The following is a 57,671-nucleotide window of genomic DNA, read 5'->3' as shown; positions in this document are numbered from 1 at the left end:
CATCACGGTCGCGCTGGGCCTCGACCGCCGGGTTCCCGAGGACCGCGTGCGCATCCTCCTGGAGGGCGTCGACGCCAGGACCCTCAGGTTCTTCCGAGCCGACCTGGGCGGCATCGAACTCCGCGCCGACGACCTCGACTGGTCCTTCGGCACCGGAACGCCCCTGTCCGGCGCCGCACAGGATCTCCTCCTGCTCGCCTATGGCAGACGGCTCCCTCCGGGCCACCTCCGCGGTGAACCGGGCGGCCGCTTCCTCACCGCACAGATGTGACCCCGGTAGTCCCGAACGACCACCTGTATGCCCACAGGTCAACAGCGACACCGCGGGCAGCAACCCGCTCCGACGACCGTCGGTGACGGACCACAGGTCCTGTTCGGGTTCTCCGCCGCCGCTCAGGCGGCATGGCCGTGTCGACGCCGATATGCCCGGCTCTCGCGACCCTGAGGCGGCCGACCGGCCACGCTGCTCCGGGGAATCAGCCGTAGCGGGAGAGCTGATCCGCCCCTATCGGCCCGGCTCTCCTTCTCTGGCGCGGGCGACTCCCGAGCTGTCCATGTAGTCGTGGGCCCGCGTGATCAGTCCGCTCTGGATGTGGAGTATCAGAAGACCGGCGACGGTGAAGCCGGTGCTCCTGGTCGGCAGCGTTCCCACCACGACGTGCTCGGCGATGATCACTTGCGGATCGGCGGTCTCGTAGGCCGAGATCTTCCTGACCTCCTGCACCTGGACGGGGCTCGCGCCCCAGGCCGCCCGGTATCCCTCGCGCACCGCCTCGCGTCCCTCGTAACGCGGAGGGAAGCCGGGAGAGGTGAACGGGAACTCGTGCACCGCATCCATGGCATAGAGATCGGCGAGATCGTCCGCGGACTTGTCGAGCATGGCCTGGTAATAGCGGTTCAGCACCTCGCGAGGGGTGCGAACAGCGGGTGTATCCACATACGGCACTGGGGCCTCGATTCGCTCAACACGTGTTGACTCACTTACCGTAGGGTCGGCCGGAAATTCGGTCAACGGCTATAGAGTGAAGGGGTGTCCACTCCTCGTCAGTCCCGCGCCGACCGTCGCCGAGCGACCGAGACTCGCATTCTCGACGGCGCCCGGGAACTGTTCTCCGAGAAGGGATTCGATCGCACCACCATCCGCGCGGTGGCGACCGCGGCGGGCGTCGACCCGGCTCTGGTCATGCAGTACTTCGGCTCGAAGCGCGAGCTGTTCACCCAGGCCGTGCAGGCGTTTCCCGAACTGCCGACGGCCACCGACACCGACGCGCTCGTCGATCAGCTGCTGGCCACGCTCGACATCAAGCTCGGCGGCCTTCCCGAGGGCACGCTGGTGATGCTGCGCTCCATGCTCACCGACCCGGCAGCAGCCGATCACGTCCGTGTCACCCTCGACCGGCAGATCGACGGCGTCAGCGCTGCCCTGCCCGCAGCCGAGGACGCCGAACTGCGCGCCGCACTGTTCGTCACCGCCCTGCTGGGCGTCACCATCGGCCACCAGTTCCTCCGCCTGGACGTGCTTCGTGACGCCCCGGCCGACCGCATCGCCGCCCTGCTGCGCCCGGCGTTCAAGGCCCTGGCGGAACCTCAGGGCTGAAGACGGCGGCGCCACCGAAGCCGGATGCGCTAGGCCCTGTCCGATGGGTCGCGTGACACTCCCGCTGGGCACTCGTTCCGTGGGACATGGGGCGGGGAGATCTTTCGGATGAAGAGTGGGCTCGACTGGAGCCGCACTTGCCGACGAATCGCGGGCGGGGTGGACGCTGGCAATCTCACCGCCGTGTGATCAACGGGATTCTGTTCCGGCAGCGGACCGGCCTCCCCTGGCGGGACCTGCCTCCCTGCTTCGGTAGCTGGAAGACGGTTCACGATCGTCATCGCAGGTGGTCGGCGGACGGCACGTGGGAGAGGATCCTGCGGGCCGTCCAGGCCGACGCCGATGCCGAGGGCCGGATCGACTGGAGCATGGTCAGCGTCGATTCCACGACCTGCCGCGCTCATCAGCACGCGGCTGGTGCCTCCACCCGTGCCCCGAAAATCCCGGGTCGGCGCACGAGCCTGGAGCGTCACCGTCCCGATGAGGCCCTGGGACGCTCGCGAGGCGGGCTCACGAGCAAGATCCACCTTGCTGGGGAAGGTGGGTGTCGCCCGCTCGGGTTTGTCATCACGCCCGGCCAGTGGGGGGACGCACCGCAGATGATTCCCGTCCTGGAAGAGATCCGTGTGCCCCGGCAGGCTGGTGGACGACCGCGCACTCGGCCCGACCATGTCGGGGGAGATAAGGCGTACTCATCACGCCGTAATCGGCGTCACCTGCGTAGACGCCAGATCAAGCACACGATCCCCGAGCCGAGAGACCAGCGGGCCAACCGCCGGCGCCGCGGCAGCCAAGGAGGCCGGCCCACAGGCTTCGACAAGACGATCTACCGCCGCCGCAACGAGGTCGAGCGGACCATCAACCGGCTCAAGAACTTCCGAGCCGTCGCCACGCGCTTCGACAGACGGGCGTACGTCTTCCACGGGACGGTCACCGTGGCCGCGATCCGCCTATGGCTCCGTCCGCAGTGAAACGCCTCGCACCTGGGTAGTGGTGACGCAGTTCGCTGAGTAGGCGCGCGTCGACAGCCCTGACGTCCCAAGATGAGCTGTCGAACTCGGTCTACCAGGGTGAGCGGGTGTCGCGGCGTGCTTCTGGGGTTTGCTCGGGCAGAGCCGTGTTTTGGTCGGTGCGCAGCAGCATGCCCGGGTCGGGTTCGAAGTCCTCATTAGCCGGTGCCGGCTCGTGGAAACGCTCGGTGCGCGGAATGCTGACTTCCACCAGCCGGCCCTCCTGGAACATCCATAGCCCGAAGCAGTCGTCGTCCTGGTCGCGAAGCAGAACTTGCACCGTATGCGGATGCGGCCACGGCAGCGACTCCAGGTGCCTGAGCAGGCCCTTGCGGGCACGCATTTTCTCGAACTCCAGGGCCCACCCGAACTCGTAGCCCCAGTGCCCCGCTATCGGGACGAAGCGACCTCGCCACGTGCGTTCCGGGTCGTCCTGGGTCAGCGGTTCCATCACCTCGTCCGACCAGCGGGCGAGCACGATGACCTCGGCGTCTCTACTCATGCCGGAATATCACCGCATCCGCCTGATCCACCGCAACCGCATTCCTCAACCGGCCGACGCAGGCAAGGGTGGGCGGATTGGCGACGAGCTCTCAGTGCCAGCGAGCCCGACGACGGCGCCTTCGGAGAAGCTCATCTGCGCCTAAGCCACGGCCCTGATCAGCTCACACGACCCATCGGACAGCGCCTAGTCGACGACGTCCATCGATCCGTCCAGGGCCCGGCGAGCCAGGGGTACGAAACGTTGCCGGCGGCTCTCCACGAGGGCACTCGTCCCGGCGGCGGTCGAGCGATACCGCGCATGCTGCTCATCGCTCAGAGGTCCCCTGCTCAGCTGCATCAGCAACTCGATCGGTGGCGCGATATGCCGATCTACGGCCTTCGCGTACGCCTCGGTGGCTTTATTCACCAGTAGTGCCGTCAGTTGTTCACGGGTTTGGGAGGCACCCAGATCCACGGTCGGGTGATGTTCACGAGTTTCGACAGCACTGGGGTACTTGCCAGGGCAGCATCGGGGTGCTCCTGGTGAAAGGTCCTGGTCATGCCGCAGATGTCCAAGGTCGAGCTGTACGCAGCGATCCGGCGTGATCACCGTGCCGACATGAAGATGCGCGAACTTGAGCGCAAGTACAACGTGTCGTGGCGGACCGTGAAGAAGGCCGTGGACTCGGTCTGGCCAGAGCCCCGCAAGAAGCTTCCGCCGCGGCGGACGGCGCTGGATCCGTACAAGCCAGTGATCGACGACATGCTTCGGACGGACCTCGACGCGCCGCACAAGCAACGGCACACGATCACCCGGATCTTCCACCGGCTGGTCGAGGAGCACAGCGCCGACGTCTCCTACCAAATGGTCCGGCGCTACGTCTCCGACCGGAAGCCGGAGATCCTCGCGGCCTCGGGCAAGGCCCCGGTGGAAGCGTTCGTGCCCCAGTCCCATCTGCCTGGTCACGAGGCGGAGGTCGACTTCGGCGACGTGACGGTGCGTCTGGCCAGCGAGCTGGTGACCTGCTAGTTGTTCTCGCTTCGCTTGTCCTACTCGGGCAAGGCCGTTCACCGGGTGTTCGCTTCGTGCGGCCAGGAAGCGTTCTTCGAGGGGCACGTGCACGCGCTTCGGACACTGGGCGGTGTTCCCCGGACCAAGATCCGCTACGACAACCTCAAGTCCGCCGTCGCCCAGGTGCTGGGGCTGAGCCGGGCGAGGGTGGAGGCCGACCGGTGGATCGCTTTCCGCTCGCACTTCAACATTGAGAGCTTCTACTGCCGCCCCGGCATCGAAGGCGCCCACGAGAAGGGCGGCGTCGAGGGCATGATCGGCTACTTCCGCCGCAACCACTTCACCCCGGTCCCGGAAGTCGACTCCCTCGCCGAGCTCAACGAGATGGTCGACCAGTGGGACCTGCACGACGGGCACCGCCGGATCGGCTCGCGGCCGCGGACCGTGGACGAGTACTTCGCCATCGAGAAGCCGCTGCTGATGCCACTGCCTGAGGAGCCTTTCGAGACGGGCCGACTGTTCACGCCACGGGTCGACCGCTACAGCCAGATCAACGTCCGGACCAACCGCTACTCGGTCCCGACCCGGTTCATCGGAAAACGGGTCCGCGTCGTCCTGCACGCCTCTCACCTGGTGGTTTACGACAGGAACGTTGAGGTGGCCCGGCACGAGAGGCTGATCGCCAAGGGCGGGTTGCGGCTGGACCTGGACCACTACCTCGAAGCTCTCATCCGCAAGCCCGGCGCTTTCCCCGGCGCCACGGCTCTGGAACAGGCCAGGTCGGCGGGCAAGTTCACCCCGGTCCACGACGCCTGGTGGGTCCAGGCCCGCAAGGTCCACGGCGAGCGGGACGGCACCCGAGCGCTGATCGAGGTCCTGCTGCTGAACCGCCACCTCGCCCACGAGCACGTCGTCGCGGGCCTGGCCGCCGCCCTGCGGGCCGGCGCTCTGACCGCCGATGCCGTCGCGCTGGACGCCCGGAAGGCAGCCCAGGCGGAGGACGAGCCGGTCGTCGGCGCATCCGCTCCGCAGATGCCTGGTGAGACGCCGGCGACCGTCACGTCGCTGCACGAGTGGCGCTTGGCACACCTTCCGCCGGACACCCGGCCGCTGCCGTCGGTGACCCCATACGACCAACTGCTACGACGCCGTCGCACCAGCGGCGGCGGCCATCATGAGGGAGAAGCCCAGTGACCCTGCCCCGACAGCGAGGCTTGACTGAGCAGGCCGCCGACGCGGCGATCGACACCGCCTGCCGCCTGCTGCTGCTTCCGTCGATCCGCAACGAGTTCACCGAGATCGCCGACCGGGCGATCAAGGACCAGATGACCTAATCCGTAGTTAGAGCGGTCTGGTTGGACGCTCAAGTGGTGATGGCCGCGCGGGTGCCAGATGGGATGCATCCGGTTCGGCCTGGCCTTTGAGGCCTACGGACAGACTGGGCACGTCTTGGCGTCCGTGGGCCATCACCACGGCCTGCATGTTGACGCTCGTCGGCGCTGGACGTACGCCTACAGATGACTGGGCTGAGAAGGCCTGGCGGTAGACAGGCGCCGTTCAGCGCTGTCGAGCATCAACACCAGACCTTGCTCGTTCGTTGGTGTTGGTGGGACGAGCCCACCTCATGGTGACCTCTTGATAGGCCTGAGCCGTCTGAGCTCCTGCATAGACCGAGGCCCGTGGGGCGAGCTGGTGCCACGAACAGCTACTGAGGTGGCGGACCGGCTGTAGAGGCTGAGTCCTGGGATTAGGTCGCTGCGTGGCCCGCATGAGCTCGTGGACAGGACAGAGCACGGCGGAAGGAAAGCCTTGATCTACTGTGGTATTGACTGGGCCGAACGTACCCATGACGTCGCCTTGGTCGACGACAGCGGCCAGCTCGTCGCCAAACGGCACATCACCGACGATGCCGCCGGCTACCAGGTGCTCCTGGATCTGCTGGCTGAGTACGGCGATACCGAGGAGAGCCCGATCCCGGTCGCCATCGAAACGTCTCGCGGCCTACTGGTTGCAGTACTCCGCACAGGCAGGCGGAAAATATACGCGATCAACCCCCATGGCCGCAGCCCGCTATCGCGACCGGCATGCCGTCTCCCGCAAGAAATCCGACCCCGGCGACGCCCTGGTCCTGGCCAACATCCTCCGCACCGATATGCACGCCCACCGGCCACTGCCGCAGGACAGCGAACTGGCCCGCGCCGTCGCCGTTCTCGCTCGCGCCCAGCAGGATGCCGTCTGGAACCGCCAGCAGATAGCCAACCAGCTCCGTTCGCTCCTACGGGAGTACTACCCTGCGGCTCTCGCAGCTGTTGAAGTCTGGAAGAAGGGGTTGTGCAGGCCGGAAGCTCGCGAGATTCTCCGGCTCGCCCCCATTCCAACACGAGCAGCAAAATTGACTCGCGCGCAGCTGCAGGCCGCCCTCAAACGGGCCGGCCGTCAGCGGGGCATCGAAGCAGAAGTTGAGCGACTCCGCGACATTCTTCGAGCTGACTGGGCTCATCAGCCTCGGCTCGTCGAAGATGCGCTCGGCACGCAGATGCTTGCTCTCCTGCTCCAGCTGGAAGCTGCCTCCAAGGCCGCTGACGATCTGGAACATGCAGTGGAAGAGGCGTTCCCTCAGCACCCGGATGCTGAGATCATCGTCAGCTTCCCCGGTCTCGGCGTCCAGCTCGGTGCGCGGGTACTGGCCGAGATCGGAGACGATCGTCAACGCTTCGTGGATGCCCGCGGCCTCAAGGCCTACGCGGGTGCCTCACCCATCACGCGCGCCTCAGGAAAGAAATCGAGCGTCACCCGGCGGTGGGTGAAGAACGATCGGCTCAACCACGTCGGCTACCTCTGGGCATTCTCTGCCCCGAACGCATCGCCAGGTGCCAAAGCCCACTACCGCAAGCGTCGTGACCACGGAGACTGGCATGCCTCGGCTCAGAGGAACCTCTTCAACCGCCTGCTCGGACAGCTCTACCACTGCCTCCAGCACGGGGCCCGCTTCGACGAGGCCATAGCCTTCCCCGCGGCAGCCGAGGCCCTCGCGGCATGAAGTCCATCAGCCGTTGACCGCGCGGGACCAGCGTTCCTGGATGGCTACCTGCTTCCGCTCAAGCTCGGCATCCATCACCCGGCTGGTGGCCGTCCCCGGAATCGTGAGCGACCGCCCGCGAACCCTGACGACTCGCAGATCACACAAAATCCTGCTCCGGATCACCCGCCGCCGCGTCTCGATACCGGCGACCTCGTTCCAAGGGATGACTCGCCTGCTGACGAAGGTGTGGAACTCCAATCCCCTTGCGGTCAGGAGGACCCTGCCATAGATCAGATTGACCGTGCCGACGAACGCGACCACAGCGAGGACTCCAAGACCACTCACAAACCACCATTTGTTCGGTTCGTGCGTGGTTAGGATCATCACGACCATCGCACCAGTGAGGGCCAGCGTCACGAGGCCGTTCTGCCACCAAGCTCTCTGGCGGTCATCAGAGTTGAAGCCGATCCACACGTCAGGCATGTCCATGATGCTATCGACGTCCATTCGAATGATGACCGGCCTGGCTTGACGACTTATGTACCTGAGGTGTCTACCGCGGCTTCCTCGCCGAGCTGCTGATGACCGAGTGCGACGACCGGGCCAGGCGCCGCTCGGAACGACGGATCAAGGCCGCGGGCTTCCCACGGGAGAAGTCCCTGCGGGCCTTCGACTTCGACGCCAACCCGAACATCGACGCCGCCACCGTCCACACCCTCGCCAGCTGTGAATGGATCAAGAAGAGCCAGCCGCTCTGCCTGATCGGAGACTCCGGAACCGGCAAGTCCCACATGCTCATCGCCCTGGGCACCGAGGCCGCGATGAAGGGCTACCGGGTCCGCTACACGCTGGCCACGAAGCTGGTGAACGAGCTGGTCGAGGCCGCCGACGAGAAGCAGCTGAACAAGACCATCGCCCGATACGGGCGCGTCGATCTCCTCTGCATCGACGAGCTCGGCTACATGGAACTCGACCGGCACGGCGCCGAGCTCCTCTTCCAGGTGCTGACCGAACGCGAGGAGAAGAACAGCGTCGCCATCGCCTCCAACGAGTCCTTCGGCGGCTGGACGAAGACCTTCACTGACCCCCGCCTCTGCGCGGCCATCGTCGACCGCCTGACCTTCAACGGCACAATCATCGAGACCGGCACCGACTCCTACCGCCTCGCCAGCACCCGGGCCCAAGCCGAACAAACCACAGCGGGCTGACCCCCTGAAACCGCTGGACTGCTGGTCAGGACACCTGTCAGGCTCCGCCTCGTGGAGATTCTCGAAGTCCTGACCAGCATGGCGAAGACGGGCCGACTGGGCCCGGTGTTCAGCGGAGCCGACTGGAGCGACGTGACCGCAGCTCTCGGCGAGCCGTGGGAGATCGGAATGATGGGTCGGAACAGAAAGTGGCCGAGGCTCTCCGCCTACGGAGACCTTGAGCTGGGTGTCTGCCGCTGCCGCAAGGTGTCTCTCATCTGCGTCCAGACCTGGCGTGACGTCGTCGAACTCCCCCCGTCAGTGGTCGAGGGGACGGGCACCTTCCCAGCAGGACTCAGCCACGGGGACGTCGTTTCCGCCTTGGACAAGGCTGGCTGTTCCTGGGATCCGTATCCGCCGCTGACCTTCGGCGACCAGTGCTCGCTCGTGGTGATCCCGACAGCAGCAAACTTCACCTTCGAGATCCCTGAGGGTCAGGGACCGGTGTTGAACGTCATGGGCCTGCCCGGCGACGGACACGACTGCAACGTGAAGCGCCGTCAAAACTCGTGAACATTCATCGCTCCAGTGATCGCTAACCGTTGTTCAAACTCGTCGACAAAAGCTGTCCCTGAAGATGAACGAAGCCACCTCGGCGGCCTCGGCGACATCGGTCGGTCCTTCCAGCTGCACCGCGTCGGCTGCGCGGCGAGTCGCGCGAACGGCATCGATGGCCGCGCCCCGCCTGATGTCATAGCGATGCTGGTCGAACGCTTCCGGCGTCAGCTGCCCCAGCTGCCAAATGGCACCTTGGGCCTCATGGGCGGCGTCCATCAGGCTCTGGTAGGCGGCCTGCCTGCGGTCTCTGCTCCACTTCTGATGCTCGGCCCGCAGTTCGCGGCGTTGAGCGCGATCGCGGCCTCATCACGTATCTGCTGTCGCTCCAGCGCCTCGTTCCTGCGCCGATCGGTCCGAGCCGTCACGAACGCCGTCAGGCCACTGCCGAGCAAGGTGCCGAGATCGCCAGGACTGTAGTGATCAAGTTGCTCGACATGATCGGACAGTTTGCCGAACCGCCACACGGCCCCGCAAGGGGCGACCGGTGACGCCCGAGCGGCTCGGGCGGCTGAGAGAACCGCTCGATCGGGTGAGGCGGGACGCGGGCAGGTGCCGTTGGGCGAGGGATTGCCAGGCGATCGGTTCCGATATATCGTTGACGCATCGCGACAGATCAACGATAGAAGGAGCGTAGTGATGCGTTCACATGGACATGAGCACGAGTTCGGACATGGGTACGGGCGCCGCGGCCCCGGTCCTCAGGGGCGTGGCGATTTCGAGGGGCGGCGGGCGGCCTTCGGGCCTTTCGGGCCGCCGTTCGGTGGCGGTCCCTTCGGGGGTGGCCCCTTCGGTGGCGGGCGTGGCCGGGGTGGCGGTAGGGGGAGGGCGCGGCGTGGTGACGTGCGCGCGTCGATCCTGGCGCTGCTGAAGGACCGGCCGATGCACGGGTACGAGATGATCCAGGAGATCGGCGAGCGCAGCGGTGGGGCCTGGCGGCCCAGCCCCGGCTCGGTCTATCCGACCCTTCAGCTGCTGGAGGACGAGGGCCTGATCGTCAGCGCGAGCGAGGGTGGCAAGAAGCTGTTCACGCTCACCGACGCCGGCCGCACCGAGGCGGAGTCGGGGGCCGAGGCGCCTTGGGAGGAAGCCGGGCGCGGTGTCGACTGGGAGAGTGCCAACGAGATCCGGCAGGCCGGTTTCGGTCTGATGGAGGCGTTCGGCCAGGTCTGGAAGACCGGCTCGGCCGATCAGCGCCAGAAGGCCCTCGCGGTCATCGGTGACGCCCGTAAGAAGCTGTATCTGATCCTTGCCGACGAGAGCTGAGCTCGTGGGTGCGGTGCCAGGGGCCTCGCGGCGAGCCGCGAGGCCCCTGGTCCTTGGCGGGGCGGGTCAGGCGGCGACGAGCCCGCCCAGTTTGCGCAGTGATTCGACGAGCGCGGCCGTCGCCGAGTCCTTGAGCTTTCCCGCCATCAGGGAGACCGCGGCGCCGGTGAACTCCCCGTCGATGCGGACCGTGGTCGCATCCCCGTCGGGAGACAGTGAATAGCGCATGGCCAGGTTGACGCCCATCGGGCCCTTGCCCTTGGTGACCAGCAGGCGCGCGGTCTCCAGTTCCGTCACCGTCCAGGTCACCTCGGCCGGGAAGCCCATGAGTTTCATGTTCTCCTCGTAGGTGGCCGCGACTTCCAGTGTCGCCGGGCCGCCCTTGGGGAAGCTGGTGTGGGTGGCGTTCCACTGGCCGTACGCGGTGAAGTCCGTCAGCTGGGCCCACACCTTCTCGGCCGGTGCTTCGATGCGCGCCTCTGCGCTGACTTCGGCCATGCGACCACCCCTTCTCGGCGGGTTACGGTGTCGCGGAACGTAGCCGTAGTGGCCGGAACATTCAATACTGATGAACAGTCAGAACTGGTGAACGGTCAGATCCATCTGGCCGGTTCCTTCCGTCCCGGCTCGCCAGATCAGGGCGTCGTCGAACCGGTCGAAGGCGCGTGGATGCGGGCCGTCGTCGTGGCAGTGGAACGCGGCCCAGAAGAGGTCGGCACGCAGGGCGTCGGCCGGTGCGTGGACCCGGTACACGTACTCCCGCCCGTCGAGGGCCGGCAGGGCGACCAGCCAGGACACGTCCGTGGTCTCCCTTCCGGCTGTGCATGGGGTATGGCCTGTGGGACGTACGGGCACGGCTTCCGGTTGCCCGGAGGGCGCGTGGCAAGGCGGCGCGCGCCCTTTTCTCCGATCGGATCCGGAAATGGCGAGATCTCATCCGCAAGGAGGAGAAACCGTTCGGGTGTGCCCAACTTGCGTGGGATGCCTAGATGAGTCCCTCCGGTGATGTATGGGCGCTCCGGAACTGATGGAGTGGGAGACGTGCACAACCGGACGCCGCGGATTCCTCAGCAGCCCGTTCCGAACCGCGCCGAGCTCGACGCCAGACTCACGGTGGAGCTGGCCGCCGTGGTGACGGGCGCCCGCAGGCGTGCGCTGCGGGACGGTGACCGGCAGATCGACACGGCGCATCTGCTGCACTCCCTCATTGAATCGGACCCCGCGGTGCGGGCGGCCTTCGAGGGCGGCCCCCAACTGGCCAGGGTGCTCGGCTATCTCGTCCAGCGCAGTATCGGGTACGGGCTCCGCTGGCAGGGTGCGGTGGAGGACTCCGGCGCCGTCCCGGTCGTCGTCCCGCACCTGGACTCGGCCGTGCGCGACTCGGGAGTGGAGGGCTGGTCGCCCTCGGCGGCTTCGGCGATGGCCGGAGCGCTGGAGCGGGCGGAGAAGCGCGGCGACGTACGGGCCGAAGGGCTCGACCTGCTCGCGGCGCTGGCCATGGACCATGAGTGCCGGGCCGTCGAAGTCCTGGTCCGGGGCGGGATCGACGCGGACCTGCTCGCCGCCCGGATCACCGATACACCCGACCGGGGTGCGTAGAAGGCGGGAAGTTGACCGCCCGGCATGCGGACGGTCGGGCTGGTCCTGGCACTGGCAGGGAGGTGGCGGGGCCCCACGGTCGACGGCGGGCGTGTCAGGGGTCACTTGAGTGACGCTCCTGACCATAGCTGTCATGATGGGCCGATGCACGCGTCTCAGGGGAGAAGCGCCGGCCTGGGACTAGCCCTGGCCTCGGCGTTCGCATTCGGCGGTTCAGGGGTGGCGGCCAAGCCGCTGATCGAAGCGGGTCTCGACCCGCTCCATGTGGTGTGGCTGCGGGTGGCGGGTGCGGCCCTGGTCATGCTGCCGGTGACCTGGCGCCACCGGGACCTGGTGCGCAGCCGGCCGGTCCTGCTGCTCGGCTTCGGGCTGCTCGCCGTCGCGGGCGTGCAGGCCTGCTATTTCGCCGCGATCTCCCGTATCCCCGTCGGTGTCGCGCTGCTCGTCGAATACCTGGCGCCCGCGCTCGTTCTCGGCTGGGTCCGGTTCGTCCAGCGCAGGCCGGTCACCCGGCGGGCCGCGGCCGGTGTGGTGCTCGCCGTCGGAGGGCTGGCGTGCGTGGTCGAGATCTGGTCGGGGCTGAGCTTCGACGCGGTCGGACTGCTGCTCGCGCTCGGTGCCGCCGGTTGCCAGGTCGGCTACTTCGTCCTGTCGGACCAGGGGAGCGCGGACAGGGCGGACGGCGTCGAACCGCCCCATCCGGTCGGTGTCATCGCCTACGGGCTGCTGATCGGCGCGGTCGTCCTCACGGTGGTCGCACAGCCCTGGGGCATGGACTGGTCGGTCCTGGGCGGCACCGCGGGTATGAATGGCACGGATGTTCCGGCCTGGCTGCTGCTCGTCTGGATCGTGTTGCTGGCGACCGTGATCGCCTATGTCACCGGGGTGATCGCGGTGCGGCTGCTCTCTCCCGCGGTGGCGGGCGTGGTCGCCTGTCTCGAAGCGGTCATCGCCACCGTGCTCGCCTGGGTGATGCTCGGCGAGCACCTGTCGGCACCCCAGCTGGTCGGCGGTGCCACGGTGCTGGTCGGCGCCTTCATTGCCCAGTCGTCGACACCTCGGACGCCCTCGGGACCCGTCGCGTTGGGGTCCGGGGCGTCGGGGGCCGTCGCGGGCGCTGCCGAACGGCCGGAAGCCGACCGCGCGCCCACCGAGGGGGAGTTGTTCGCGGACCGCGCCGCGACGTGAGGTGACATGGCGTGCCGTGATGTGTCACCTCGCGTGGCGGCCGGGCGGTCGGGCTTTTGTGTCGGCCGTCGGTCGTGGCGGTGGTGCGCCCGTCCGTTCCTCGGGGCGGGTCAGAGGGCGGTGATGTAGTCCGGCACCCCGATCGCGGGGTCGAGGTCGTCCGCGGGGAGCGGCGTCTCGTATCCGCGGGCGAGCGGGACGACACCGGACCAGTGGGGGAGCGTGAGGTCGCGGGCTTCGTCGTTGGGGCCGCCCGTGCGGATCTTGGCGGAGACCTCCCGCAGGTCCAGCCGGATCACCGCGGTCGCGGCGAGCTCCTTCTCGTCGGCGGGGCGCGAGTCGGCGGACCGGCCCGGCACCACGTGGTCGACGATGGCATCGAGGGCGGTGCGCCGCTCCTGCGGGTCGGTGACCGTGTGCGCGACGCCGTGGACCACCACGGAGCGGTAGTTGATCGAGTGGTGGAAGGCGGAGCGGGCCAGCACCAGCCCGTCGACATGGGTCACCGTCAGGCACACGGGGAGGCCGGGGTCCGTGCGGCCCGTCTCGCGCAGCGGCCGGGAGCCCGTCGAGCCGTGTACGTAGAGCCGGTCGCCCACCCGGCCGAAGAGCGTCGGCAGAACGACGGGCGCGCCGTCGCGGACGAAGCCGAGATGGCAGACGTACGCCTCGTCGAGTATCGAATGGACCACCTCCCGGTCGTATGTGGCCCTTTCGCGGGAACGGGTCGGAACAGTGCGCTCGGTGGGCTCGTATCCGGCTGCGGCGTCCGGGCCCGTGGTCTGCGGCGATGTGGTGTCCGGCATTGTGTACTCCATTGCACTAGTGCATACTCTTGTTTGTGCTAGGAGAATATCGGATTGTGGGGCGGCGCGCATCGGAAATTGCCGCCAGTGTGGAGAACGGGGTCGGGTCCGGTGAGCTCGAACCCGGGCAAGTGTTGCCTCCGATGAGGGAGTTGGCCGATCGGCTGGGGGTGAATCCGAATACGGTGGCGGCCGCCTACCGCACGCTCCGCGAGCGCGGGGTGATCGAGACGGCCGGGCGCCGGGGCAGCAGGGTGCGGCCGCGCCCCGCGAGCACGGCGCGCGGATCGCTCGGGGTCGAGGCGCCGGAGGGCGTACGGGATCTGGGGGCGGGCAACCCTGATCCTGGCCTGCTGCCCGCGTTGGGGGACGTCTTCGCGGCGGTCGCGGAGGAGTACGCCCGGAAGCCCGGAATGTACGGGCAGGCCCCGGTGGACCCGGAGTTCGCCGCGCTCGCCCGCGCCGCGATGGACGCCGACGGAGTGCCGGCCGGGCCCGTCGTCGCGACCTCCGGATCGCTGGACGCGATCGAGCGCGTGCTGGTCGCGCACCTCAGACCCGGTGACGCGGTGGCGATCGAGGATCCGGGCTGGGGCAGCCTGCTGGATCTCGTACCGGCGCTGGGGCTGCGCCCCGTGCCCGTCGCGGTCGACGACGAGGGGCCGCTGCCCGATGCCGTCGAGCACGCGCTGCACGCCGGTGCCCGCGCGCTCGTGGTCACCGACCGCGCGCAGAATCCGACCGGAGCGGCGATCGGCGCGGGCCGGGCCTTCGAGCTGAGAGCGGTCCTCGCCGGGCACCGCGGTGTCCTGCTGATCGATGACGACCACGGGCACGGCATCGTCGATCTGCCGCTCCATCCCCTGGCGGGTGCCACGGACCGTTGGGCCTTCGTGCGGTCGGTGGCCAAGGCGTACGGGCCGGACCTCCGGGTCGCCGTGCTGACCGGTGATCCGGTCACGGTGGACCGGGTGGCGGGGCGGCAGCGCCTGGGCCCCGGCTGGGTCAGCAGACTGCTGCAACGGGCCGTGGTGCACCTGTGGAGCTCGGGCGCCGTCGACCCGGGCGAAGTCGCGCGGGCGTACGCGAAGCGGCGGGACGGCCTGGTGCGGGCGCTGGCGGAGCGGGGCGTGGTGGCCCACGGGCGCAGCGGGATGAATGTGTGGGTGCCGGTGAGCGACGAGACCGGTGCCGTGACGAGGCTGCTGCACTCCGGCTGGGCCGTGGCGCCCGGGGCGCGGTTCCGGATGACCGCGCCCCAGGGGATCCGGCTGACCGTCTCGTCGCTCGCCGAGGCCGATATCGGGCCACTGGCGGATGCGGTCGCGGCGGCGGCGGGTCCGGTGAGGCCGCTGAACTACGGATGATCCGTGGCTCCAGCTCCAGCTCCAGCCCCGGCCCCAGTCCCGGTCCTGGCCCCAGTCCTGGCCCCGGCCCCGGTCCGGACGCCGGAGGCCCGGCCGCTTCGGGTCCTGGTCTGGGTGAGGGCGGCGCCGGCCAGGACCACGAGGGCTCCGACCGGGGTGTTCCAGCTCAACCGCTCGCCGAGCACGACCACTCCCGCGGCGGTGGCGATGACCGGGATCAAGTAGGTGACCATCTGCGCGGTCGTCGGCCCGACCTCCTCCACCAGGCCGTACTGCATCAGAACCGCAAGGCCGGTGCCGAGCGCCCCGAGGGCCACCACGGCCAGGGTCGGGAGCAGCGGGAAGCCAGCCGGCGCCGAGGTGAACAGCGGGGTCACCAGGGCGAGCTGCACCGTGCCCAGGAAGAGCTGTCCACCGGTGAGCGCCAGCGTCGACGAGCCGTTGCCCGCCAGTGTCCTGCGGACGTAGATCCAGCCGATCGGATAGCTGAGGGAGGCGAGCAGAGCCATGGCCGTGCCGCCGAAGTCCAGCCCGGAGAAGCCCTGCCAGGCGCCGAGCACGGTCAGAACGCCGAGAAAGCCGAGCCCGAGTCCTGCGACACGGCGACGGGTCGGCCGGTCCTCGGAGAGCGCGACGAGTGACAGCGCCATGCCCCACAGGGGCGAGGCCGCATTGCAGACGCCGGCCAGTGTCGAGGGAATGGTCAGCTCGGCATGGGCGAAGAGCGAGAACGGAAGCGCGTTCAGGAAGAACGCCGCGACGGCCAGATGCCCCCAGGTCCGGGCGCCGCGGGGCAGTCGCTCACGCCGGACCGCCATCGCGACGGCCAGCACCGCCGTACCGGACAGCAGACGGCCGAGGGTGACCTGGAACGGGGCGTACCCCTCGGTGCCGACCTTGATCAGAAGAAAGCTGAAGCCCCAGATGAGGGAGAGCACACCGAACCGGATCCGCCAGTCCAGCGCCGGGCGAGCGGCGGGCGTCGGAGCCGGGGCGGAGGGGTTGGCGGGAGGGGCGGTCTGCGGGGTGGTGGCGGTGCTCATGGGCTCCACGATGGCCAGGGCAACCACGTAGAACAAGCGAGATTTTCTGCTCCGGTCTGCGTAGCATTGCTTACATGTTGAATCTGGAGCGCCTGCGCACCCTGGACGCACTGGCCCGGCACGGTTCCGTGAGCGGCGCCGCCGAGGGGCTGCATGTGACCACATCGGCTGTCTCCCAGCAGATGGCGAAGCTGGAGCGCGAGGTGGGGCAACAACTCCTGGCCAAGAACGGGCGCGGCGTCCGGCTCACCGACGCCGGCCGACTGCTCGCCGACCACGCCGCCCGGATCCTGTCCCAGGTCGAGCTGGCCCAGTCCGACATCGAGGCACAGCGCGGCGAGGTGGTGGGCGAGATCCTGCTCTCCGCCTTCCCGACCGCGGCGCGCGGGCTCTTCCCCGCGGTACTCCAAGCGCTGCGAAGGGACCACCCCGAACTGCGCTTCCGCACCCGGGAGCTGGAGCCCGAGGACGGAATCCGCGCGGTGATCAGGGGCGACATCGACCTCGCGGTCGTGCTGGACTGGAGCAACAAGCGGCTGCCCGTGCCCAGTGGCCTGGCCAAGGCCGAACTCCTGGACGACGCACCCGACATCGCGATGCCGACCGGTCACCGGCTCGCCGACCGGCCCGAAGTGGACCTGGAGGACTTCGCCGACGACGACTGGGTGTCCTGGCCCGAGGGTGAGTTCTGCTACGACTGGCTGATGTTCACCCTCCGCTCCAAGGGCATCGAACCGCGCATCGCGCACCTGGCGGGCGAGCATCACACCCAACTCGCCCTGATCGCCGCCGGAATGGGCGTCTGCGTGGCACCGAGGCTCGGCCGGGGACCGGTACCGGACGGGGTGCGGCTCGTGCCCGTACGGCAGAAGATGTGGCGCCACGTCCACGCCGTGTGGCGTACCGATGCCGACCGGCGGCCGTCGATCAGGGCGGCGGTGACGGCCCTGCGCACGGCCGGCCGGGAGTTGGCCGAGCCGTAGGGCCGTACGCGGTCAGGCGGTGGTCGGCCCCGCGAGCTTGCGGAAGTCCCAGGAGGCGACGGCCTGTGGCGTCAGCCGCAGCCAGGCATGGCGGCCGTCGTGCGGCATGGTGTCCATCCCGAAGTACTTTGCCGCGAACAGCCGCTCCGGAACGTCGAGTCCGGGGCACGGCTCGCCGGTACGGGGCGCCTCGCCGACCGGGACGGCCTCGCCGGACAGTTCGACGCCGCGCAGTTCCCCGTACTCCACCCCGTCGTCCACGACCACCGCGATCCTCGGATCGCGGCGCAGCTGGGACCAGCGCAGGCTGCGGGTGATCGAGTACAGCCAGAGCGAGTCTCCGTCCCAGGTGAACCAGAGCGCGCCGATGTGCGGACGGCCGTCCTCGGCCACGGTGGCCACACGGCAGGTGCGCTGCTCGGTGAGATAGGTGTCCCGTTCGGCGTCCGTCATCATGATCCGACGGCCCCGTCGCTGAGTGGCGGCCATGGGCGTCTCCTCCCGTTGACTGACTATGTGTCAGAGATCATGGGGCCTCTTCCCTCATCACGCAATGGCGGCTACCCTCGCGCGCCCGGTCCGCCGCAGGAACGCGCCCGGTCCGCCGCAGAGAGGGGCAGCCGTGCCACCGAAGAATCAGCTCGCCGGGCAGCTCGACCCGGCCACCACCGTGCTTCTGACGGTCGAATGCCAGCAGGGGGTCGTGGGCCCGGGGAGTGCGCTGCCCGAACTGGCCGAGGAGGCCCGTTCGTCCGGCGCGCTGCACCGTGTCGCCCGGCTGGTCGCGGCCGCCCACGCGGCCGGGGTCCAGGTGCTGCACGCGGTGGCCGAACGCCGTCCCGACGGGCGGGGCGCCAACAGCAACGCCCGGCTCTTCCGCGCCGCCGGCCGGCTGCCGGTGCAACAGCACTGCGGCACCACCGCGGTACGGATCGCCGAGCCGATCGAAGTGGCCGCCGAGGACCTCGTCGTGCGCAGACTCCACGGCCTCTCGCCCCTCGCGGGTACGGATGTGGACGCGCTGCTGCGCAACCTCGGCTGCCGGACGCTCGTCGTCACCGGGGTCTCCGCCAATGTGGCCATCCCCAACGCCGTGTTCGACGCGGTGAACCTCGGCTACACGGCCGTGGTGCCGTCCGACGCCATCGCGGGCGTACCGGCCGACTACACCCCCCTGATGATCCGTAACACGCTCGCCCTCGTCGCCACGGTCACGGACACGGACGGGGTGCTGGGCTGCTGGCTGAGCCGGACGTCCCGCAGGGCTGCTCCTGACGACTGACCCGGGGGAGCTCTCGCGGAGAAGGTTCGTGCGGGGGACGGAGAAGGCGGCGGGCGCCCGACCTCACGAAGGCAGGGGCTTGCCCCGACGACCCGACGGGCGGGAGCGACCTCCGCCCCGCGAGCGGCGGTGGTCGGCCCCGCCCGGTGGAGCGGCGGTCAGGGTGTGAGTGTGATCGAGCCGCCCGATACCGAGATCTTCCTGGTGGGCAGTGGTTTGGTGGCGGGGCCGTGAGCCACGGCCCCGGTCGCCGCGTCGAACTTGCTGCCGTGGCAGGGGCAGTCGATGGTGCCGTCCGAGACGCTCGCCACCGTGCAGCCATGGTGGGTGCACGTCGACGAGAACGCCTTGAACTCGCCCGCCTTCGGCTGCGTCACCACGACACCCCGATCGGGGAAGACCTTGCCGCCGCCCTCCGGGATGTCGGCGGTCCTCGTCAGCGTGGTGCCGCTGCCGCTCGTTCCGCTGTTGGACGGTTTGACCTCACTCGAACCGCCCGACTCCTTCTGCTTGCCACAGGCGGCGAGTACGGCGGCCACCGAGGCGGCTCCGGCCGCGACGACGACGGCCCGGCGCCCGGGACGGCCCCCGTGGTTCCGCGATGTGCTCATACTGGATCTTCCTTCCGCAGTGTTCACGACTTCGGCCCTCGCCCGGGGATACGCACGGTGGGATCCCGGTGTCCGGTGCCCGGGGGGCCTCCTGGGGAAGTCCCGAGGCCGGTGGACGACGGCACCCCCTGTCATCGGCAGGTCCGTGGGCCGGCATGAGCGGCCGACGGATTGTCAGAGGCGTCTGCGAGGCTGAGCGGCATGACACTGAACAGCTTCGACGACATCGAGCGGGCCATCCGCCGCAGCTGGGGTGCGGACACCACGACCCCGGCCCACCGCCCGGACTGGACCCCGGACAATCCGGCGCGCGACCAGTGCGGGGTCACCGCGCTCGTGGTGCATGACCTGCTGGGCGGCGAGCTGATCCGCGGCGAGGTGCATGTCGACGGCGAGCAGGTGGACTACCACTGGTGGAACCGACTGGGCCTGGGGATAGAAGTCGATCTCACCCGTGAGCAGTTCGGCCCGGAAGAGATCGTCGTCGGCGGGGATGTGATCGAACGGCCGGCGGAGATCGCGCGGCTCCGTGAGGAGTACGAGCTGCTCCGCGACAGAGTCGCGGCGGCCCTGCGTCCGTAGGCGTCACCCGCATGCCGGGGTGACCTCTGCTGCGGGGAGCCGTGGGGCTCAGGTGCCGGAACCGGCGGGGGAGGTGTCGGTTCCGGACGCGGCCTCCGCGTCGGTGCGGTCCGCGTCGAGCGCGGCGCCGTGCCTGCTGAGCGTGCCGCCCTCCAGGCCGAGTTCGCGTTCGGCCGTGCTGACCGCCATACGCGTGACGACCTCGGGACGGGCTCCGGTCTCGGTGTTGGCGTGCGCGCCGAGGCCGTCGATGACGACCAGGATCTGAATCGTCGTCGCATATGGGTCGGCGGTGCGGAACTCGCCGCGGTCGACGCCCTCGCGGACCAGGTCCTCCAGGCGGCCCCGCCACAGGGCTTCCTGGTGGCTGACCCTGTCACGGAGGACGGGGCGGTAACGGCTCAGATGCCGGGCGTTGATCCACAGCCGGCTGATGTCGTCGTACGCGGCGCCCGTCGCCAGCACGAAGAAGCGCGCGAGGCGGTCCGTGGGCGTGCCCGCCGCCCGGTCCGCCGGCAGCAGGGCGTTCAGTTCGGCACCCGCCGCGGTGCCGAAGGCCTCGGCCACCAGATCCTCGACCGCGGGGAAGTAGTGGCTGATGAGCCCGGGGCGTACATCGAGCTGCTCGGCGACCCGGCGCAGGGTGATGCACTCCAGCCCCTCGGTCAGGGCGATGGCCGCCGCCGCGTCGACGATCTCCGCACGTCGGTCCGACGGCGACTTCCTGATCCGCTTGCGCTGGGTGCCTGACGACATGTCGGCCATGCTATTGGTCGCCCGCCCAATAGGCAATGGCCGGGCCGATTCCCCGGAACCGCCCGCGAAGCCGCCGCCCGAACTGCCGATCGCGGCGGTGCACCGACCCTACCGTCGATTCCCGTAAGCACTGACTGATGCCATGGAGGACACGGATGAACAACAGCATGCGTACCGCGGCCGCCGCCGCAGCTCTCGTCGCCGGTCTCGTCACGGTCGGCGGCACCACCAGCGCCGCAGCCGCCGAGCGTCCGGAACGGATCTCCACCCAGGAGCAGCTCGCCAGGAGCATCGCGCAGGCGGTCGCCACCGAGCAGCAGAAGGGTGCCGTCACGGACGGAGTCATCGGCGGCATAGTGGCCAACTCGACCGCGATCACCCCGCGTTCCTGCTGACGAAGAGGAGGTGAGCACCGTGGACAGCACTGCGGACCGTGCCCGGGACGGGCGGGAAAGCCCCCTCAGATGGTGCCCGAGCGGAGATGCCGACCGCCCGGAGACCGTTGTCCTCGGCGTACGGTCCGGGGAACGCGATCAGGTCGTCTACCTGGCCGAACCTGTACCCGCCGCCGATGTTCTCGGTAGCATTCCGGAGGGGATCGCCCCCAACCGGGTGCTCCGGTTCGCCTCGCACTGCGTGTCGGACTGTGCGAACCGGGTCGGCGAGGCCTGCGGGCTGATCGAACGGATCACGACCGTACCGGCCGAACCGGGACCGGCCGCCGTACCACGGTGCCACCTCCGCCCGCACTGCAAGTGGTGGAACCAGGTCGGTGTCGAGGCCTGCCATCGCTGCCCCGCCCTGACCACCCTGGAACCCCGCGACAACGAACTCGCCGTTCTCGTCGCGGACCCGGCGACCACCCGTGAAGAGCTGGAGAGCTGGATCGCTGCCGAACAGTGAGCGTGGAACGTTCACGGCGTCGGTCGCGGACCGGACCGAGAACATGAGAGAAGGGATGTCGTGGACAACTGGATACGGTGCTTCCGTCCGGCCCCCGACGCCGGAGCGCAGCTGGTCTGCTTCCCGCACGCGGGTGGCTCGGCCAGTGGCTACCACTCGCTGACGACCGAGGTCGCGGGGACGGCAGAGGCACTGGTCGTGCAGTACCCGGGGCGGCACGACCGCATCGCCGAGCCGTTCGCCGAACGGCTCGGCGATGTCGTGGACGCGGTGCTGCCCTCGATCCCCGCGAACGGGCGCCGCCCGCTCATTCTGTTCGGCCACAGCATGGGCGCGCTCCTGGCGTTCGAGACCGCGCGGCGGCTCGCGGCCGAGGGGCGGGAGCCCGCGGCCCTGATCGTCTCGGGCAGCGAAGGCCCGTCGCTGCCGCGGCCCGAGCGGTTTCCCCAGCCGCCCAGCGACGAGGACCTCGTCCGGGAGATGCGGCTGCTGTCCGGTACGGACAACGAGCTGCTGACCCACCCGGAGATCCTCCAGCTCGCGTTGCCACCGCTGCGCGCCGACTACGCCATGCTGGGCGCCCGCGTCCACGTACCCGGGCCGCCGCTGCGCTGCCCGGTCGTCGCGCTGACCGGTGACAACGACCCCCGGGTCTCCATCGAGGGCGTCCAGGCGTGGGAGCGCGAGACCGAAGGCCCCTTCGAGCGGCATGTACTGACCGGCGGTCACTTCTTCCTGGGTGACCATCTGACGTACGTGGCGGATCTCGTCGCCGCACAGGTGTCCGGCCGGTCGGCCCGTACTGTCGCCTGACACCCCGCACCGCACAGGGCTTGGGCCCCGACCCCCTTCCGGGTCGGGGCCCAAGCCCTGTGCGGTATTCCGGCTCACTCCGACTCGAACTCCGCGAGCAGGGCGTCGAGGGACTCGTCGCCCTCGCCGGTCGCGACGATCCGGCGGGCCATCTCGTGCAGTGTCAGCTGCTCCAGGAACAGCGTGATCGGGACGTCCAGGTCGAAGTCGTCCCGGAGGCAGCCGACCAGGTGGACGGCGGTCAGGGAGTCCCCGCCGGCCGCGAAGTACGTCATCTCCGGGTCCTCGGTGTCCGCCAGCCCCAGGGCCTCGGCGAGCAGCGCGCGGACGCCCTGCTCCAGGTCGGCGGGGCCACCGCCCTCGGCCGGCTCCGCCCCGCCGGGCGCGACCGGTGCGAGCGGGACCAGGCGGTACGCGCCGTGGCTCTCGCCGGCGAAGGGGTAGGACGGCAGCGCGACCCGACGGCCGCCGCCCTCCCGCACCACCGACTCGCCCGCCAGCCAGGCCTCGCCGAGCGGGTCGGGTCCGCCCAGGCCGGGCGCGCCGCCCGAGGCCAGCTCGGCGAGCAGCTCCGCGGCCCCCGCCAGGTCCCCGGCCCGCACATAGCCGCGCACGGCCATCGGGGCACGGCCCAGGGACAGCGTGTACGCGGTGTCCGCGAGGGAGGGGGCGCCCGGCGCACGCAGCGCCGCGGCCAGCCGGCCGGCCAGCGCGCGGAGGTCCTCCTCGGTACGGGCGGACAGCAGCAGGACCTCCGGTGCGCCCTGGGCGTCCGGCTCCCCGGCAGCGGCGCGCGGCGGCGCCTCCTCCAGCACCACATGCACATTGGTGCCGCCGATGCCGATCGAGCTCACCCCGGAACGCCGGGGACCGAAATCGGGCTCCGGCCAGTCGGTCGCCCCCTCCACCAGGTGGAACGGCGAGTCTTCGAAGCCCAGTTCGGGGTGTGGCCGGCCGGCGTCGGCGTTCGGCACCAGCGTCGCGTGCTCCAGCATGAGCACCGACTTGATCAGCGCGGCCACGCCCGCCGCCGCGTCCAGGTGGCCGATGTTCGACTTCACCGAGCCGATCCCGATCCGCCCGGTGCCGAGAGCGCCCTTGAACGCCGCGCTCGCCGCGGCCGCCTCGATCCGGTCACCGAGCGCGGTGGCCGTGCCGTGCGCCTCCAGATACTGGGCGTCGGCCGGGTCGAGACCTGCCGCCGCCCAGGCCTCCACGATCGCGGCGGTCTGCTGGTCGACGCCGGGCGCGGTGAACCCGACCTTGGTGGCGCCGTCGTTGGTGACGGCGCTGCCCCGGATGACCGCCCGGATCGGGTCGTTGTCGGCGAGCGCGTCGGACAGCCGGCGCAGCACGACCACGCCCACCCCGTTGCCGGGCACGGTGCCGCCGGCCCGCTCGTCGAACGGGCGGCAGCGGCCGTCCGGCGAGTAGATGCCGCCCTGTTGATGGACGTAGCCCCGCTTGTGCACCGCGTCCACGGCGACGCCCCCGGCCAGCGCCGTGTCGCACTCGCCGAGCAGCAGCGACTGCACCGCGAGGTGCACCGCCGTCAGCGAGGTGGAGCAGGCCGTCTGCACCGTCAGGCTCGGGCCCTCCAGCCCCAGACGGTAGGAGACCCACGGGGCCAGGAACTCGCGGTCGGTGAGGATGCGCACCTGCAGCGCCCCGAGGGACGCGGCGAGCCGCGGGTCGGTCTGCGCGGCCAGCATGTGCTCGGTGGGCCCACCGCCGACGTACACGCCGGTACGGGCCGTTCCGCCGAGCGGGCTGCGGCCCGCGTCCTCCAGTGCGGACCAGGCCGTCTGGAGCAGCAGCCGGTGCTGGGGGTCGAGCGCCGCCGCCTCGGTGCGGTTGAAGCCGAACAGCTCCGCGTCGAAGCGGTCCGCGTCCGCGAGACGGCCCTTGGCCGGTATGTAGTCGCGGCCGCGCACCTCCTGCGGATCGGCGCCGTCGGAGATCAGTTCCTCCTCGGTGAAATCGGTCACCGAGCAGAGCCCACCGAGCAGATTCGCCCAGTAGGTGTCCAGGTCGGGGGCGCCGGGGAAACGGCCGCTCATTCCGACGACCGCGATCGCGGAGTCGGCTGCGAGGGGCTCGGCGGCGCTTGCGTTCTCGGTCATCGTATGGAGCCTTTCCGGTAGCTGAGTCGTCGGGCTGCGGCGGTGCGTCGGGCGTGCCGGTCACCGCCGCGAGCGGCGGCCGTGTCGGCGGAAGCGGGGGCCCCGGCGCCGGCGCCGGCGGCCGCCCGGTCGAGGAAGGCGGCGAGGGAGCTGACGGTGGGGTGGCGGAACAGGTCGACCAGGCTGAGTTCGCCGTACGTACCCAGCTCGCGCAGGGCGGACAGGACGCTCAGCAGCCGGATCGAATTGCCGCCCAGATCGAAGAAGTGGTCGGTGACGGCGACGAGTTCGAGATGGAGCACGCGGGCCCACAGGCCGGCCACCAGCTGCTCGGTCGCGGTGCCCGCGACGGTGGTCGAGCCGTCCGGCCGGCACCGCACGGTGGCGGGTTCCGGGAGCCGGGCCCGGTCGATCTTGCCGTTGCTGCTGAGCGGCATCTCGTCCAGGCGTACGAACACCTCGGGCACCATGGACCCGGGCAGCCGCCGGGCGAGATGGGCGCGCAGCTCCGCGTCCGGCGGAGCCGCCCCGTCCCGGCCCACGACATACGCCACCAGCCGCTGCGCGGTGCCGGTGCCGCGGACGGTGGCCGCCGCCAGGGCGACGCCCGGCGCACCCGCCAGCAGGGTCTCGATCTCGCCGAGTTCGACGCGTACACCGCGCAGCTTGACCTGGAGGTCGGAGCGCCCGAGATAGTGGATGAGACCGTGCGCGTCGATCCGGCCGAGGTCGCCCGTGCGGTACATCCGGGTGCCCGGTGCGCCGTGCGGGTCGGCGACGAACCGTTCGGCGGTCAGGCCGGGCCGCCCGATGTACCCCCGTCCCAGCGAGGCACCGGCCACGTAGATCTCACCGGCGACCCCCGCGGGGACCGGCCGGAGCCGCTCGTCGAGGACGTACACCCGGGCCCCGGGCACGGCGCCGCCGAGTACCACGGGCTCACCGGGGGTGAGCTCCCCGGTGGTCGCGTAGACGGTCACCTCACTGGGGCCGTACGCGTTCACGATCCGCCGGCCGGGCGCGGCGAGCCGCTCGACCAGTTCGGCGGGGCACGCCTCGCCGCCGACCGCGACGGTCCGCAGCTCGGGCAGCTGCCCCTTCAGGTCGGGCAGCAGCATCGCGGCGGACGGCGGCAGGAAGACATAGGTGATGTGGGAGTCCCGCAGCCGTTCCAGCAGCGCCTCGCCGATCCGCTCGTCCTCACCCGGGACATGCAGTTCCGCTCCGGCCACCCAGGGGAAGAAGAGGTCGGACACGGCGACGTCGAAGCCGAACGACACGAATTGCAGCACCCGGTCGTCGGCGTCGACCGGGAAGGAGTGCCGGACCGCCCGGGTGAGGTTGAGCAGTGCCCGGTGCTCGATGGCGACGCCCTTGGGGACACCGGTGGAGCCCGAGGTGAACAGGACGTAGGCGAGGTCCCCGGGGCCCGGCGCGGCACCGGGCGCGACGGGGCCCGGTGCGACGGGGTCCGTGACGGCCGGGCGGTCGACCCGGATGCACGGCACCTCCAGACCGTCCCCCTTCAAAGCGGTCTCCCGGGAGGTCAGCAGGAGCCCGGTGCCCGAACCCTCCACCATGTGGCGGAGCCTGGCCTCCGGGTGGGCCTGGTCCAGCGGTACGTACGCGCCGCCCGCCCGCAGGACGGCGAGGGCGGCGATGCCCTGGTCGGCCGAGCGGGGCAGCAGCAGACCGACCCGGAAGCCCGGCCGGACCCCGGCGGCGCGCAGCCGGGCGGCCAGCGCGTCGGCGCGGGAGAGCAGTTCGGCATAGCTCAGCCGGAGGCCGCCGCAGACCAGGGCCGTGGCATCGGGGCGCTCGGCCGCCCGGTCGGCGATCAGATCGGGCACCAGGCGGTCCAACGGCGCGGCCTCCGCGAGGCGGTCGGCGCCGGCGAGGGTCCGGCGGCGCTCCTCGGCGCCGACCAGCTCCACCTGGGAGAGCGGCGCCGACGGGTCCGCGAGGAGCCCGGCCAGCAGGGTACGGAAGTTCTCCGTCCAGCGGCGGACCGTCGCCGCGTCGAACAGGTCGCTGCGGTAGATGAACTGCGCGGCCAGTCCGGCGCCCCACCGCTCCATGAACAGGTGGAAGTCGAACTTCGCGGTGTCCAGGGTCAGCGGGAGCCGTTCGGCCGTCGCGCCGGCCGGCCGCAGTTCCGGGGCGGCCTCGTCCTCGTAGCTGAGTGCCACCTGCACCACCGGGTCGTGGCTGGTCTCGCGGACCGGGGCGAGGGTGTCCACGACCGCCTCGAACGGCGCGTCCTGGTAGGGGTGCGCCGCCAGCATCGAGGCCCGGACACGGCGGGTGAGCTCGTCGAGCGAGGGGTCGCCCGACAGGTCCACGCGCATCGCCAGGGTGTTGGTCAGCATCCCGACCATCTGCTGGAGTTCGGGCCGCTCGCGCCCCGACGCCGGGTAGCCGATGACCAGGTCCTCGCCGCCCGAGAGCCGGGAGAGGAACGCGGCGTACGCCGCGAACATCGTCATGAACGGGGTGGCGCCCGAGGCCGCGGCCACTTCGGCCAGGCGCTCCCTGACCTCGGCGCCGAACACGAAGCGCTCGGTGCCCCCCGCGGCCGTGCGGACCGCCGGGCGCGGACGGTCGAGCGGCAGTTCCATGGTGGCGGGGGCGCCGCGCAGCCGCTCGACCCAGTGCCGCACGGACGCCTCGAACGCGCCGTCCGCGGCGCGCTCGCGCTGCCAGGCCGCGTAGTCGGGGAACTGGAGCGGGAGTTCGGCCGGCCGGTGGGGCAGGCCCCGGACCGTGTCCCGGTACCCCTCGGACAGCTCCTCCAGCATGAGGCCGAGCGACCAGCCGTCGCAGACCAGGTGGTGGGCGACGAGGAGCACCCGGTGGCTGCCGTCGTCGACCGCGTACACGGTGCAGCGCAGCAGCGGCCCCGCCGAGGTGTCGAACGGGCGGGCGGCCTCGGCGAGCAGCAGGGCGTCCGCACCGTCGGCGGGCACGTCCCGGTGGACGGTGAGCGGCACCCGCCCGACGGCCGAGACCCGCTGCGCCGGGGTGCCGTCCTCCGCGGTCCGGAAGACGGTCCGCAGCGCCTCGTGGCGGTCGACGAGCGCGTCCAGCGCGCGGCCGAACGCGGCGGTGTCGAAGGGCCCGTGCACCGCGAAGGCGACCGGGACGTTGTACTGGGGGGAACCGGGGTTCAGCTGGTCGAGGACGAGCAGGCGGCTCTGGGCGTCGGAGGCGGGGAACTCGTACTCCTCGCCCCCACCGCCCTCCGCGGCGTAGAGGTCGATGAGATCGACGGCGTCGACGGTCATGGGTTTCAGTCCCCTCGGAGGGCGGTTTCGAGGACCGCGGCGATCTCGGCCGCCGGGCCCGGAGTGAGTACGTCGCTGTGACCGCAGTCCAGTTCGTGCACGTCGAGCGCGGCGGCCACGCGCTGCCAGGCCTCGGTCTTCTCGGCCGTGCTCGGCCAGGCGTCGCGCGTCGCGGAGAAGAGCGTCACCCTGCCCCCGTAGCCGGACGGGAGCCACTCGCGTACCAGGGCGGTGTGGTGCGCCCCGGCGTCGACGAGCGTGTGCAGATGGGCGGGGGAGAGGCCGTCGAAGGCTCCTGTGCGGGCCATGGAGAACACCGCGGACCGCTTCAACGGGCCGGTCGGCGGCGGAAGTTCCGGGGCGTGGGAGTGGAGCAGGATGCGCAGCATCTCGTCCTCGACGGCTGCCGGGTCCGGCGGGGTGTGCCTGAACCGGTCCGGCATCGGCATGGCGTCCACCACGGCGAGCATCCGGACCTCCTCGCCGGCCCGGCGCAGCCGCACCGCCAGTTCGTAGGCGAGCGGACCGCCGAAGGACCGGCCGAGCAGCAGATACGGTCCCCGTGGCTGGATCTCACGCACGTTCCGCAGATAGAGATCCGCCAACTCGCCCATCGTGGAAGGGAGTCCGTCGACGCCGGTCAGCAGGGCGGGGCTCTGCAGGGTGTGCACCGGGCGGGCCGGGTCCAGGTGCGGCAGCAGGTTCACGTACGACCAGCTGAGGCCGAGTCCCGGGTGCACACAGATGAGCGGGGTGCGATCGCCGCCGGTCCGCAGGGTGAGCACCGGCTCCAGGCTGTTGTGGTGCGGCTCGTCCGACGTCGTGGACGAGGCGCGTCCGCGCGCGGTGCGCAGCGGTGTCCGGGGAGCGGTCTCCGGGGACGGCGGCGCGTCGAGCCGGGCGGCGAGCGCGGCCGGGGTCGGCGCGTCGAACAGGGCCGAGACCGGGATCCGTACGCCGAGGACCGCCTCGATCTTCGACTTCAGGCGCAGCGCGGTCAGCGAATGGCCGCCCGCCAGGAAGAAGTCGGTGTCGGGCCCGACCGCGGGGACACCGAGCACCGTCCCGAACAGGGCGCACAGCTCCCGCTCGCGCGGGGTGCGCGGCTCCCGTCGGGCCGCCGGTCCCCCCTGGGGCCCGGGGTCGGGGAGCGCCGCCCGGTCCGCCTTCCCGTGGCGGGTGAGCGGCACCTCGTCGATACGGACCCACAGGGACGGCACCAGATGCGCGGGCAGGTGCTCGGCGGCATGGGCCCGTATCCCGGCGAGGGCCCGGTCCCACTGCTCCTCCCCGTCCACCCGCTCCGCCGGAACCAGCCAGGCGGCCAGCAGCTTCCCGCCCGCCGCGTCCGGCCGGGCGGCGACCACGGCCCGCGCCACGCCGGGGCAGCCCGCCACGGCGGCCTCCACCTCGGCGGGCTCCACCCGGAAGCCGCGCACCTTGACCTGGTCGTCGGCCCGGCCCGCGAACTCCAGGACGCCGTCCGGCGTCCAGCGGGCCAGGTCCCCGGTGCGGTACATGCGGCTGCCCGGCGGCCCGTACGGATCCGCGACGAACCGCTCCGCGGTGGACACCGGCCGCCCCAGGTAGCCCTGGGCGAGCCCGCTGCCGCCGAGGTACAGCTCACCGGTGGCGCCCGCCGGGACGGGACGCAGCAGCCCGTCCAGGACCTGGGCGCGGGTGTTGTCCAGAGGACGCCCGATGGGGACGGCGCCCGGCCGCCCCGCCCGCTCCACGGCGGCGGTGTGCGCGGTGGCGAAGACCGTGGCCTCGGTGGGGCCGTAGCCGTTGACGACCACCGTGTCCGGGCAGTGCTCCCGGATCCGGCGCACGGTGTCGGGCGCGAGGACGTCGCCGCCGGACCATACCTCGCGGAGCCCGCAGAGCGCGCCGGGCGCGATCTCCGCGACGGTGCGCAGCAGTTCCGGCGTGAGCATCAGCGCGGTGACCCGCCGCTCGGCGACCACCCGCCCGAGCAGGTCGGGGGTGACCGCCTCGGCGGGGGAGACCACCACGGTCCCGCCGCTCAGGAGCGGGACCCACACCTCGTAGGTCGAGGCGTCGAACGTGTACGGGTTGTGCAGCAGCACCCGTTCGTGGGCGCCGCCCGCGAACCGGCCGTCGGCGGCGAGCTCGGCGATCGCCCGCTGCGGGACCACCACCCCCTTGGGCTCGCCCGTGGAGCCGGAGGTGTAGATCACACAGGCGGCGGAGCCGGGATGGGTGGGGACGCCCTCGAAGCGGGTGGACCCGGACGCCCCGGCGACGTCCAGCACCGGGGTACCGGCGGGCAGCCGGGTCGTGGCGGAGTCCGGCCGGTCGGTGAGGACGAGCGCGGGCGCCGCCGCCGACACCAGCCGGGCCAGCCGTTCCGCCGGGTGAGCCGGGTCCAGGGGGAGCCAGCAGGCGCCCGCCTTGAGGACCGCGAGCTGGGCCACGACCACGGAGGCCGAACGGGGCAGCAGCAGGGCCACGGTGTGTCCCGGCGCGACACCCGCGTGGACGAGGCGGCCCGCCAGCCGGTCCGACGCGGCGTCGAGCCCGGCGTAGCTGAGGGTCTCGCCGTCCGTGTCGAGAGCCGGTGCGTCCGGGGTACGGGCGACCTGGGCGGCGAACCGGCCGGTGAGGGTGGCGGGTTCGGCGATCGGCCGGGACGGGCCGTCGGCCAGGGCCAGCAGCCGGCCCCGCTCCGCCGCGGGCAGCGCGTCGATCTCCGCCACGGGTGTCCGGGGCGAGCGGGCCAGCTGCTCCAGTACGTGCGCCAGACGTTCGGTGACCGCGGCGGCGGAGATGCCCCGGCGGCAGCTCACCGACAGCAGCAGCCGGTCCTCGGCGACCGCCGCGATCGTCACCGGGTAGTGCGTCGCGTCGGACACCTTCGCCAGGCGGACGGCACCGGGGCCGTCGTCGCCCCCGGCACCCCTGGGGAAGTTCTCGAACGCGAGGATCGAGTCGAAGAGTTCACCGGCCCCCACAGCACGCTGCACCTCGGCGGCGCGGGCGTGGTGGTGCTCCAGCAGCCGGGACTGCTCGTCCTGGATCCGGCGGAGCAGCTCCTCCACCCGCTCCCCGTCCCGCAGCCGTACCCGTACCGGCAGGGTGTTGATGAACAGGCCCACCATCGACTCGACGCCGGGCAGATCGTGCGGGCGCCCCGAGACGACCGCGCCGAAGACCGGGTCGCGGGAGCCCGTCAGCCTGGCCAGCACCAGGGCCCAGGAGACCTGCACCAGGGTGTTGAGGGTGACGCCCGTCTCGGCCGCCCGCCGGACCAGCAGCTCGGTCAGGCCGGTCGTCAGCCACAGCCGGAAGCGGTCGGGCACCGTGTCCGGTCCGGAGGGGGCCAGCAGCGCGGGGCGCTCCAGGCCCGCCAGGGACTCGGCCCACGCGGCTTCGGCCTTGTGCCGGTCCTGGCCGCCCAGCCACACCAGATAGTCCCGGTAGGGCGCGGCGGGCGGCAGCGGCCGGCCCGCCACGAGGGCGGCGAGGTCCCGTTCGACGACCGGCAACGACCAGCCGTCCAGCAGGATGTGATGGAAGGACACGACCAGCTCGGCACCCGTGTCGTGCCGCAGGAAGGCGGCACGGACCAGGGGCGGGCGGGCCACGTCGAAGCGGAGCGCCGCGTCCTCGCGCAGCACCTCGTCGGTGCGCACCGCCACCGCGTCCGGGGCGAGACCCGTCAGGTCCACCTCGGTCCACGGCAACCGGACAGCCTTCGGCACCACCTGGACCGGCCGGTCCAGGCCCTCGTGCCGGAAGCAGGCACGCAGATTGGGGTGCCGGTCCAGCAGTGCGGCGACCGCGGCCCGCACCGTCTCCCCGGAGATCGCCGGGCCGGTCAGGAAGCGGGCCTGCACCAGATAGGGGTCGGGGCCCTCGGTCTGCCGGGCGGTCTGGAAGAGCAGGCCCTCCTGGAGCGGGGAGAGCGGCAGTACGTCCGCGATGCGCGCGTTCATCGTCGCTCTCCTTCGCCGCCGGTGGAGCCGGTGTCGTCGAGTCCGGCGTCGAGGTCGCCGAAGTCCATGTCCTGCCCGAGCAGTTCGAGCTGGTCGCCGGTGAGGTCGACGAGCGGGAAGTCGGACGGGGCGTGGGCGGCCCCGGCGTCCGGCCCGCAGTGGTCGGCCAGCACGCCGAGCGCCTCGGACCACGCCCCGGCCAGTGCGCGCACCTCGTCCTCGGTGAGCACCCCCGACGGGTACGAGAAGCTCGCCTCCAGTACGGACTCGCCGTTCTCCTCCCGGGCCAGCACATCCACCTCCAGGGTGTGCGCCAGCGGCACGGCGTCCGGGCCCGGTTCGAGCAGCCGCCCGCCCGCCGCGTCGCCCGGGGCGAACCGGCCCAGATAGTTGAAGCGGACGTCGGGCACCGGGAGCGCGGCCAGTGCCGGGCCCGTGTCCGGGTCGAGGTAGCGCAGCAGCCCCCAGCCGAGACCGCCGGCGGGCACCTCCCGCAGCTGCTCCTTGACACACTTCAGGGCCTCGCCCGGCCGGCCGCCGGGCGCCACCGACGCGGCACCGATGTCCAGGCGGACCGGGTACTGCGTGGTGAACCAGCCGACGGTGCCCGACACATCGACCCGCGCGGAGACGGTCTCGCGCCCATGGCCCTCCAGATGGACGACGAGCGCGGATCCGGTGCCCCGCCGCTCGACGGCCGCCGCTGTCAGCGCGGTCAGCATCACCGCGTCGGGGCGGCAGTTGAAGGCGGCGGGCAGGGTGACGAGCACACCGCGGGTGAGCCCGGGGTCCAGGTCGAAGGTGAGGGTCTCCCGCCGCCCGTCCGCCCCCAGGCCGTCGGCGAGGCGGGCCGTGTCGTCCGCCAGCTGCCGCTCCCACCAGGGGAGTTCATCGAGCCGCAGCCCGGCCTCCTCGGTGAGCAGCCGGGACCACCGGGCGAACGAGGCGGTCCGCGCGGGTGCGGTGCCGCCCCCGGGCCGGCGGTCGAGCGCCGCGGCGAGCTCCTCGCCGAGCACCCGCCAGGAGAATCCGTCCACGGCCAGGTGGTGCACGGTCAGCAGCAGGGCGCCGGGCCGGCCGGAACCGGGGTCGAGCCACACCGCCCGCACCATCTCGCCGTCCTCGGGCCGGAGGGTGAGGGTGCGGGCCAGCTCCGTCGCCCGGGAGTGGAGATCGGTGTCCGCCGGAACGGCCAGCCGGACGGCTCGCGCCCCGGCGGGCGTGCTCTCCTCGGGCACCTGGAGTTCCCAGCCGGTGTCGTCCTCCCGCACCAGGCGCATCCGCAGCGCGGCGTGCCGTGCGACCAGTACGGAGACGGCCTCCTCGATCGCCGCGAGTCCGGTGCCGGACGCCAGCGGGAACAGCATGGACTGGGTGAACGCGGCCGTGTCCTCGACCTGTTCGCGCCACCACCGCATCACCGGGGTGAGGGGCAGCCGCCCGGTTCCGGTGTCCTCCTGCTCCGGGGCGTCGGCCTCCGGCGTGCGGGCCAGCACGGCCAGCCTGGCCGGGGTCCGTACGGTGAACACATCGTGCGGCGAGAGCACCAGACCGGCCGCCCGCGCGCGGGCGGCGAGCTGGATCGCCATGATGCTGTCGCCGCCGAGACGGAAGAAGTCGTCGTCGACACCGGCCTGTTCGAGGTCGAGGAGCTCGGCGAACAGCCCGCAGAGGATCTCCTCGCGCGCCGACCCGGGGAGCCGGACGGTGTCCGCGGTCCGGGCGGCGGGGGCGGGCAGCGCGGCCCGGTCGAGCTTGCCATGGGGCGACAGCGGCAGCGCGTCCAGAGCCACCACGGCGGCCGGGACCATGGCCGCGGGCAGCCGCCCGGAGGCGTGCAGCAGCAGCGCGTCCTCGTCGATCTCCGCTCCCCGCACGGGCACCACGTACGCGACGAGCTGCGCGGCGCCGCCCCGGTCGTGCCGTACGACGGCCACCGCCCGTTCCACGTCGGGATGTTCCACCAGCGCGGCGGCGATCTCACCCGGCTCGATCCGCAGCCCGCGCAGCTTCACCTGCTCGTCGCCGCGCCCGAGGTAGTACGTGCTGCCACTGTCGTCGCGGTGGGCCAGATCGCCGGTGCGGTACATACGGCTGCCGGGCGGACCGTACGGGTCGGCGACGAACCGCTCGGCGGTGAGCGCGGCCCGTCCCAGATAGCCGCGGGCGAGCCCGGCACCGGCCAGGTACAGCTCACCACCGGCCCCGGCGGGCACCGGGCGGAGCCGGTCGTCGAGGACGTAGGCGGTGGTGCCCGCCACCGGGGTACCGATGGGCGGCACCGTCCCGTCGGCGGCCAGCGGCCCGGAGAAGGTGGAGACGACGGTCGACTCGGTGGGCCCGTAGGCGTTGTGGAAGCGCCGCCCCGCGACGGCCCAGCGGGCCACCAGCTCCGGCGGGCAGGCCTCCGCGCCGACGACCAGGGCCCGCAGCTCCGGATGCGGTCCGGCCGGAACGGTCGCGAGCACGGACGGGGGGACGAACGCGCAGGAGATCCGCCGCTCGGTCAGCACCGTCCCGAGGGCCTCGCCCACCAGCGGACCGGCGGGGGGCAGCACCAGGGTTCCGCCCGAGCCGAAGGCCAGGCACAGCTCGCCTACGGAGATGTCGAAGGAGGGCGGCCCGAGCTGGAGCACCCGGCTGTCGGCGTCGAGCCCGATGCCGTCCACCAGGCTCCGGGTGAGCGCGGCCACACCCGCGTGGGTGACGATCACGCCCTTGGGGGTGCCGGTGGAGCCGGAGGTGTGGATGACGTGGGCGGCGTCGTGGGGTGCCGGGCCGCCCGGCGGCAGCGGCTCCCCGGCCCAGGCGTTTTCGTCGAGGACCAGGACCGGCAGATCCGTCTCCGGGGGCGTGGCGCCGGGCTCGGTGACCAGGAGCACGGGAGCGGCCTCGGCCAGGACCCGGCGGATCCGCTCGGCCGGGTGGGCGGGGTCGAGCGGCAGATAGGCGGCTCCGGCGCGCTGGACGGCCAGCGCCGCCACCGGCCAGTCGCTGCCGCGCGCGAGGGCGAGGGCCACGATCCGCCCGGGACCCGCCCCGAGCCGCACCAGCCGGCCCGCCAGCCGGGCCACCCGGTCGTCGAGCCGGGCGTAGCTCAGGGTGTGCCCGGGGGACTCCAGGGCCGGTGCGTCCGGCGTGCGGGCCGCCTGCCGGGTCACCAGCTCGGGCAGCGGGAGGGGCGCGGGGGCGGTGGGCCCGGCGGAGCCGGCGAGCAGCTGACCGCGCATCGCCGAGGGCACCAGGTCGATGTCACCGATGAGCGCGGTGGGGTCGGCGGTGATCCGCCGCAGCAGCTCGACGTAGCACTGCGTCCAGCGGGCCACCGTCTCGGGGCCGAAGACATCGGTACGCAGCCCGAAGCTGCCCTCCATGCCGTCACCGCTGTCCTTCACCACGCCGACCAGGTCGTGCTCGCCGCCGGTGTGGATGCGCTCCGGCTCCGCGAACTCCTTCATCACCGAGACGCTCGGCTGTTGCGTCAGGTGCATGAACACCCACTGGTACAGCGGGGCCCGGCCCGCGCTGCGCTCGGGCGCGGCGGCCGACACGATCCGGCCCACGGGCACGTCCGCGTTGGCCATCAGATCCGGGAAGTCGACGGCGAACCCGGCGAGCACATCGGCGAAGGACCGGTCCGAGGTCACGCGCCAGCGGGTCGGCACGGCGTTCATGACGTACCCGATGACCCGGTCGAGGCCCTTGGCCGCGCGGTTGGCGATGGGGGTGCCGATCACCAGGTCGTCGGCGCCGCTGACCCGGTGCGCCAGGACGGCGAAGGCGGCCATCAGGACGACGTAGACCGAGGCCCCGCGCTCCCGGGCCAGCGCCCGCACGGCGGCGGTGGTCCGCGCGTCGATGTGGAAGGGGACCTGGGCGATGCCGTCACCCCCGTCGGCGGAGGCGACGGCGCCCGGCACGGTGAGCGGACCGGGCGGGTCGGCGAGATAGCGCCGCCAGAAGTCGAGCCGGCTCGCGAACACCCCGGAATCCGCCAGCTCGCTCTGCCAGGCCGAGAAGTCGGCGTACTGGACGGCGGGCCGGGTGAGCGGCGGCGCCAGGCCGTCGCGCAGGGCGCCGTACGCCTGCGCGAACTCGTTCTGCAGGACATCGAACGACCACCAGTCGCTGATGGTGTGGTGCAGGCTCAGCATCAGGGTGGAACGCCGCTCGTCGACCCGGACGAACCTGGCCCGGATCAGCTTGTCCCGGCCGAGGTCGAAGGGGCGGCTGCGGAAGGTCTCGAAGGCCTCGTCGATCGTCCTGCCGGTGCCCCGCAGATCCTCGTGCTCCAGGCCGAAGGTCCCCTCGTCGTGGAACTCGACGTGCAGCTCGCCCGACGGGTCCGTCACGATCCGGGTCCGCAGGATGTCGTGGTGGCTCTGGATCAGCGTCAGTGCCGTCTCCAGATGCGCCGGGTCCACGGGCTGCTCGAAGTGGTAGGCGGCGCACAGGTTGAGCGCGGGGGTACCGGGATACAGCGAGTCGTACACCCACAGGTCGTGCTGGGCGGGGCTGAGCGGCACCCGGCGGGCCGGGTCGCGCGGCGGTATGACGGCGGGTATCTCGCGGGACCGCCCCGCCTCCAGCAGGCGGCGCATCAGGCGGACCCGCTGCTCCCTGCCGAGTGCGCCGAACCGCTCGGCCATGGAAGGGGACGCGGCACCCGGGACGGTGCGCGAAACGGTGGGGGCGCTCATCACAGGTTCTCTTTCAGCTCGGCCAACCGGTGCAGCCCGGCCAGTACGTCGTCGCGTCCGATGCCGAAGTCGATGAAGCAGGCGACCTCGTCGACGCCCAGCTCGGCCAGATCGGCGAGCATCTTGGCGCAGTGGCCGGGGGAGCCGAGCAGGCTGCCCCAGCTGAGGTAGCGCTCGAACGCGAAGTCGGCGAGCATCGCGGTCTGTTCCTCGGTGAGCTTCGCGGTCGCGGCGTCCGCGGCACGGTTGGCCGCGGTCTGGCGGACGTACGAGGCGAGATAGGTCTTGAGCGGGGCGCTCGCCATCCGGCGGACCTCGGCGTCGTCGGTGCCGACGTAGGTGTGCGCCATCAGCGTGACCCGGCCGTGCGCGTCGGTGCCCCGCTGGTCGGGGGCCGCGGCGCAGGCGGTGCGGTAGCGGGCGATCCGCTCGGCCAGCTCGTCCCGGCTCTGCCCGACGGTCGCGCCGAGCACTCCGGCGCGCAGCTGTCCGGCCGCCTCCCAGGTCTCCGGGTTGCCGGACGTGGTGACCCACAGCGGCAGGGTGTCCTGCACGGGCCGGGGCTGGGGCGTGACCTGGACCGGGGTGCCCGTGCCGTCGGGGTACTCGGCGGACTCGCCCGCCCAGAGCGAGCGCAGCCGCGGGATCGTCTCCAGGGCGGCCCGCCGGCGGTCCGCGTACTGCTCGGGAGCCAGCGTGAAGTCCTTGGAGTGCCAGCCGGTGGCGACGGAGAGGCCCACCCGGCCGTGCGAGAGGTTGTCCACGACGGCCCAGTCCTCCGCGACCCGCAGCGGGTGGTGGAGCGGCAGCACGACGCTGCCCGCGCGGATCCCGATCCGCTCGGTGGCGACGGCGAGCGCCGCACTGAGCACCGGAGGGCTGGGGAAGACCTGCCCGACCTGCTGGAAGTGGCGTTCGGGAGTCCAGACGGCGTGGAACCCGAGCCGGTCGGCGGTCCTGGCCACGGCGAGGATGTCCTCGTACGTCTCGGTGTGCCGGGCCCCGCCGGCGGTGGTGCTGTCCGCACCGAAGAACATCACACTGAGGTCCACTGCCACTCCTCCTGCTTTCTGCTGGGCTGGGTCTGGGGTTGCGGACGGCGCGGCACCCTGGGGCGGCGCGGGATGGGGGACGCGGCGGCCGGTACGGGCCGGGCGACCGCCCGCTCCAGCTCGGCGGCGAAGGCGGCGACCGTGGGCGCGGCGAACAGCTGGGCCACGGTCACCGGCCGCCCGGCACCGAGCCGGGCCACGGCGCGCACCGCGCGCAGGGAGTTGCCGCCGAGGGCGAAGAAGTCGTCGTCCGGACCGGCGCTCGGCACACCGAGGACCTCGCACCACACGGCGGCGGTCTCCCGCTCCAGAGCGGTCATCGGGCGCTCGCCCACGGGCCGGTGCCGGGCAGGCGGCACGATCCGGTCGCTCTCCCCGGCCCGCCGGGGCGGCTCGGTGAGGCCCAGCCGGGACAAGGGCGTCCCGGGGTCGGCCGTGGCCGCTGCCAGGGCCTCGGGGAGGGCGTTCGCGAGCCAGTGGACGAAGTCCGCCTCCAGCTCCTCCCCGCGGTACTCGAATGTCAGCGTCAGCCCGTCCGGTGCGCCCTGGGCCGAGGTGGAGTCCGTGACGTCCACCAGGAGTTCGAACCGGGCGGCGCCGGTGCGGACGATCCCGACGCCGTGCTCGGCACCGGGCAGGGTGACCTCGGCCCGCGCGTTGTTCTGGAGCGCCAGGACCACATCGGTGAACGGCTGACGGCCGGGGGAGCGCGGTGGGTTGAGGGCCCCGACCACGTCCTCGAACGGCACGTCCTGGTGGCTGAAGGCGGCGAGGTCCGTCTCCCGGACCCGGGCGAGCACCTCGGCCGGGGTGGGGTCGCCGGACAGGTCGGTGCGCAGCACCAGCATGTTGACGAAGAACCCGACGACGTCCTCGACGCTGCCGTCCCCGGCGCGCCCGGCCACCGGGGCGCCGATCGCCAGGTCCTCGTCCGCACCGGCCCGCACCAGCACGGTGGCCAGCGCGGCGTGCAGGGCCATGAAGAGGGTGGCGCCCCGGGCGCGGGCCGATTCGACCACCCGGGCATGGGCCGCCGCGTCGAGCCGGCGGACCACGACCTGCGCGGCCGGGCCCGGTGCGGCGGGGCGCCCGGCGCGGCGGGGCAGCAGCGCGCCACCGGCCGGCAGCCCGTCCAGCTCCTTGCGCCAGTACGTGAGCTGACGGGCGGCCAGCGCATGCGGATCGGACGCGGAGCCGAGCCGGTCGAGCTGGTGACGGGCGTGCTCCGCGTACGGGACGGTGAGCGGGGGGAGTACGGCCGTGTCCGCGCCCCGCACCCGGGCCTCGTAGGCGCGTGACAGATCACGGAAGAGCGGCCGCAGGGACCAGCCGTCCCCGGCGATGTGATGGACCAGCACCAGGAGCGCGTGCTCGTCCGGCCGTTCCGCGGTGGTGAACAGCGTGGCCCGTACGGGAAGTTCGGCACGCAGGTCGAAGCGGTGGCGGGCCTCCCGCTCGATCGCCCGGTCCACCGACTCCGCGGCGATCCGCAGCTGCTGGAAGGGAGGCCGTGCGGCCGCCCCGCTCAGCACCCGTCGTACGGGGGAGCCGTCGCGCTCCTCGAAGACGGTACGGAGCACTTCGTGGCGGTCGGCGACCTGGGCCAGGGCGTCGTCCAGCGCGGCCGGGTCGACCGTGCCCCGCAGCCGGACCAGCATCGGCAGGTTGTACGCGGCGCCGGCCCCGATCCGGTCCAGGAACCACAGCCGGTGCTGGGCGTGCGACACCGGGAGCGTGCCGGAGGCGGCGCCGGGCAGGGCGGGAGCGGCGGACGGTGCCGGGGGAGCGGTTTCGACGAGCGGGGCCAGCCGCGCCGGGGTGGGCGCCTCGAAGAGCCCGCGGATGTCGATCTCCACGCCGAGCACGGTGTGGATCCGGCCCAGCAGCCGGGCGGCGAGCAGGGAGTGGCCGCCGAGCGAGAAGAAGTCGTCGTCCGGGCCGACCGGGTCCCGGTGCAGCACCTGCGAGAACAGCTCGCACAGGGCGGCCACGGTGCCGCTCACCGACGCCGGGGCAGGGGCCGTCGCGGGTCCGGGCTCCGGCAGGGCGGCCCGGTCGAGCTTCCCGCTGGGGGTCAGCGGCAGCGCGTCCAGGGGCACGAAGACCGCCGGGACCAGGTAGTCGGCCAGTATGCCGCGGGCGTAGGCGCGCAGCTCCGCTTCCCGGAAGGCCCGCCGGTCGCCGCCGCGGGGTACGACGTACGCGGTCAGCTGGCGGTCGCCCGCCGGGTGCTCATGGGCGACGACCGCCGCCCGGTCGATGCCGGGGTGCCGGGTCAGTACGGTCTCGACCTCACCGGGCTCCACCCGGAAGCCCCGGATCTTCACCTGGCTGTCGGCCCGGCCCAGGTATTCGAGTACGCCGTCGGCACGCCGTCGTCCGAGGTCACCGGTGCGGTAGACGCGCTCGCCGGTCGGGGCGGCGACGAAGCGTTCGGCGGTCAGCGCGGGCCGTCCCCTGTACTCGCGGGCGACGCCCGCCCCGGCGGCGTAGATCTCACCGGTGCCACCGTCCGGCACCGGGCGCAGGTCCTCGTCGAGGATGTACAGCCGCTTCCCCGCCAGCGGACGGCCGATCGGCACCGGGCCCTCGCCGAGCTCGGCGAGGGTGACGGGGTGGACGGTCAGGAAGATCATGCACTCGACGGGCCCGTAGCCGTTGCTCAGCCGCAGCCGGGGACTGCGCTCCAGGGCACGGGCCGTGTGCGGTACGGACAGGGCCTCGCCGCCCACTACGAGTTCCCGCAGTCCGTCCAGCACCTGCGGGTACTCGTCGACGATGACGTTGAAGAGGGAGGCCGACAGATACATGGAGGTGATGCCGTGCTCGGCGACGAGCCGCGCCATCACGAAGGGTTCGGGACGCTGCCCGGGGTGCAGGACACAGGTCCCGCCGTTCATGAGCGGGCCCCACAGCTCCAGGGCGCAGGCGTCCCAGGACAGCGGTGCGCACTGGAGCCAGACCGAGCCGGGGCCGAAGGACGCGAAGGTCTGCCCGGTGAGGGTCGCCGTGATCGCGTGGTGCGACGAGGCGATGCCCTTCGGCCGTCCGGTCGAGCCGGAGGTGAACATCACGCAGGCGATGTCGTCGGGCCGGACCGGGACGGCGCCGCGCGGCAGCGGCCGCGCCCCGTGGGCGTCCTCGATGTGCACCGGCACCACATCGAAGGCCCCGGGTGCGGCGTCGCGGGCCGCGACCACCGCGACCACCCGCGCGTCCTCGGCCATCGTGCGCAGCCGTTCGGCGGGGAAGCCGGGATCCAGCATCACGTATCCGGCCCCGGCCTTCAGGATGCCGAGCACCGTCACGACGAGTGCGGTGGAACGCTCCAGGTACACGCCGACCGTGTCGCCGGCCCGGATGCCCTTCGCGGCCAGCAGCCCCGCCATCCGGGCCGCCCGTTCGTCGAGTCCGGCGTAGTCGATCCGTTCGCCGTCATGGATCAGCGCTGTCGCGCCGGGTGTCCGGGCGGCCTGCTCCTCGAACAGTTCATGCACGCACCTCATCCCGCTCACCTCCTCTGTGTTCGGCCGGTTCGGCCGGTTCGGCCGGTTCGGCCTGCTCGGCCTGCTCGGCCGGTTCCTGCGGTGCGTCGAGGTCGGGCAGCAGGTCGTCGATGTCCCTGATCGAGCGGCTGGCGAGTCCCCAGAGGGCGACCCCGGTCCCTCCGATTCCGGCGAGGAGCAACATGGCCGCCATGCCGCTCCCCGGACCGTGGCCGACCAGCGGACCGAGCACGGTGAAGAGCCCGGAGCCCTGGGTGGCCAGTGGTTCGAAGACGTGGTCGGCGAGCGGTCCGGAGACCGCCATGGCCAGCGGGACGGAGATCTGGGAGAGGAACATCACCGCGCCGAAGACCCGGCCCTGCCATTCGTGGGGGACCTTGGTCTGCACGATCGTCTGCATCGAGGCGTTGACCACCGTCATGAGCAGGGCGCCGACCAGGATGGCCAGGCACCAGCCGGCCACGCCGGTCACCAGGCCCATCACCACCAGGCCGGACAGACACATGCCGACCACGCCGAGCATCATGCCCCGGCCCCGGTTGGCGGGGCCGCCCCAGGCCGCCATGAGCAGGGCACCGGCCACTCCGCCGATACCGACCGAGGTGTTGACCGCGGCGAGTGCGCCGTTGCCGGCCCGGAGCAGCACCATCGGCGAGATGAGGGCGAAGCCGAAGACCATGACGAGGTTGACGACACAGAAGTTGATGATCAGATCGCGCAGGCTGGGCACCCGGAACAGGTAGCGCAGCCCCTCCAAGGCGTCGGCGGTGATCCGGCGGCGCGGCGCGTCGGCGTCCTTCTTCGCCACCCGGTCGCCGTTGAAGCGGACGATCCGGATGCCGATGAGGGCGAACGCGTAGCTCGCCAGGTCGACCAGGAGCGTCGGGCCGATCCCGAAGAGCGCGAAGAGCAGACCGCCCAGCGCGGGGCCGCCGATCCCGGCGGCGCTCTTGGCACCGGCCAACAGGCCGTTGGTGCGGTCCAGTTGGTCCTTGCGAACCAGGAGGGGGACGGCCGAGGACAGGGCCGGGAACTGGAAGGCGGCGCAGAGACCGAGCAGTACGGCGGCCGGATAGACCTGCCAGGCATGGAACGCGCCGAGGTAGTGGAGCAGGGCCAGGGTGCCGACGACGAGGAGTCCGCCGGCATCGGCTATCTGGAGGGCGGCGCGCTTGGTTATACGGTCGACGATTGCGCCCGCAATCGGACTGAACACGGCCTGGGGCAGCATGGCACACAGCGAGAGCACGGTGACGGCTGTCGCGTTCCCGCCGGAGGACCACACCTCCACGATGAAGGCGAACCGGACCGCCGCGCTACCCGCCAGCGATACCGCCTGACCGGACCAGACGAGGAGAAAGGGCCCCATTCCCGAGAATCGACCAGGAATGTCCGTTGATATCCGGGTGCCCATCAGGATCCGGGTCCCTTGTGCACCGGCATCCGGCACATCGTGCCCGAGCCGTCGAATGCTTTGGTTGCCACGCCTCAATCCCCCAGGATGTCGCATCCTCTACGGATCACCACGGATCCCTGTCTGAATCGAACGGGGTCATCATGCGGCCATCGCTTACCGCTGCGTTCCCTTAGCGAACGCGGGAACGGGAAGGAGGCGGGAACGATTCGGGAGGGAATCGGGAGCCGGACGAGCAAGGGTCCACCCGTAGTTGTCTGCAGAAGGAGTACTCACGTGAAGGACCCCAGGGATCGTTCGCCCGACGGGACGGAACTGCGTCAGGCCCTCCAGGACCTGTCCACCGTGGAACGGTGGGCCGAGCGTGTGGCGTCCGGTGTCCAGTCCCACCCGTACACCGCGCCGGAGTCCTGGGAGGGGCCCCAGTTGAGCGTCGAGACCAGAACCGAGAACGGCATGCACACGGTGTCCGGGATCGTGGAGTGGCCGCCCGGGGCCGGGGCGCGTCCCGCGGCCCTGGACGAGACGGAGCGCGCCGTGCTCCGTTCCCTCGTGAGATCGCTGCTCGACCTGGCCGGCCATGAGTCGGGAACGGCCCGCACGCGCGTGGTGCTCACCCCCCTCGGGCCTCGGGTCGCCGCCTGCCAGCTCGACGTGGAATAGCCGGTGCCGGTCCGTTCCCGCGGCAGTTCCCGGCGGCGGTATCAGGGCAGGAACGGACCGGGAACGCCGATCAGCAACATCAGTGGTGTCGGGAAGCGGAACACCGCAGAACCTCACAAACACCACTTAGGGGCGGGACCATGGGACGCAAGCTTGCTGGAATCTTCGGGATCGTCGCCGCGACGCTGGCCTTCGGTATCGGCACGGCGGTCGAGGCGGGACAGTCGCACGACTCCCGGGGCATTCAGCAGGTTGTCGCCGACGACAAGGGCCCCACGGTCATCGGCACTCAGGGGACCGACGACGACAAGGGCCCGACCCTGATCGGCACCCACCTCCTCGCCGACGACAAGGGCCCCACGATCATCGGCACGCAGGGCACGGACGACGACAAGGGCCCGACCGTGATCGGCACCCACGTGCTCGCCGACGACAAGGGTCCGACGGTCATCGCCACGCGGGGCACCGACGACGACAAGGGCCCGACGGCCATCGGCACCCAGGGCACCGACGACGACAAGGGCCCGACGTCCCCCGTCATGTGATCCCCCACCGCCTCGACACATGAGCCCCGCACCGGAGTCACGGTGCGGGGCTCATCGATGTCCGTCCCGGGGCGGCGGGCCCGGCCCGGCGGCTGCCGTGCGCGCGCCGCGCCGGGTTCGGCGACGGCGGGTGGCCGTCAGCCGCGGCGGTGGTCCGCCGGCACGCCCATCCCGGCGAAGAGCTCCTCGGCCTCCACCCGGTAGCGGGCCGCGTCCGGGGTGTCCCCGAGGGCGTCGGCCATGCCCGCGAGGGCGTAGGCCTGCTCGATGCGGTAGCTGAGGGACGAAGCGAGTTCATGGGCATGGGTGTGCAGTTCGAGCGCCGCCGCCACATCGCCCTGCCGGCGACGCAGCCGGCCCACCACGTTCTCCACCTTGGCCCGGCGCAGGGGCGAGGAGTTCGTCCGCATCAGGCCGAGGGCGAGCTCCGCCTGGTCCGGAACGCGGGGGGACTTGCCCAGCCGGTGCTCCACATCGGCGGAGAGCGCCAGGGTCAGGGCGAGGTTCACCTCGTTGCCCGTGTCCCCGTACAGCGCTCGGGCCTCCGCCAGACAGCGGTCGGCCTCCTCGTACGCACCCAGTCCGACATGGGCGAAGGCGAGGTCGGTGATGGCGCCGGGCAGCCCCTCGTGCTGCCCCAGCTTCCGGCTCAGTTCGGCCGAGCGCCGGGCCGCGTCCCGCGCCTCCTCGTACCGCCCCCACTGTTCGTAGAGCGTGCTGAGGATGGTCAGGCTCTCGGCCTCCGCGCGCGGCATGTCCAGGTCGCGTTCGTGCGCGATCGCCGTCTCCATGTGCCCCAGCGCCGCCGAGAAGTCGCCGAGCAGGCTGTTGAACTGGCCGAGGATGCTCTCGCTGTGGGCCTGGGTGTGCAGATCGCCGAGCTGGATCGCGACGTCCCGGCTCTTCCGGGCGGCCTCCAGCCCCTCGGTGAGACGGCCGAGCTTCCAGCAGGCGACGCCCAGGTTGGACAGGCTCACGCCCAGCAGCGCCAGATCCTCCAGCCGGCCCGCGGCGGCGACCGCGACCCGGCTCAGCTCGCCGAACTCCTCCAGGAGCCCGAGGTCGTTGAGCTGGAAGACGAGATTGCGGGCCAGACACACCACATAGCGGTCGTGCCCCCGGCGCTCGGCGAGCGTGACGGCCGCGAGAAGTGACGTCTGCTCGCGCAGGAACCACTTCCGCGCCTCCTCGGGAGCGCCGAGCTCGGGCAGTTCGGCCGCGGAGGGTTCGATCCCGGTGCTGCGCCGGCGCCGCCCGGAGTAGAGGAGGTCGCACGCCACCTCGGTGGCGGTCAGGTAGTAGCCCAGCAGCCGCTCCACCGCCCCGGAGTCCTCGGGGGACTCGACGAGCAGGCTCTGTGCGAAGCTGCGGACCAGGTCGTGGAAGGTGTAGAGACCGATCTCCGGCTGCTGCACGAGATGGACGTCGAGCAGCAGCTCCAGCAGGTCCTCCGCGTCCCGGGCGGAGGAGCCCAGCAGCGCACCGGCCGCGTGGACGTCCATGTCGCTGCCCGGGTGCAGGGCCAGCGTCGAGAACGCGTTCCGGCACTCCTCGTCCAGGGCCTGGTACGACAGGCGCAGGGTGGCGGAGACGCTGCGGGCGCCCGAGCTGAGCTCGTCGAGCCGCCGGGTCTCGTCGCGCAGCCGTTCCGCCAGGTACTGGAGGGTCCAGCGCGGGCGGTTGCGCAGCCGGGCGGTGGCGATCCGTAAGGCGAGGGGGAGATGGCCGCAGAGCCGGGCCAGCTCCGCGGCGGCCTCGGGCTCGGCGGCGACGCGCTGGGCGCCGAGCGTCTCGGCCACCAGCATCGCGCTGTCCTCGGGCGGCATCTCCCCGATGGAGATCCACTGTGCGCCGTCCAGATCGACCAGGCGGGCCCGGCTGGTGACCATGACGAGGCAGCCGGGGGAGAGGGGCAGCAGCGGACGGATGGCGGCGGCGCCGGCGGCGTTGTCGATGAGGATCAGCAGCCGCTTGCCGACCAGGGTGGCACGCCACAGGGCGGTGCGGGCGGCCACGTCGTCGGGGATGAGATTGCCCGGGACGCCGACGGCCCGCAGCAGGGTGTCGAGCGCGATGCCGGCGGTCACCGGCTGATCGCCCGGTGTGTAGCCACGCAGATCGATGTGGAGTTGACCGTCCGGGTAGTCCGGGGCGAGCCGGTGGGCCGCCCGCACCGCGAGCGAGGTCTTCCCGCAGCCGCCCATGCCGTCGATGGCCACGATCTGGGGGCCCTGCTCGCCGCCGCTCCTGGCCCCTTCGAGGATTTCGGTCAGCTCCCGGTCCCGGCCGGTGAAGTCCGCGAGGTCGTAGGGGAGGGTGCTGGGGGGTTCGGCGGGCAGCGCCACGGCCACGACGGGGGCGGCCGCCGGTTCGGGGCCGGCCAGTTCGGGGCTCTCCCGCAGGATCCCCTCGTACAGCTTGGTCAGATGGGGGCCGGGATCGATGCCGAGTTCATCGGCGAGCAGCTCGCGCACCTTGCCGTACTCGTCCAGGGCCTCGGCCTGCCGCCCGGACCGGTACAGGGCGATCATCAGCTGGCCGCGCAGGGACTCGCGCAAGGGGTGCTGCTGGACCAGCTCCCGCAGTTCGACGACGAGTTCGGAGGCCTCGCCGAGTGCGAGGTGGAGTTCGAAGAGCTGTTCCGCCGCGGTCAGCCGGCGTTCCTCGATGGAGGTCGACGCCGCCTCGATGACCGGACCGCCGCTCCCCGACAGAACCGGTCCGCGCCAGAGGGCGAGGGCGCCGCGCAATATCTCGGCCGCATCGGCCGTACGGCCGTCGGCCGCCGCGAGCTTCGCTTTGCGTATCAGTAGGCCAAATTCGGCCACATCGATTTCACATTGTTCCTGAGCGACGCGATAACCGGGGCCGTCCGTCACGAGGACGTCGGCACCCCCGGGTATCCGTCTTCGGAGATCCGCAACAGCCTTGCGCACTTGGTGAGGCGCTGTTGGCGGCGGTTCCTCGTCCCAGGCCGCCTCGACGAGCCGGGAAACCGGTAGCACCTTTCCGGGCTCCAGAAGCAGAGTGGCCAGAACTCGCTCCTGTATGACGCCGCCCAGCCGGAGCCGCGTCCCGTTGGACCAACCCTCTATCGGGCCAAGAATGTTGAAGCGCAGCCGAAACTCTTCTGCAGTTGACACGCATCCTCCCCCTCAGCTTTGCGCACCCGACAGCGCTTCACCAGCGCGAGGCGATCGTAGCCCTTGCAGAAGGAACTCGCGGTACTGCACCGGGAAGAGTTCGGGAATGGCTCGATGGAGTCTGTTCATCGACGGCAGGCCTTCGCTGCCACGGACAGCATCGAGCGCACGGAGCGTGAGCGGAGCCGGAAAGATCCGGACCGGGCTGTGTGTTCCGGACAGTCCTGGGCGGCCGGGTAACCGGCCATTGCGTTTTCTGAGCATGTGGAGACCGAGGAGACAATGATGAATTCCCAGCCCGCACCCGGGCTCGACGTTCTGCTGCAGAATGCGCGCCGGCGGGCGGGACTCACTCAGGAACAGCTCGCCGGGCTTTCCACCGTGAGCGTACGGGCCATTCGAGACCTGGAACTGGGGCGTGTCCAGCACCCCCGCAGGGAAACACTCAAGCTGCTCGCCAATGCCATGAGACTGAGCGACGCGCGGCGTGTCGAGCTCGAACTCGCCGTCGATGCAAAGGCCGCGGGGCGTGTCTTCCAGGACATCTACGGAGCGGGCCTCGCCACACCGCCCCCTCCGCTGCGCCCGCTGATCGGCCGACGCCCCGAACTGGAGGCGCTGACCGCCCGGTTGCGCACGGACCACGAGCGGCTGCTGACCCTGGTGGGACTGCCGGGAGTGGGGAAGTCGCGGCTGGCCCAGGAAGCCGCTTCGGTGATTCACGCCCGGGACCGGGTCCCGGTGTTGTGGGTATCCCTGGACGACACGGCCGAAACCGCCGCGGAGGCCGCCAACAACCCGCAGGCGACCGTGACCGGATGGGTCCGCGCACTCGTCCGTGACGGCGAGGAATTCGAGGAACTGGCCGCGCTCATAGGGTCCAAGGCGACCTTGATCGTGCTGGATGGTCACGATGCGTCACCATCTGTCACCCCTCGGCTGCTGAGTCTGCTGCGTGCCTGCGAGCGCCTGAAAATACTCACCACCACCGACCGCCCGGTCCAGCTGCCCGGCGGGCGGCTGCTTCCGCTGGCCCCGCTCGCGGTGCCGACCGCCGCCGATCTCGCCGTCGAGTCGGTGGGCGGCTCCCTCGTCACGGACCGGCATGCCGTCGAGCTGACGCTCTCCCATGTCAGTTACATGCGGCCCGACTTCCTCCCCACCGACTCCGTCGTCACCACCGTGGCCCACATCTGCCGGGCCCTGGACGGCATGCCGCAGGCGCTGGAAGCCGCCGCCTCATGGCTGCTGCTGTACTCCCCCCAGCAGCTCCTGGACATCGCCCGGACCACACCGCTGGTCCTGCTCGACGGCGTCACGCCCGCCGATCCCGCCGCCGGCCCCACCCTGGGCGAGCGGCTCGGCGCCGCCGTGACCGGTCTCGGCCCGCAGGCCGCCGAGCTGCTCCGCACGCTGGCGTCGCTGGAGGACCCGTGGACGGTGGACGGCGCCGCGCGTGCCCGGGGCACCTCCCTCGCCGAGACCGCCCGCGATGTGCACGCCCTGCTGGTCCGTGGGCTGATCCGCCGGCTTCCCGCCACGGCGGGCGAACCGGTCGGCTTCACCGTGCTCAACCTGGTCCGCGCGGTGCTCGACGCGGAGCAGGAGAAGGAGTCCGCCGCTCTCGCCGTCGCCCTGGCCGAATGAGGCTTCCGCGTCTCACGCCCCGTCCTTCCCGCATCCGTACGCCGTCCGCGACCTCTGCGACCTCCTGTTCCCCATACCGCCACCCGGCCCCGACCACGTCGTCACTCCTGCTCCCGCTCCCGCCCCCGCTCCCGTTCTCGTGAAAGGCACCGCACCCATGCGCAACCTGATCTCCCTGGCCGACCTCACCCCCGCCGAGCTGGACCGCGTCGTCCGGCGCGCCGTCACGTTCGGCCGGGACGGCATCGTGCCGAAGCCGCTGGCCGGGCGCCAGGTCGGCCTCTACTTCCGCAAGTCCTCGACCCGCACCCGTACCTCCTTCTGGAGCGCGGCGACCCGCCTCGGCGCCGATGTGATCACCTTCGGCCCGAACGAGCTCCAGCTCAGCACCGGAGAGACGGTCGAGGACACCGCCCGGGTGCTCGGGCAGTACCTGGACGCCCTCGTCGTACGCACCAACGGGGACGTGGAGGAGATCCGCCGGCTCGGCAGCAGTGAGGACCTGGCCGTCGTCAACGCCCTGAGCCTGGACGAGCACCCGACCCAGGCCATCGCCGATCTCGCGACCCTGACCGAGGAGTTCGGATCGCTCGACGGGCTGCACCTGCTCGTCGTCGGCGAGGGCAACAGCTCGGGTGCGGCCCTCGCGCTCGCCGCGGCCCTCACCCCCGGCCTGCGCGTCACCCTGCTGTGCCCGAGGGGATACGAGGTGCCCAAGGAGACCCTGGACCTGGCGGCCGAACTCAGCGGCGGCAAGGCCCTGGTGCGCCAGGTCGTCACCGCCGACGACGTCGAGGGGCCGGTGGACGCGGTGTACACCAGCCGGTGGCAGACCATGGGGGTGACGAAGGAGAACCCCGACTGGCTCCAGGACTTCGACGGCTTCCAGATCGACCGCGCGTTCCTGGACCGCTTCTCCGGCCCGCGCACCGTCTTCCTGCACGACCTGCCCGCGGTCCGCGGCGAGGAGGTCACCGACGAGGTGCTCGACGGCCCGTCGAGCCGGGCCTGGCGGCAGGCCCACCACAAGATGACCGCCGCCGCCGCGGTCCTTGAGTGGTGCGTGACCGGCATCCAGGACTGACGGCCCGCACCGATCGGCTCCTGGCGGACATGGGTTCACGGCCGAGGCCCCCATGTCCGCCAGGAGCCTTCGTGCATGTCCGCCTCCTGTCTGTCCGCCTCCTGTCTGTCTGCGCCCCTCCGGTCCTGCTGCCGGCCGTCCCGCACACGCCCGCGCCTACACCGCGGACATGCCGAAGGGCGGGGGCGGGGCGCATGTCTCGCGCCTCGCACCCGCCCTTCCGGAACGGGACGAACGGCGGGCTCAGCCACCCATGGCCGCGACCACCGAACGCGGTCGCATATCGGTCCAGTTGGCCTCGATGAATTCGCCGCACTCCTGCTTGCTGCCCTCGTCCTTCACCAGTTCCCAGCCCGCCGGCTGCTGGATCCGGGCCGGCCACAGCGAATACTGACCCTCTTCGTTGGCCAGCACTACATAGCGGCCCTGGGAGTCCTCGAACGGGTTGGTTGCCATGATTTCCACCTCGGTTGGACGGAGTTGTACGTGATGTCATCAGGTGCGTGCGCCTGAGTATCTCGGCTGCATCAAATGCTAGGCGCCGAGGGCCGGTTCGCCGGGCAGTAGCCCAGGCAGAACGGCGGCACCCCGCACCGCCGGATCAGGTGAGCACGCGCGACGTCCGGTGCGCACAGGTGAGCGCGACCCCGGTCGCCACGGTGGCCGCGCGCACCGCGCCGAGCGCCTCGCGCACCAGCTCCGAACGCTCCACCGGCATCACTTCGACCCCGGACTGACCTGCGCGGACGATGTTCACCGCGGCTTCGAGCACGGCGACCTGGGCCTCGCCGAGCGCCTCGCGCCGGTCGACCCGTTCCCGTACCTCCGCCAGGACGTCCGCGAGCACGTCCGCCGCACGGACGCTGTGGCCGGTCTCTGCCATGTCATGACTCCTCGGTCTCTCGCCGGCGGGGTGCACGGGCCGGGCGTTGAATTCTGCGGGTGCAGTGCGGCCAGTCTCACGTTCCGCAGGTCGCCCGGCACCCGGCATTCCGTCAACTGCTGCTGTGCTGCCGCCCAGTTGCCGCCGGTGACGCCGGAAACGCCTCCGTGGCGAATCTACGGTTGTGGCCGAAAGGGAGTTCCGGGCACGTCCCGGGCCTCTTTCTCCCCTTGTCATCCAATGATGTGGACGAAGCGAACAATGAAGCCTGCGGAATGGGCGGCTCGTCATCGATCCGGGCCGCTGGACGTTGTTGTCACCGGACTTCAATCCGATGCGCACACCTGGAATCTCATCTACATCCAATTGCTGCTCGAAGACCTCGGGCACAAGGTCGTCAACCTGGGTTCCTGTGTGCCCGAGGACGAGATCGTCGAGTCCTGCTGCAAGTACCAGCCGGACCTGCTGGTCGTGAGCAGCGTCAACGGGCACGGCTTCCACGACGCCGAGCCGCTGATCGGGGCCATCCGGTCGCGCTGGGAGCTCACCCGCCTGCCCGCGGTCATCGGCGGCAAGCTCGGCGTGGCCGGGAACGGGGAGGAAGAGGCCGACGCCCTCAGAAGGGCCGGGTTCGACGCGGTCTTCCAGGACGGTGTCGACATCTCCGCTTTCGAGTCCTACGTCGACTCGCTGCCCAAGGAGGTGGAACGGTGACCGCGCCGGTCCGGGAGGCGTACTCCGCCGGCCGCACCACCGTGCACCGGCGTCCGCTCTCCTTCGGCCGCTTCGTCGCCGGGGCCCAGGCCCGCGGAGCACTCGTCGTACAGCCCCGGATGGGCTTCTCCGACCCCGCACTGATGAGGGCCGGCCTGAAGGCCACCAAGGGAGCGGCCGACGCGGTCGTCGGCACCATGACGATCGACAGCTACACCCGGGTCAACGACGAGGCCTCCGCGGCCCGCGCCCTGGACAGCGGCGTCCCGCTCAACGGGTTCCCCATCACCTCCTACAGCCCGCACACCTCGCGCTGGGTCCTGGACGGCGTCCGCGACGCCGGCTTCCCGGTGCAGATCCGGCACGGATCGGCACGCCCCCAGCGCATCGTCGCCGCGCTCGCCCGGCTCGGCCTGGACGCGACGGAGGGCGGCCCGGTCTCCTACTGCCTGCCCTACGGGCGCACCCCGCTCCTGGACTCCGTACGCAACTGGCAGGAGAGCTGCGAGGTCCTGGCCGCACTGCGCGGCACCGGGGCGGAACCGCATCTGGAGACCTTCGGCGGCTGCATGCTCGGCCAACTGTGCCCGCCCGGACTGCTCGTCGCGATCAGCGCGCTGGAGGCGATCTTCTTCCACCGGGCGGGGCTGCGCAGCATCTCGCTCAGCTACGCCCAGCAGACCAACGTGGCCCAGGACCGGGAGGCGATGCACGCGCTGCACCGGCTGGCCGACGAATTCCTGCCGGACACCGACTGGCACATCGTCCTCTACACCTACATGGGCCTCTACCCGCAGACCCGGCACGGCTCCCTCGAACTCCTGGAGCGCTCGGCCGAGCTGGCCGTGGAGACCGGGGCGGCCCGGCTGATCGTGAAGACCGTGGCCGAGGCCCACCGCATCCCCACCGTGGCGGAGAACGTCGAGGCCCTGCGGGTCGCCGCACGGGCCGCAGCCCGGCACCGGACGCAGCTCGGCGCCCGGTCCGGGAACGCCCCCGCCCCGCTCACCGACCCGGCGGACAACGCGGTCTACGCCGAGGCCCGTGCCCTGGTGGAGGCCGTGCTGAACCTGGACGAGGACCTGGGCCAGGCCCTGCTGAAGGCCTTCGCCCGCGGATACCTCGACGTTCCCTACTGCCTGCACCCCGACAACGCGGGCCGCACCCGGAGTCATATCGACGGGTCCGGCCGCCTGACCTGGTCCGAGATCGGGGCGATGCCCCTCGGGCCCGTCCGCGACCGCGGCCGGCGGCTCACCGCCGCCGGGCTGTTCGACGCCCTGTCGTTCGTCCAACGCCGCCACGACCGCATCGTTCCCTCGTCCGCTTCCCGCCCCTCGCTCCCCACGGCGGCCCGTCGCCCGGCAGCCCATCGGCAGCACACCCAGGAGGTAGCATCATGACCAGCACGATCGCCGAGTCCCACGGCCGCGTCGCACCCCCGTTCCCGGCCTCTCCCGACCAGCACCTGATGGCCGAGCCGACCCGTGCCACGCTGCGGGTGCAGAGCCGGATGCTCGCGGCGACCCGCGCCTTCCTCACCGGGCAGGGATTCCAGGAGCTGCTGCCGCCGGTCATCGGACCGGTCACCGACCCGGGTATCCGGGGCTCCAAGCAGGTGGACGTCGACTTCTACGGCCACAAGTACAAGCTGATGACCAGCGCGATCCTCTACAAGCAGGCGTCGCTGATGGCCTTCGACAAGATCTTCTACATCGCTCCCAATGTGCGCCTGGAACCGCTGGAGACGGCCGTCACGCACCGCCACCTCGCCGAGTTCCACCAGATCGACGTGGAGATCCGCGACGCCCGCCGCGAGGACGCGATGGAGCTCGCCGAGCGGCTCGTCGCCCATGTCGTCGACGAGGTCGTCCGCGAGATGCCGGGGGACCTGGAGCTCCTCGGCCGCGACCGGGACGCCTTCCGCGAGGTGGTCCAGGGGGCGTTCGGGCGCACCACGCACCGGGAGGCCACCGCGGACCTGGTGGCCCTCGGTCACCCGCAGGACCCGGGCGCCGAGATCGACTGGGAGGGCGAGGAGATCCTCTCCGCCAAGACCAGCCGGCCGTTCTTCGTCGTCGACTATCCCAAGGGCTCGCGGGGCTTCTACGACCAGGAGGACACCGAACGCCCCGGCATCCTGCGCAACTTCGACCTGATCGCCCCCGAGGGCTACGGCGAGCTGGCCAGCGGCAGCGAGCGCGAGCACGACTACGCGGCGCTGGTCACCCGGATGCGCGAGACCGGCGAGAACCCCGCGAAGTACGGCTGGTACCTCGACCTGGCCCGCCGCGGCATCCCCGCCAGCTCCGGGTTCGGCATCGGCCTGGAGCGCTTCACCCGGTACGTCACCGGTCGCACCGCCGCCTGGGAGGCCAGCGCCTACCCGAAGCTCCCCGGTGTGGTGTCCGCATGAGCACCGTACTGAGCGCCGCCGGCTTCCCCGAGGAACAGGTGCGGCACCGGGCCCGGGCCGGAGCGGCGGGGGTCTTCCCCGCGCTGGAGTCCTACGGCAGCAGCCTGCTGGGCGCGGTTCCGGCCGGTCACGACCCTTACGACCTGCTGGAACGCGCCAGGATCGTACCTCCGGTGTTCATGCCGGAGCGGCTGAAGAAGCTCATCGACCTGGCCCGTGAGCCGCTGTACACGGACGTCGAACTGGACACCCGGGTCGGCGGGTTCGCCTCCCGGCTGCCGCTCTACGTCTCCGCGTTCGGCTCGACCCAGGTCGCCAGCCACGACCTGGGCGAGGCCGCCGGGCGCCAGGCCGGAAGGCTCGGCATCCCGATGGTCATCGGCGAGAACGTGGTGCCGGTCAACGGCTACCGAGCCGCCGCCGACTCCGCGGCCTCCCCGCTGCTCGGCCGGATCGCCGCCTACACGGCCGCCGCCGACGACGAGCACGGCGGTGTGGTGGTGCAGCAGTCCACCGAGGACGCCGACGCCGAGGTGTGGAACCTGGTCTACAGCGACCCGGTGTCCGAACCGCTGCTGGCCACCGGCCGGCTCGCCTTCGAGCTGAAGGTCGGCCAGGGTGCCAAGCCGGGCCTCGGCGGTCTCACCGTCCTGGGCCGCGAGGCCGGCGGCCGGGTCGCCGAACAGTACGCCATGGACGCGGTGTTCGGTGCCGACAGCGACTCGGTGCTGCGGATCAGCAGCCCCGGCACCTTCACCGAGGAGATCCTGCGCCAGCAGATCCGGCTGATGCGGAACAACTTCCCCCGCGTGAAGGTGTGGGTGAAGCTGCACCCCGGCCGCGACGTGGCCCTCGCCGCGGCCACCGCCTGGGCGGCCGGCGCGGACTCCGTCACGGTGGACGGCGCGGAGGGCGGCACCGCCTGGGCGCCGACCGCCTTCCTCGGCCAGGTGGGGCTCCCGCTCGGCGAATGCCTCACCCGCATCGGCCGCACCGACCACTGCCTGCTCGCCAGCGGGCGGATCTGGGAGGGCGGCCGGGCCGCGAAGGCGCTGGCGCTCGGCGCACGCGCCGTCGGCCTCGGCCGGGCCGCACTGCTCGCCGTGGACGAGGACGCCGAGGCCGGTCTCGTCCGCCTGGCCGAGTCCATCGCCCTGGAACTCCGGCTGCTGATCAGCTCCGTCGGCAAGTACCACGCGAACGCACTGGAAGCGGACGACGTCCTGCTGCCGGCGGACGCCGTGACGGCCACCCGCACCGGCTGATCCCACCCGCTCCACCACTCCGCTTCGCACCAAGTGCACGTCATCCACCGTGGCTCCGTCGGTCTCCCGGCACGCCGCGAGACCACGAGATCCGAGCTACCAAGAAGGTGTCGAGATGTCCCAGCCGCAAACCGATCCAGCTCTCTCCCCCGGCGTCGACGTCCCCGCGCACGTCGCCGCGTACAACGACACGGCCGAGAACCTCCCCGAAGGCGCGCTGCACGCACTGTTCGCCGCGCAGGCGGCCCGCACCCCCGAGGCCGTCGCCCTCGTCCGTGAGGACCGCCGTCTCACCTACCGGGAGCTGGACGGCGCGGCCAACGCCCTCGCACACCGGCTCGTCGCCGACGGCGTACGGCCGGGCGACGCGGTCGGCCTCCTCTTCGACCGCTCGTTCGCCTACGTCATCACGGTCCTCGCGGTACTGAAGAGCGGCGGGGTGTACGTCCCCCTCGACCCCCGCCAGCCCGGCGAGCGCCTCGCCTGGATCCTCGGCAACACCGGGGCCACCCTCCTGATCACCGACCGCCCGGCCGGGGAGACCGCCTTCGCGGGAGACCTGCCCGCCCTGCGGCTCGACGACGCGAGCGCCACCGCGGACACGGCCGCCACCGCACCCGAGGTCACGGTCCACCCCGACCAGCCGCTGTACATGATGTTCACCTCCGGCTCCAGCGGCACCCCCAAGGGCGTCGTGAACACCCACCGCAACGTGGTCGAACTGGCCCTGGACCCCGGCTTCGGCGCCGTCGCCCACGAGCGCGTGCTCGCCTACTCGCCGCTGCCCTTCGACTCCTCGACCTACGAACTGTGGGTGCCGCTGCTCCGTGGCGGACTGGCGGTCGTCCTGTCCGCCCCGAAGATCGACATCGGCGAGCTGGCCGACGCCATCACTCGCTACGGGGCGACCGCCGCCTACTTCACGACCGCCCTCTTCGACGCCATGGCCAGCGAGGCGATCGACGCCCTGGCGCAGCTGCGCGAGATCTGGACCGGCGGCGACGTCCTGTCCGCCACCGCCCTCCAACGAGCCCTCGACCACTGCCCGGACACCACGTTCGTGCACGTCTACGGCCCCACCGAGGCGACCGTCTTCTGCAGCTACCAGGCCTTCACCCCCGAGGTGCGCACCCTCGACCGGCTGCACCTCGGCATCCCGATGGCGAACACCGCCATGTACGTCCTGGACGGCGAACTGCGCCACACCTCCCAGGGCGAGACCGGCGAACTCTACGTCGCCGGACCGCACCTCGCCCAGGGCTACGGCCGACTGCCGGCCCTGACCGCCGAGCGTTTCACCGCCGACCCGTACGGACCGGCCGGCAGCCGCATGTACCGCACCGGTGACCTGGCCGCCTGGAACGAGCACGGCGAGATCGTCTTCCTGGGCCGCGCGGACCAGCAGGTCAAGCTGCGCGGCAACCGCATCGAGCTCGGCGAGATCGAGACCGTGCTGGTCCGCCACCCCTCCGTCGCCCAGGCCGCGGTCATCGTCCGCGAGGACCGGCCCGGCGACAAGCGCCTGGTGGCCTACGCCGTACCCGCCGAGGAAGGCGTCCTGGACGGGGCCGAGCTCCTCCGGTACGCGGCCGAGCAGCTCGTCGAGTACATGGTGCCCTCGGCGGTCGTCCCGATGGGGACCCTGCCACTGACCCCGAACGGCAAGCTCGACCGGCGCGCGCTGCCCGCGCCCCGCGTCGGCGCGGTGCCGGGCGGACGGGCCCCGCGCAACCCCGTCGAGGAGGTCCTCTGCGGGCTGTTCGCCCACTCCCTCGGCCTGCCGTCCCTCGGCATCGACGACGACTTCTTCACCCTCGGCGGCCACTCGCTGCTGGCGACCCGGCTGGTCAGCCGGGTGCGCACGGTCCTGGACGTCCAGCTGACGCTGCGCCAGTTCTTCGAGTACCCGACCGTCGCCCTGCTCGCCGAGTACGTCGCCACCGGCGGCGGCGAGTCCGCCCGCCCGGCCCTGACCGCCCAGGAGCGCCCGGAGCCGCTGCCGCTCTCCGCGGCCCAGCAACGCCTGTGGTTCCTCGACCAGCTGGAGGGCCCGTCGGCGACGTACAACATCCCGCTCGCCGTCCGGGTACGGGGTGAACTCGACATCGCGGCCCTGGAGTCCGCGTTCACCGATGTCGCGGGACGGCACGAGAGCCTGCGCACCGTGTTCGGTCAGGCCGATGGGCAGACCTATCAGCGGATCGTGCCCGCCGACAGCGTCCGGGTGGAGCTGCCGGTCACCCCGGCGACCGAGGAGGACGTCGCCGCGCTGCTCACCGCCGAGTCCGAGCGCATCTTCGACCTGGAATCCGATCTGCCGTTCCGCGCCCGGCTGTTCAGCCTCGGCGAGCAGGAGTCCGTCCTCCTGGTGGTGATGCACCACATCGTCTCCGACGGCTGGTCCTACCAGCCGCTCATGCGCGATCTGAGCACCGCGTACGCGACCCGCTCACGTGGCGAGCGACCCGCCTGGGAGCCGCTGCCCGCCCAGTACGCCGACTACGCGCTCTGGCACCGCGGTGTGCTCGGTGACCCCGCGGACGGGGAGAGCGTCGCCGCCCGGCAACTCGACTACTGGCGCCGCACCTTGGCCGACCTCCCCGAGGAGGTCACCCTGCCCGCCGTCCGGCAGCGGCCGGCCGTCGCCTCCTACCGCGGCGCCACCCACACCGTGCACCTCTCCCAGGACGTCCACTCCTCGCTCGCGGAGCTGGCGCGCGAGGCGGGGGCCTCGGTGTTCATGGTGGCCCAGGCGGCGGTGTCGACGCTGCTGTCGCGGTCCGGTGCCGGGCACGACATCACGCTCGGCTCACCCATCGCCGGCCGCACGGATCAGGCGCTCGACGACCTGGTCGGCTTCTTCGTCAACACGCTCGTCCTGCGCACCGATCTGACGGGCAACCCGAGCTTCCGGGAGCTGCTGACCCGGGTCCGGGAGACGGACCTGGCGGCGTGGAGCCACCAGGACCTGCCGTTCGACCGGCTGGTCGAGGCCCTCAACCCCGAGCGCTCCACCGCCCGCCACCCCCTCTTCCAGGTCATGCTGACCCTGACGGACGCGGCCACGCCGACACTCGTCGCCGAGGCACTGGACACCGATTCGGAGTTCACCTGGCTGCGGTTCGCCAAATTCGACCTGACGTTCTCG

45 protein-coding genes and 4 pseudogenes (1 of these 49 running past the window's edge) are annotated in these 57,671 nt (G+C 71.6%); 27 read left to right on the top strand and 22 right to left on the bottom strand.

The window, feature by feature from the left end; translation table 11 throughout:
* Window positions 1–271, top strand: partial view of a maleylpyruvate isomerase family mycothiol-dependent enzyme gene (locus GA0115234_RS33845; RefSeq protein ID WP_093549388.1) — the end only. 383 nt of this gene lie to the left of the window's left edge; only the last 271 of its 654 coding nucleotides appear in the window; its start codon lies beyond the left edge, outside the window; its stop codon occupies window positions 269–271.
* A 234-nt stretch (window positions 272–505) separates the two neighbouring features.
* Here the strand turns inward: GA0115234_RS33845 and GA0115234_RS33840 are convergent, their stop codons facing one another.
* Complete coding sequence (locus GA0115234_RS33840; RefSeq protein WP_256088886.1) at window positions 506–904, bottom strand: nuclear transport factor 2 family protein; 399 nt, start codon at window positions 902–904, stop codon at window positions 506–508.
* Between the two features lie 126 nt (window positions 905–1,030).
* On the opposite strand from GA0115234_RS33840, the gene GA0115234_RS33835 reads away from it, so the two are divergent.
* Window positions 1,031–1,597, top strand: coding sequence for a TetR/AcrR family transcriptional regulator (locus tag GA0115234_RS33835; RefSeq protein WP_093549384.1), 567 nt, complete (start codon window positions 1,031–1,033; stop codon window positions 1,595–1,597).
* 86 nt (window positions 1,598–1,683) lie between these two features.
* Window positions 1,684–2,568 (top strand): IS5 family transposase, encoded by an 885-nt coding sequence (locus GA0115234_RS33830; protein ID WP_093549382.1) that lies wholly within the window; start codon window positions 1,684–1,686, stop codon window positions 2,566–2,568.
* A 91-nt stretch (window positions 2,569–2,659) separates the two neighbouring features.
* Here GA0115234_RS33830 and GA0115234_RS33825 read toward each other — a convergent pair whose 3' ends face one another.
* Both GA0115234_RS33825 and GA0115234_RS33820 read right to left on the bottom strand, forming a co-directional pair.
* Window positions 2,660–3,109 carry a hypothetical protein gene (locus GA0115234_RS33825; protein WP_093549380.1) on the bottom strand — a complete coding sequence of 150 codons (450 nt, stop codon included), beginning with the start codon at window positions 3,107–3,109 and terminating at the stop codon, window positions 2,660–2,662.
* Between the two features lie 186 nt (window positions 3,110–3,295).
* A complete protein-coding gene (locus tag GA0115234_RS33820) occupies window positions 3,296–3,565 on the bottom strand; it encodes a hypothetical protein (RefSeq protein WP_141718520.1) in 270 nt (89 codons plus the stop codon).
* 93 nt (window positions 3,566–3,658) lie between these two features.
* Between GA0115234_RS33820 and istA the strand changes: the two are divergent.
* The 3 pseudogenes from istA to GA0115234_RS33805 all read left to right on the top strand — a co-directional run bounded on the left by istA (window position 3,659) and on the right by GA0115234_RS33805 (window position 7,142).
* Window positions 3,659–5,296: pseudogene (gene istA / locus GA0115234_RS33815) on the top strand (IS21 family transposase).
* Window positions 5,293–5,433, top strand: a pseudogene (locus GA0115234_RS33810) (AAA family ATPase); the annotation flags it as partial. The pseudogenes istA and GA0115234_RS33810, both read left to right, overlap by 4 nt.
* 478 nt (window positions 5,434–5,911) lie before the next feature.
* Window positions 5,912–7,142 (top strand): annotated as a pseudogene (locus tag GA0115234_RS33805) (IS110 family transposase).
* A gap of 6 nt (window positions 7,143–7,148) precedes the next feature.
* Here GA0115234_RS33805 and GA0115234_RS33800 read toward each other — a convergent pair.
* Complete coding sequence (locus tag GA0115234_RS33800) at window positions 7,149–7,631, bottom strand: hypothetical protein (RefSeq protein ID WP_237541948.1); 483 nt, start codon at window positions 7,629–7,631, stop codon at window positions 7,149–7,151.
* Between the two features lie 47 nt (window positions 7,632–7,678).
* Between GA0115234_RS33800 and istB the strand changes: the two are divergent.
* Both istB and GA0115234_RS33790 read left to right on the top strand, forming a co-directional pair.
* Window positions 7,679–8,332 (top strand): annotated as a pseudogene (gene istB, locus GA0115234_RS33795) (IS21-like element helper ATPase IstB); the annotation flags it as partial.
* A 51-nt stretch (window positions 8,333–8,383) separates the two neighbouring features.
* Entirely contained in the window at window positions 8,384–8,884 is a 501-nt protein-coding gene (locus GA0115234_RS33790) for a hypothetical protein (RefSeq protein ID WP_093549376.1), read from the top strand.
* A 33-nt stretch (window positions 8,885–8,917) separates the two neighbouring features.
* Here GA0115234_RS33790 and GA0115234_RS33785 read toward each other — a convergent pair whose 3' ends face one another.
* Window positions 8,918–9,145 carry a hypothetical protein gene (locus tag GA0115234_RS33785; RefSeq protein ID WP_093549374.1) on the bottom strand — a complete coding sequence of 76 codons (228 nt, stop codon included), beginning with the start codon at window positions 9,143–9,145 and terminating at the stop codon, window positions 8,918–8,920.
* A 420-nt stretch (window positions 9,146–9,565) separates the two neighbouring features.
* On the opposite strand from GA0115234_RS33785, the gene GA0115234_RS33780 reads away from it, so the two are divergent.
* The gene (locus tag GA0115234_RS33780) at window positions 9,566–10,192 is read left to right on the top strand and encodes a PadR family transcriptional regulator (RefSeq protein ID WP_093549372.1); all 627 of its coding nucleotides are present in this window, start codon (window positions 9,566–9,568) and stop codon (window positions 10,190–10,192) included.
* A gap of 66 nt (window positions 10,193–10,258) precedes the next feature.
* Here GA0115234_RS33780 and GA0115234_RS33775 read toward each other — a convergent pair whose 3' ends face one another.
* Both GA0115234_RS33775 and GA0115234_RS33770 read right to left on the bottom strand, forming a co-directional pair.
* The gene (locus GA0115234_RS33775) at window positions 10,259–10,690 is read right to left on the bottom strand and encodes a type II toxin-antitoxin system Rv0910 family toxin (protein ID WP_093549370.1); all 432 of its coding nucleotides are present in this window, start codon (window positions 10,688–10,690) and stop codon (window positions 10,259–10,261) included.
* A 78-nt stretch (window positions 10,691–10,768) separates the two neighbouring features.
* Window positions 10,769–10,990 carry a hypothetical protein gene (locus tag GA0115234_RS33770; protein WP_093549368.1) on the bottom strand — a complete coding sequence of 74 codons (222 nt, stop codon included), beginning with the start codon at window positions 10,988–10,990 and terminating at the stop codon, window positions 10,769–10,771.
* A 243-nt stretch (window positions 10,991–11,233) separates the two neighbouring features.
* Between GA0115234_RS33770 and GA0115234_RS33765 the strand changes: the two genes are divergently transcribed.
* Together GA0115234_RS33765 and GA0115234_RS33760 are read left to right on the top strand one after the other, a co-directional pair.
* Window positions 11,234–11,791 carry a Clp protease N-terminal domain-containing protein gene (locus tag GA0115234_RS33765; RefSeq protein ID WP_176729349.1) on the top strand — a complete coding sequence of 186 codons (558 nt, stop codon included), beginning with the start codon at window positions 11,234–11,236 and terminating at the stop codon, window positions 11,789–11,791.
* Window positions 11,792–11,935: 144 nt separating this feature from the next.
* Entirely contained in the window at window positions 11,936–12,979 is a 1,044-nt protein-coding gene (locus GA0115234_RS33760; protein WP_093549366.1) for an EamA family transporter, read from the top strand.
* A gap of 110 nt (window positions 12,980–13,089) precedes the next feature.
* Here GA0115234_RS33760 and GA0115234_RS33755 read toward each other — a convergent pair whose 3' ends face one another.
* Window positions 13,090–13,785, bottom strand: coding sequence for a pyridoxamine 5'-phosphate oxidase family protein (locus tag GA0115234_RS33755; protein WP_093549364.1), 696 nt, complete (start codon window positions 13,783–13,785; stop codon window positions 13,090–13,092).
* Between the two features lie 35 nt (window positions 13,786–13,820).
* Between GA0115234_RS33755 and GA0115234_RS33750 the strand changes: the two genes are divergently transcribed.
* Window positions 13,821–15,152: an aminotransferase class I/II-fold pyridoxal phosphate-dependent enzyme gene (locus GA0115234_RS33750; protein WP_093549362.1), complete on the top strand. Its 1,332-nt coding sequence runs from the start codon at window positions 13,821–13,823 to the stop codon at window positions 15,150–15,152.
* Here the strand turns inward: GA0115234_RS33750 and GA0115234_RS33745 are convergent.
* Window positions 15,143–16,195, bottom strand: coding sequence for a DMT family transporter (locus GA0115234_RS33745; protein ID WP_093549432.1), 1,053 nt, complete (start codon window positions 16,193–16,195; stop codon window positions 15,143–15,145). The genes GA0115234_RS33750 and GA0115234_RS33745 overlap by 10 nt on opposite strands.
* A 74-nt stretch (window positions 16,196–16,269) precedes the next feature.
* Between GA0115234_RS33745 and GA0115234_RS33740 the strand changes: the two genes are divergently transcribed.
* On the top strand, window positions 16,270–17,178 hold the full coding sequence (locus GA0115234_RS33740; protein ID WP_093549360.1) for a LysR family transcriptional regulator: 909 nt from the start codon (window positions 16,270–16,272) through the stop codon (window positions 17,176–17,178).
* A gap of 12 nt (window positions 17,179–17,190) precedes the next feature.
* On the opposite strand, the gene GA0115234_RS33735 is transcribed toward GA0115234_RS33740, so the two are convergent.
* Window positions 17,191–17,667 (bottom strand): pyridoxamine 5'-phosphate oxidase family protein, encoded by a 477-nt coding sequence (locus GA0115234_RS33735; protein WP_093549357.1) that lies wholly within the window; start codon window positions 17,665–17,667, stop codon window positions 17,191–17,193.
* A gap of 133 nt (window positions 17,668–17,800) precedes the next feature.
* Here GA0115234_RS33735 and GA0115234_RS33730 point away from each other — a divergent pair, with 133 nt between their 5' ends.
* Window positions 17,801–18,460 (top strand): cysteine hydrolase, encoded by a 660-nt coding sequence (locus tag GA0115234_RS33730; protein ID WP_256088885.1) that lies wholly within the window; start codon window positions 17,801–17,803, stop codon window positions 18,458–18,460.
* 158 nt (window positions 18,461–18,618) lie between these two features.
* Here GA0115234_RS33730 and GA0115234_RS33725 read toward each other — a convergent pair whose 3' ends face one another.
* Window positions 18,619–19,071, bottom strand: coding sequence for a Rieske (2Fe-2S) protein (locus tag GA0115234_RS33725; RefSeq protein WP_093549353.1), 453 nt, complete (start codon window positions 19,069–19,071; stop codon window positions 18,619–18,621).
* A gap of 201 nt (window positions 19,072–19,272) precedes the next feature.
* On the opposite strand from GA0115234_RS33725, the gene GA0115234_RS33720 reads away from it, so the two are divergent.
* Window positions 19,273–19,653, top strand: a complete 381-nt coding sequence (locus GA0115234_RS33720) for a YunG family protein (RefSeq protein WP_093549351.1) — start codon at window positions 19,273–19,275, stop codon at window positions 19,651–19,653.
* A 48-nt stretch (window positions 19,654–19,701) separates the two neighbouring features.
* Here GA0115234_RS33720 and GA0115234_RS33715 read toward each other — a convergent pair whose 3' ends face one another.
* Window positions 19,702–20,409: a TetR/AcrR family transcriptional regulator gene (locus GA0115234_RS33715; RefSeq protein WP_093549430.1), complete on the bottom strand. Its 708-nt coding sequence runs from the start codon at window positions 20,407–20,409 to the stop codon at window positions 19,702–19,704.
* 155 nt (window positions 20,410–20,564) lie between these two features.
* Between GA0115234_RS33715 and GA0115234_RS33710 the strand changes: the two genes are divergently transcribed.
* Genes GA0115234_RS33710 through GA0115234_RS33700 form a run of 3 tightly spaced genes read left to right on the top strand, consistent with a single transcriptional unit; the run spans window position 20,565 to window position 22,125 of the window.
* Window positions 20,565–20,804 (top strand): hypothetical protein, encoded by a 240-nt coding sequence (locus GA0115234_RS33710; RefSeq protein ID WP_093549349.1) that lies wholly within the window; start codon window positions 20,565–20,567, stop codon window positions 20,802–20,804.
* 19 nt (window positions 20,805–20,823) lie between these two features.
* Complete coding sequence (locus tag GA0115234_RS33705; RefSeq protein ID WP_093549348.1) at window positions 20,824–21,312, top strand: hypothetical protein; 489 nt, start codon at window positions 20,824–20,826, stop codon at window positions 21,310–21,312.
* A gap of 60 nt (window positions 21,313–21,372) precedes the next feature.
* Complete coding sequence (locus GA0115234_RS33700; protein WP_093549346.1) at window positions 21,373–22,125, top strand: thioesterase II family protein; 753 nt, start codon at window positions 21,373–21,375, stop codon at window positions 22,123–22,125.
* A 74-nt stretch (window positions 22,126–22,199) separates the two neighbouring features.
* Here GA0115234_RS33700 and GA0115234_RS33695 read toward each other — a convergent pair whose 3' ends face one another.
* The 7 genes from GA0115234_RS33695 to GA0115234_RS33665 are packed head-to-tail and all read right to left on the bottom strand — an operon-like array spanning window position 22,200 to window position 42,118.
* A complete protein-coding gene (locus tag GA0115234_RS33695) occupies window positions 22,200–24,248 on the bottom strand; it encodes a type I polyketide synthase (RefSeq protein ID WP_093549344.1) in 2,049 nt (682 codons plus the stop codon).
* The gene (locus tag GA0115234_RS33690) at window positions 24,245–27,532 is read right to left on the bottom strand and encodes a non-ribosomal peptide synthetase (protein ID WP_093549341.1); all 3,288 of its coding nucleotides are present in this window, start codon (window positions 27,530–27,532) and stop codon (window positions 24,245–24,247) included. Before GA0115234_RS33690 ends, GA0115234_RS33695 begins: the two co-directional genes overlap by 4 nt.
* A 5-nt stretch (window positions 27,533–27,537) precedes the next feature.
* Window positions 27,538–31,491, bottom strand: a complete 3,954-nt coding sequence (locus GA0115234_RS33685) for a non-ribosomal peptide synthetase (RefSeq protein ID WP_093549339.1) — start codon at window positions 31,489–31,491, stop codon at window positions 27,538–27,540.
* Window positions 31,488–36,191: a non-ribosomal peptide synthetase gene (locus GA0115234_RS33680; protein WP_093549337.1), complete on the bottom strand. Its 4,704-nt coding sequence runs from the start codon at window positions 36,189–36,191 to the stop codon at window positions 31,488–31,490. The genes GA0115234_RS33685 and GA0115234_RS33680 overlap by 4 nt, the downstream gene beginning before the upstream one ends.
* Complete coding sequence (locus tag GA0115234_RS33675) at window positions 36,191–37,243, bottom strand: MupA/Atu3671 family FMN-dependent luciferase-like monooxygenase (protein WP_093549335.1); 1,053 nt, start codon at window positions 37,241–37,243, stop codon at window positions 36,191–36,193. Before GA0115234_RS33675 ends, GA0115234_RS33680 begins: the two co-directional genes overlap by 1 nt.
* Window positions 37,228–40,749: a non-ribosomal peptide synthetase gene (locus GA0115234_RS33670; protein ID WP_093549333.1), complete on the bottom strand. Its 3,522-nt coding sequence runs from the start codon at window positions 40,747–40,749 to the stop codon at window positions 37,228–37,230. The genes GA0115234_RS33675 and GA0115234_RS33670 overlap by 16 nt, the downstream gene beginning before the upstream one ends.
* Window positions 40,733–42,118, bottom strand: coding sequence for an MFS transporter (locus GA0115234_RS33665; protein ID WP_161275714.1), 1,386 nt, complete (start codon window positions 42,116–42,118; stop codon window positions 40,733–40,735). Before GA0115234_RS33665 ends, GA0115234_RS33670 begins: the two co-directional genes overlap by 17 nt.
* A 321-nt stretch (window positions 42,119–42,439) precedes the next feature.
* Here GA0115234_RS33665 and GA0115234_RS33660 point away from each other — a divergent pair, with 321 nt between their 5' ends.
* Both GA0115234_RS33660 and GA0115234_RS33655 read left to right on the top strand, forming a co-directional pair.
* Window positions 42,440–42,826 (top strand): hypothetical protein, encoded by a 387-nt coding sequence (locus tag GA0115234_RS33660; protein WP_093549330.1) that lies wholly within the window; start codon window positions 42,440–42,442, stop codon window positions 42,824–42,826.
* A 140-nt stretch (window positions 42,827–42,966) separates the two neighbouring features.
* Window positions 42,967–43,371 (top strand): hypothetical protein, encoded by a 405-nt coding sequence (locus GA0115234_RS33655; RefSeq protein ID WP_093549329.1) that lies wholly within the window; start codon window positions 42,967–42,969, stop codon window positions 43,369–43,371.
* Window positions 43,372–43,508: 137 nt separating this feature from the next.
* On the opposite strand, the gene GA0115234_RS33650 is transcribed toward GA0115234_RS33655, so the two are convergent.
* Entirely contained in the window at window positions 43,509–46,199 is a 2,691-nt protein-coding gene (locus GA0115234_RS33650) for a BTAD domain-containing putative transcriptional regulator (RefSeq protein ID WP_343335964.1), read from the bottom strand.
* 600 nt (window positions 46,200–46,799) lie between these two features.
* On the opposite strand from GA0115234_RS33650, the gene GA0115234_RS33645 reads away from it, so the two are divergent.
* Together GA0115234_RS33645 and GA0115234_RS33640 are read left to right on the top strand one after the other, a co-directional pair.
* Window positions 46,800–48,161, top strand: coding sequence for a helix-turn-helix domain-containing protein (locus GA0115234_RS33645; RefSeq protein ID WP_161275713.1), 1,362 nt, complete (start codon window positions 46,800–46,802; stop codon window positions 48,159–48,161).
* Window positions 48,162–48,318: 157 nt separating this feature from the next.
* Entirely contained in the window at window positions 48,319–49,245 is a 927-nt protein-coding gene (locus GA0115234_RS33640; protein WP_093549325.1) for an ornithine carbamoyltransferase, read from the top strand.
* A gap of 243 nt (window positions 49,246–49,488) precedes the next feature.
* On the opposite strand, the gene GA0115234_RS33635 is transcribed toward GA0115234_RS33640, so the two are convergent.
* Window positions 49,489–49,701 carry an MbtH family protein gene (locus tag GA0115234_RS33635; protein ID WP_093549323.1) on the bottom strand — a complete coding sequence of 71 codons (213 nt, stop codon included), beginning with the start codon at window positions 49,699–49,701 and terminating at the stop codon, window positions 49,489–49,491.
* Between the two features lie 145 nt (window positions 49,702–49,846).
* Entirely contained in the window at window positions 49,847–50,128 is a 282-nt protein-coding gene (locus tag GA0115234_RS33630) for a hypothetical protein (protein ID WP_093549321.1), read from the bottom strand.
* Window positions 50,129–50,389: 261 nt separating this feature from the next.
* Between GA0115234_RS33630 and GA0115234_RS33625 the strand changes: the two genes are divergently transcribed.
* The 5 genes from GA0115234_RS33625 to GA0115234_RS33605 form a co-directional block, all read left to right on the top strand.
* Window positions 50,390–50,842 carry a cobalamin B12-binding domain-containing protein gene (locus tag GA0115234_RS33625; protein ID WP_093549319.1) on the top strand — a complete coding sequence of 151 codons (453 nt, stop codon included), beginning with the start codon at window positions 50,390–50,392 and terminating at the stop codon, window positions 50,840–50,842.
* A gap of 41 nt (window positions 50,843–50,883) precedes the next feature.
* Window positions 50,884–52,245 (top strand): methylaspartate mutase, encoded by a 1,362-nt coding sequence (locus tag GA0115234_RS33620; RefSeq protein ID WP_256088887.1) that lies wholly within the window; start codon window positions 50,884–50,886, stop codon window positions 52,243–52,245.
* Window positions 52,242–53,258, top strand: a complete 1,017-nt coding sequence (locus tag GA0115234_RS33615) for an asparagine synthetase A (RefSeq protein ID WP_093549317.1) — start codon at window positions 52,242–52,244, stop codon at window positions 53,256–53,258. Before GA0115234_RS33620 ends, GA0115234_RS33615 begins: the two co-directional genes overlap by 4 nt.
* Entirely contained in the window at window positions 53,255–54,523 is a 1,269-nt protein-coding gene (locus GA0115234_RS33610; protein WP_093549315.1) for a glutamate synthase-related protein, read from the top strand. The genes GA0115234_RS33615 and GA0115234_RS33610 overlap by 4 nt, the downstream gene beginning before the upstream one ends.
* Window positions 54,524–54,638: 115 nt before the next feature.
* Window positions 54,639–57,671: non-ribosomal peptide synthetase (locus GA0115234_RS33605; protein WP_141718519.1), on the top strand; the 3,033-nt coding region annotated here is incomplete at its 3' end.

Source organism: Streptomyces sp. DvalAA-43 (assembly GCF_900091725.1).
Classification (GTDB): Bacteria; Actinomycetota; Actinomycetes; order Streptomycetales; family Streptomycetaceae; genus Streptomyces; species Streptomyces pulveraceus.
This window is presented reverse-complemented; position numbering and strand designations above follow the sequence as displayed.

Coding starts and splice junctions, on each gene's coding strand:
- GA0115234_RS33825 (WP_093549380.1), bottom strand. CDS start 3,109: ATGAGTAGAGACGCCGAGGTCATCGTGCTCGCCCGCTGGTCGGACGAG.
- GA0115234_RS33715 (WP_093549430.1), bottom strand. CDS start 20,409: ATGTCGTCAGGCACCCAGCGCAAGCGGATCAGGAAGTCGCCGTCGGAC.
- GA0115234_RS33740 (WP_093549360.1), top strand. CDS start 16,270: ATGTTGAATCTGGAGCGCCTGCGCACCCTGGACGCACTGGCCCGGCAC.
- GA0115234_RS33735 (WP_093549357.1), bottom strand. CDS start 17,667: ATGGCCGCCACTCAGCGACGGGGCCGTCGGATCATGATGACGGACGCC.
- GA0115234_RS33710 (WP_093549349.1), top strand. CDS start 20,565: ATGAACAACAGCATGCGTACCGCGGCCGCCGCCGCAGCTCTCGTCGCC.
- GA0115234_RS33800 (WP_237541948.1), bottom strand. CDS start 7,631: ATGGACGTCGATAGCATCATGGACATGCCTGACGTGTGGATCGGCTTC.
- GA0115234_RS33615 (WP_093549317.1), top strand. CDS start 52,242: ATGACCAGCACGATCGCCGAGTCCCACGGCCGCGTCGCACCCCCGTTC.
- GA0115234_RS33785 (WP_093549374.1), bottom strand. CDS start 9,145: ATGGACGCCGCCCATGAGGCCCAAGGTGCCATTTGGCAGCTGGGGCAG.
- GA0115234_RS33720 (WP_093549351.1), top strand. CDS start 19,273: ATGACACTGAACAGCTTCGACGACATCGAGCGGGCCATCCGCCGCAGC.
- GA0115234_RS33830 (WP_093549382.1), top strand. CDS start 1,684: ATGGGGCGGGGAGATCTTTCGGATGAAGAGTGGGCTCGACTGGAGCCG.
- GA0115234_RS33665 (WP_161275714.1), bottom strand. CDS start 42,118: ATGGGGCCCTTTCTCCTCGTCTGGTCCGGTCAGGCGGTATCGCTGGCG.
- GA0115234_RS33630 (WP_093549321.1), bottom strand. CDS start 50,128: ATGGCAGAGACCGGCCACAGCGTCCGTGCGGCGGACGTGCTCGCGGAC.
- GA0115234_RS33685 (WP_093549339.1), bottom strand. CDS start 31,491: ATGAACGCGCGCATCGCGGACGTACTGCCGCTCTCCCCGCTCCAGGAG.
- GA0115234_RS33670 (WP_093549333.1), bottom strand. CDS start 40,749: ATGAGGTGCGTGCATGAACTGTTCGAGGAGCAGGCCGCCCGGACACCC.
- GA0115234_RS33775 (WP_093549370.1), bottom strand. CDS start 10,690: ATGGCCGAAGTCAGCGCAGAGGCGCGCATCGAAGCACCGGCCGAGAAG.
- GA0115234_RS33725 (WP_093549353.1), bottom strand. CDS start 19,071: ATGAGCACATCGCGGAACCACGGGGGCCGTCCCGGGCGCCGGGCCGTC.
- GA0115234_RS33695 (WP_093549344.1), bottom strand. CDS start 24,248: ATGACCGAGAACGCAAGCGCCGCCGAGCCCCTCGCAGCCGACTCCGCG.
- GA0115234_RS33635 (WP_093549323.1), bottom strand. CDS start 49,701: ATGGCAACCAACCCGTTCGAGGACTCCCAGGGCCGCTATGTAGTGCTG.
- GA0115234_RS33690 (WP_093549341.1), bottom strand. CDS start 27,532: ATGACCGTCGACGCCGTCGATCTCATCGACCTCTACGCCGCGGAGGGC.
- GA0115234_RS33745 (WP_093549432.1), bottom strand. CDS start 16,195: ATGAGCACCGCCACCACCCCGCAGACCGCCCCTCCCGCCAACCCCTCC.
- GA0115234_RS33680 (WP_093549337.1), bottom strand. CDS start 36,191: ATGAGCGCCCCCACCGTTTCGCGCACCGTCCCGGGTGCCGCGTCCCCT.
- GA0115234_RS33625 (WP_093549319.1), top strand. CDS start 50,390: ATGAAGCCTGCGGAATGGGCGGCTCGTCATCGATCCGGGCCGCTGGAC.
- GA0115234_RS33755 (WP_093549364.1), bottom strand. CDS start 13,785: ATGCCGGACACCACATCGCCGCAGACCACGGGCCCGGACGCCGCAGCC.
- GA0115234_RS33760 (WP_093549366.1), top strand. CDS start 11,936: ATGCACGCGTCTCAGGGGAGAAGCGCCGGCCTGGGACTAGCCCTGGCC.
- GA0115234_RS33610 (WP_093549315.1), top strand. CDS start 53,255: ATGAGCACCGTACTGAGCGCCGCCGGCTTCCCCGAGGAACAGGTGCGG.
- GA0115234_RS33780 (WP_093549372.1), top strand. CDS start 9,566: ATGCGTTCACATGGACATGAGCACGAGTTCGGACATGGGTACGGGCGC.
- GA0115234_RS33645 (WP_161275713.1), top strand. CDS start 46,800: ATGAATTCCCAGCCCGCACCCGGGCTCGACGTTCTGCTGCAGAATGCG.
- GA0115234_RS33640 (WP_093549325.1), top strand. CDS start 48,319: ATGCGCAACCTGATCTCCCTGGCCGACCTCACCCCCGCCGAGCTGGAC.
- GA0115234_RS33655 (WP_093549329.1), top strand. CDS start 42,967: ATGGGACGCAAGCTTGCTGGAATCTTCGGGATCGTCGCCGCGACGCTG.